A 57671-nucleotide genomic window follows, 5' to 3' on the forward strand; every position below is an offset into this window, starting at 1 on the left:
CGGTAGTTCAGTTGGTTAGAATACCTGCCTGTCACGCAGGGGGTCGCGGGTTCGAGCCCCGTCCGTTCCGCCACTTATTTAATTATGCCTGCTTTATTAGCAGGCATAATGTTAAGCGAGATTTAGGGGCGTAGCTCAGTTGGTAGAGCACCGGTCTCCAAAACCGGGTGTCGCGAGTTCGAGTCTCTCCGCCCCTGCCATATTAAGAACCCTTTGCGAAAGCAAAGGGTTTTTTTTTACCTATTATCCTTTCCCTTAGTGCATTCCCGCTTTGGAAAAGAGCGCTTTTGACGCTATATGACGAGGTTTGCCCGATCCTGGCTGCTTCATGTTCTTCCGAGCTTTACCCTGCACGCCTCCGGATTCTCTTATCGTTTTGCATTATCTTCTCTCAGAAGGCGATGGGCGGCTTTTAGCATGATAGACAGTCATTACCACGATGACGGCATTTAAGGCCGCCATAATGCTTTAGGCTGCGGTATTTAAAGGTATTTTAAGTAATTGCCGAATCAAAGGCTGTTGATCGCTGTTTTGCAACCAGACGGCATACAGTGGGCGGATAATCGGCGGGATCTCAGTAGTGGCCACCAGCTGCGGATACTCCTTTTCCCACTGGCTGGGCAGGAAAGCGCATCCGCCCGTGGTTTCCAGCAACTGACGCGTCAGATGAGCGGAGGTAGTCGTGAGGACCGGCACGTTATCACCTTCCAACATGCGGCTTTCCTGTTGGTGGAAGTCGGCTCCCCATTCCAGCTTGATGTAGGGCATTGGGGCCTGTTTGTCACGATACGCGGATGAGAACAGGCGTAATGAGAAATTGCTCAGCTGTTGGCTGGCCAATTCGTCCATCTTCGGCGGTTCGGTGGTGATCAGTAAATCGAGCTGCCTTTCATGCAGTTGTTTTACCAAAGAGTGCCTTAATGCCACTCTGGCCTCGAGCTGTAGCGCTTCGCGTTGTTGATAGAGCGCCTGCAACCAGGGGGTCAGGTAGGCCTCCCACAGCGAAGCGGTAGCGCCGATCGACAACTCGGTGTGTTGCAGCGAACGCACGACCTCCTTCTTCGCCAACTGCCAGGTGTTCATCAGGCTTTCGGCATAGGGTAGAAGCCGCTCACCGGCAGGCGTCAGGCGGATATTATTGCGATGACGGGTAAATAAATTTGCGCCCAGCTGGTTTTCTAACTGACGGATGCGGAAACTGACCGCGGACTGCGTTAAGTACAAAGATTCTGCGGCTCTGCCAAAGTGACGCGTTCTACTGACCTCCAAAAAGGTTTTCAGTAATTCGGTATCCACACCTATCTCCAAAAAAATTTGTCGTTAAGATTTAAATGTTTTGTTTTACACGCTGTCAAGCCTATCTAATACTCCGCGCCATAAACAGCACGGCCATAAGAGAATTAGGAGCGTGTCAGATGGCGGATAGCTTCACCACGACCAATCGTTTTTTTGATAATAAACATTACCCTCGCGGGTTCTCCCGTCACGGCGATTTCACCATTAAAGAGGCGCAATTGCTAGAGCGTTTCGGCTACGCGTTTAACGAGCTGGACTCGGGTAAACGCCAGCCAGCGACTGAAGAAGAACAGCTGTTCGTCGCAGTGTGCCGAGGTGAGCGCGAAGCGGCTACCGAGCAGGAAAAAGTATGGGCTAAATATCTGGCGCGCACACGTCGCCCGAAGAAATTCCATACTCTGTCCGGCGGTAAACCGCAGGCTGACGCAGTGGAAGATTACAGCGACAGCGAAGACTAAAGACGATGGGGCCTGCGGGCCCCATTTTCATTCCAGACTGCGATGCAGCTGTAACAACAGACGATCCATACTGCGATAGCCCAGCGCTTCGCTGAGGTGGCGCCTGTCGATCTCAGTATCTCCCGCCAAATCCGCCAGCGTGCGAGCCACTTTCAGGATGCGCTGCCAGGCGCGTACCGATAGCCCTAACGCGTTTAATGTCGCTTCCAGAAACTCGGCGTCTGCCGGCTGCAACACGCAATCCCGTTCTACTTCGCGGTTGCTCAACAGCGCATTGACTTTACCGGCGCGTTCGAGCTGGCGGGCGCGTGCCAGTTGCACTCTTTCCTGAACCAGCTCACTGCTTTCTCCCTGCGTTTGCCGCTTACTGAGCGTACCCGGCGGCAACAGCGGCACTTCGATAGACAGATCGAAACGGTCGAGAAAAGGCCCTGACAGCCGGGCCAGATAGCGCAACACCTGCTGCGGCGAGGCGCGGTTGTGCAACCCATGATAATGCCCTGTCGGGCTGGGGTTCATTGCCGCGATCAACTGTACTCTGGCAGGGAAACAGACCTTGGCGTTGGCGCGTGAAATCACGATCTCGCCGGATTCCAACGGCTCGCGCAGCGCATCCAGGACCTTACGCTCGAATTCCGGTAGCTCATCCAGAAACAGCACGCCGTTATGCGCCATCGAGATCTCGCCCGGACGCGGCAGTGAGCCGCCGCCGACCAATGCCGCCATCGATGCGCTGTGATGCGGCGCGCGAAACGGCCTCTGGCGCCATGGCAGAGCGCTCAGAACAGGGTGTTGCAAGCTGGCGATCGCCAGGCTTTCCAGCGCCTCAGGCTCCGTCAGCGGCGGCAGTAAGCCCGTCAGTCGGCTGGCCAGCATGGTTTTGCCTGTGCCCGGCGGCCCAATCAGCAGCAGGTTATGCCCGCCGGCGGCGGCGATCTCCAGCGCCCGCTTGGCCTGCTCCTGGCCGATGATGTCGCGCAGATCGGCGTTTTCGTACGCATTGCCGGCTGCGGGAGGTGTGACGGCCACCGGCAGTTCGCCCTGGCCGAGTAAAAAAGCACAGACCTCCAACAGGTGTTGGGCGGTATGGGATTGTGACTGTGCGATCAGTCCGACCTCGGCGGCGTTGTCCGTCGACAGGATCAATTGTCGCCCGGCGTCAGCCGCCGCCAGTGCCGCCGGGATGGCGCCTCTGACCGCACGCAGTGCGCCGGACAGCGCGAGCTCGCCAAGAAACTCGTAGCGTGCCAACGGTGCGAGGGGCAGTTGCTCGGAGGCGGCGAGGATCGCCAGCGCTATCGGCAGATCGTAACGCCCGCCTTCTTTCGGCAGATCGGCCGGTGCCAAATTGACGGTGATGCGCCGGGCGGGAAAGGTGAAACCGTTGTTGATCAGGGCGCTGCGCACCCGATCGCGCGCCTCTTTTACCGTGGTTTCCGGCAGACCGACCAGCGTCAGGCCGGGCAGGCCATTGCTGATATGCACCTCCACCGTCACGGAAGGGGCCTGAACGCCGATGATGGCGCGGCTATAGATTACCGCCAGTGACATATCGCTCTCCTTGCTAAGGGCGGCATGATGCGCGATTTATCCAGGTACCGCGCGGCGTTCTTGGCATTTTTTCCATGAAACTCGCAGCATAATCACTGATTTTCATCGAATTGAACGAGATTGTGCGAACCACCTCGCAACCTGCTGCAATACCCATTAACAATTCGCTGAAGGCTGCAACACATTAGCGGCCCATACGCATTGCAACCATAGGGTTAACGGGTGTATTTAACAATTGATTAAAATAAAAATCACTTCTTTAACACACTCCGACCGCCGCCGCAGTCTGCCCGGCAGCCGCTAAACCTCCTGACTTCGTACTCTACGGTAGGGATAACACTATGTTTGGTTGGACCCCGCTGCAACGCAACGCGGCAATTGCCAGTTTTTCAAGCTGGACGCTCGACGCTTTCGATTTTTTCGTGCTGGTATTTTTACTCAGCGACATCGCGCAATCTTTTCACGTCGGTCTGGAACAGGTCACGTTGGCTATTCTGCTCACGCTGGCGGTGCGCCCGATCGGCGCGCTGATCTTCGGGCGTGCGGCGGAAAAATATGGCCGCAAACCGATCTTGATGCTGAATATCGTCTTCTTCTCGGTGTTTGAGCTGCTCTCCGCCGCCGCGCCCTCGTTGACGGTCTTCTTGCTGTTACGAGTGTTGTACGGCGTTGCGATGGGCGGTATCTGGGGTGTGGCGTCGTCATTGGCGATGGAAACCATACCGGACCGCTCGCGCGGCCTGATGTCGGGCATTTTCCAGGCCGGCTATCCGTTCGGTTATCTGCTGGCGGCGGTGGTGTACGGCCTGCTGTTCGAAACGGTCGGCTGGCGCGGCATGTTCGTCATCGGCGCGGCGCCGATCCTGCTGCTGCCGTTTATTTATTATTGCGTGCAGGAGTCGCCGGTGTGGCTGGCGGCACGTGAGCGCAAAGAAAGTACGGCTTTATTGCCGGTGTTGAAGAGCCACTGGAAGCTATGCTGCTATCTGGTGCTGCTGATGGCGGCGTTCAATTTCTTCTCTCACGGCACGCAGGATCTGTATCCGGTGTTTCTGAAAGTTCAGCACGGTTTCGACCCTAAAACCGTCAGTATCATCGCCATTAGCTACAATATTGCGTCAATTATCGGTGGCGTTTTCTTCGGTTCATTATCGGAAAAAATCGGTCGTAAAAAAGCGATCATTATCGCCGCGTTGCTGGCCTTACCGGTGATCCCATTGTGGGCATTTTCCAGCGGTTCGCTAATGTTGGGGATCGGCGCTTTCCTGATGCAGTTCATGGTGCAGGGTGCCTGGGGCGTGATACCGACCTACCTGACCGAACTGGTGCCGGCCAACACCCGTGCGGTGCTGCCGGGGTTCGTGTACCAGCTGGGCAATCTGATCGCCTCGGTCAATGCTACGCTGCAAGCCACCATCGCCGAGCATCATGGGCATAATTACGGCCTGGCGATGGCGATCGTCGCCGGTACGGTGGCGGTGGCGATCGCCCTGTTGGTGTTCTTCGGCAAGGATACGCGCGGCAAGGCGATCACCGACGCGGTGAAAAATCCGGACATGCGTGCCAACGTGTGAAACAGGGGCGATTCGCGTGAGGTATGACCAGATTGCGCCGAATAATAACGCAAAAAAAGTGTTGTCATGTCGCGCGCGGCTGTGGTACCTCTGTAAGCATTAGTTCTGAATGAGCACAGTGAACAAACCCATTATGAAAGCCTTTGCCCAAGTGATTAGCCTAGTCGTGATTAGCGTGGTGGTGATTATTATCCCACCGTGCGGGGCTGCACTTGGACGAAGAAAGGCTTAGCAAACAAGCCGGAATCGCAAGAGAACCCCCGCACCGTCAGGTCCGGGGGTTTTTTATTGGCAAGAGAAAAGTGGAGCAAGGGCAGAACATGAAAAACAGAACAAAATCCTGCAGTTGTCGAAGTAAGGCGGGGAAATAACCATGAATGGCGCTCAGTGGGTAGTTCAAGCGTTGCGTACGCAGGGGGTGGATACCGTATTCGGCTATCCGGGCGGGGCAATCATGCCGGTGTATGATGCGCTGTACGACGGCGGCGTGGAACACCTGCTGTGCCGCCATGAACAGGGCGCCGCCATGGCCGCCATCGGCTACGCCCGCGCCACCGGCAAAGTCGGTGTCTGTATCGCCACTTCCGGCCCCGGCGCCACCAACCTGATCACCGGCCTGGCTGATGCGCTGCTCGATTCCGTTCCCGTTGTCGCCATCACTGGTCAGGTGGGGTCCGCGCTGATCGGCACCGATGCCTTTCAGGAGATCGATGTTCTCGGCCTGTCTCTGGCCTGCACCAAGCACAGCTTCCTGGTGGAATCGCTGGACGCCTTGCCGGGCATCATGGCGGAAGCGTTCGCCATCGCCGCCGGCGGCCGTCCCGGCCCGGTGCTGATCGATATCCCGAAAGACATCCAGCTGGCGCAGGGCGACCTGCATCCGCACCTGATGCCGGTCGATGAAGCGCCGGCGTTCCCGGCGGCGGCGTTGGCAGAGGCGGCCGAGCTGCTGGCGCAGGCGCACAAACCGATGCTGTACGTCGGCGGCGGCGTGGGCATGGCCCAGGCGGTGCCGGCGCTGCGCGAGTTCATCGCCGTGACCCGCATGCCGAACGTCGCCACCCTGAAGGGGCTGGGCGCGCCGGATGCGCAAGATCCGCTGTACCTCGGTATGCTGGGCATGCACGGCACCAAGGCTGCCAACCTGGCGGTGCAGGAGTGCGATCTGTTGATCGCCGTCGGCGCGCGTTTCGATGACCGCGTGACCGGCAAGCTGAACGCCTTCGCGCCGCACGCCAAAGTGATCCACATGGATATCGACCCGGCGGAGATGAGCAAGCTGCGCCAGGCGCATGTCGCCCTGCAAGGCGATTTGAAAACGTTGCTGCCGGCGTTGCAGCGCCCGCTGAACATCGCCGCCTGGCAGCAGCAGGTGATAGCGCTGAAAGCCGAGCACGCCTGCCGCTACGATCACCCCGGCCAGCCGATCTACGCGCCGCTGTTCTTGCGCCAGCTGTCCGCCCGCAAGCCGGCCAACAGCGTGGTGACCACCGACGTCGGCCAGCACCAGATGTGGAGCGCGCAGCACATGACGTTCGAGCGCCCGGAGAATTTCATCACCTCCAGCGGCCTCGGCACCATGGGGTTCGGCGTGCCGGCGGCGGTCGGGGCCCAGATCGCGCGTCCGCAAGATACGGTGATCTGCGTCTCGGGCGATGGCTCCTTCATGATGAACGTGCAAGAACTGGGCACCATTAAGCGCAAACAGCTACCGCTGAAGATCGTGCTGCTGGACAACCAGCGTCTCGGGATGGTGCGCCAATGGCAGCAGCTGTTCTTCGACGGCCGCTACAGCGAAACCAACCTGTCCGATAACCCCGACTTCCTGATGCTGGCCGCCGCCTTCGGCATTCCCGGCCAGCGCATCAGCCGCAAGGATCAGGTGGAGGGCGCGCTCGAGGCGCTGTTCAACACCGAGGGCCCTTATCTGCTGCAGGTCTCTATCGACGAACTCGAAAACGTCTGGCCGCTGGTGCCGCCGGGCGCCGGTAACGAAACCATGTTGGAGGAAATATCATGATGCAGCATCAACTCTCGATCCAGGCGCGTTTTCGCCCCGAAATGTTAGAGCGCGTATTGCGGGTCGTGCGTCATCGCGGCTTTCAGGTTTGTGCTATGAATATGGTTTCCCCGGCCAACGCCGACAGCATCAATATCGAATTGACCGTTGCCAGCCCGCGCCCGGTCGCCCTGTTGTCATCTCAATTAAGCAAACTGATGGACGTCTCCTGCGTCGAGATCCAGCAGCCAACATCACAACAAATACGCGCCTGAGGCGCCGAGAAGGATAAATAACAATGACTAAGAAAGCCGATTACATTTGGTTCAATGGTGAGATGGTGCCTTGGGCCGAGGCCAAAGTGCACGTGATGTCGCACGCGTTGCATTACGGCACGTCGGTGTTTGAAGGCGTACGCTGCTATGACTCGCACTTGGGGCCAGTGGTATTCCGTCATCGCGAGCATATGCAGCGCCTGCACGATTCGGCGAAAATCTACCGCATGCCGGTGTCGCAAAGCGTCGACGAGCTGATGGAAGCCTGCCGCGCTACGCTGCGCAAGAACAACCTGGTCAGCGCGTACATTCGCCCGCTGGTGTTCGTCGGCGATGTCGGCATGGGCGTCAACCCGCCGGCCGGTTACAAAACGGACGTGATTATCGCGGCGTTTCCTTGGGGCGCTTACCTGGGTGAAGAAGCGCTGGATCAAGGCATCGATGCGATGGTCTCCTCCTGGCACCGCGTCGCACCAAACACGATCCCCACTGCGGCCAAGGCCGGCGGCAACTATCTTTCCTCCCTGCTGGTGGGCAGCGAAGCGCGCCGCCACGGCTATCAGGAAGGCATTGCGCTCGACGTGCACGGTTACATTTCCGAAGGGGCGGGCGAGAACCTGTTTGAAGTGAAAGACGGCGTGCTCTATACCCCGCCGTTCACCTCGTCGGCGCTGCCGGGCATCACCCGCGACGCGATCATCAAGCTGGCGAAAGACATGGGCTTCGAGGTGCGCGAGCAGGTGCTGTCGCGCGAATCGCTGTACCTGGCCGACGAAGTGTTCATGTCTGGCACCGCGGCGGAAATCACGCCGGTGCGCAGCGTGGACGGCATTCAGGTCGGCATCGGCAAATGCGGCCCGGTGACCAAACAGATCCAACAGGCGTTCTTCGGCCTGTTCAGCGGCAAGACAGAAGACAAATACGGCTGGCTGGATCCGGTAAATCCGTAACAAAAAGGTTCGCCTCAACGCGGACGACAAGACAGACAAGATAAGAATATCCAGGCGGTTCGTTCGCCGCCTGCCATAAATACATTTGGAGTGAAAAGAGCATGCCTAAGTACCGTTCCGCCACCACCACCCACGGCCGCAATATGGCGGGTGCCCGCGCATTGTGGCGCGCGACCGGGATGACCGACGCCGATTTCGGCAAGCCGATTATCGCCGTGGTCAACTCCTTTACCCAGTTCGTGCCGGGCCACGTGCATCTGCGCGATCTGGGCAAACTGGTCGCCGAACAGATCGAAGTCTCCGGCGGCGTGGCCAAAGAGTTCAACACCATCGCGGTGGATGACGGCATCGCCATGGGCCACGGCGGCATGCTCTATTCCCTGCCGTCGCGCGAGCTGATCGCCGACTCGGTCGAATACATGGTGAACGCTCACTGTGCCGACGCGATGGTGTGCATCTCCAACTGCGACAAGATCACCCCAGGCATGCTGATGGCGGCGTTGCGCCTGAATATCCCGGTGATCTTCGTCTCCGGCGGCCCGATGGAAGCCGGCAAGACCAAACTCTCCAACCAGATCATCAAGCTGGATCTGGTGGATGCGATGATCCAGGGCGCGAACCCGAACGTCAGCGACGCCGACAGCGAGCAGATCGAGCGTTCTGCCTGCCCGACCTGCGGTTCCTGCTCCGGCATGTTCACCGCCAACTCGATGAACTGCCTGACCGAAGCGCTGGGCCTGTCGCAGCCGGGCAACGGCTCGCTGCTGGCCACCCACGCCGATCGCAAGGAACTGTTCCTCAACGCCGGCAAGCGCATCGTCGAGCTGACCAAACGCTATTACGAGCAGGATGACGAAAGCGCGCTGCCGCGCAATATCGCCAACAAGGCGGCGTTTGAAAACGCCATGACGCTGGACATCGCCATGGGCGGCTCGACCAACACCGTGCTGCACCTGCTGGCTTCGGCGCAGGAAGGCGAGGTGGACTTCACCATGGAAGACATCGATCGCCTGTCGCGCAAAGTGCCGCACCTGTGCAAGGTGGCGCCGAGCACGCAGAAATATCACATGGAAGACGTGCACCGCGCCGGCGGCGTGATCGGCATCCTCGGCGAGCTGGACCGCGCCGGCTTGCTGAACCGCGAGGTGAACAACGTATTGGGGCTGACCCTGCCGCAGACGCTGGAAGCCTACGACGTGATGCTGACCCGCGACGAAAGCGTCAAGAAAATGTACTCCGCCGGGCCGGCCGGTATCCGCACCACGCAGGCATTCTCCCAGGATTGCCGTTGGGATTCGCTGGACACCGACCGCAAGGAAGGTTGCATCCGCACCCGTGAGCACGCTTACAGTCAGGACGGCGGATTGGCGGTGCTGTACGGCAACCTGGCGGAAAACGGCTGCATCGTCAAAACCGCCGGCGTGGACAAAGAAATCCTCACCTTCCGCGGCCCGGCCAAAGTGTATGAAAGCCAGGACGACGCGGTAGAAGCGATCCTCGGCGGCAAAGTGGTGGCGGGCGACGTAGTGGTGATTCGCTACGAAGGGCCGAAAGGCGGGCCGGGCATGCAGGAAATGCTTTACCCAACCACCTACCTGAAATCGATGGGGCTGGGCAAGGCGTGTGCGCTGATCACCGACGGGCGTTTCTCCGGCGGCACCTCCGGGTTGTCCATCGGCCACGCTTCGCCGGAAGCGGCCAACGGCGGCCTGATCGCCCTGGTGCAGGACGGCGACATGATCGCGATCGACATTCCTCATCGCGGCATCCAGCTGGATGTCAGCGAGCAGGAGTTGGCGGCGCGGCATGAGGCGGAACTGGCGCGCGGCGACGCGGCCTGGACGCCGAAAAACCGTGAACGTCAGGTGTCCTTCGCGCTGCGCGCCTACGCCTCGTTGGCCACCAGCGCCGACAAAGGCGCGGTGCGCGACAAGAGCAAACTGGGGGGATAAGCAGCATGGCGGTCTCTCAACCCCTACCCAGCGCCCCCTGCGGCGCGGAATATCTGCGAGCGGTACTGCGCTCGCCGGTTTACGAGGTGGCGCAAGTCACCCCGTTGCAGGCCATGAGCAAAATCTCTTCGCGCCTCGGCAACACCATTTTGGTGAAGCGCGAAGATCGCCAGCCGGTGCACAGCTTCAAGCTGCGCGGGGCCTATGCGATGATTGCCGGGCTGGACGAAGAGCAGAAGGCGCGCGGCGTCGTGACGGCTTCGGCCGGCAACCACGCGCAGGGCGTCGCCTTCTCCGGTAAACGGCTGGGGATCAAAACGCTGATCGTGATGCCGGTGTCCACCGCGGACATCAAGGTGGATGCGGTGCGCGGCTTCGGCGGCGAAGTGTTGCTGCACGGCGCCAATTTCGACGAGGCCAAAGCGAAGGCAATCGAGCTTTCCCATCAGCAAGGCATGACTTTCGTGCCGCCGTTCGATCACCCGACGGTGATCGCCGGGCAGGGCACGCTGGCGATGGAGCTGTTGCAGCAAGACGCGCATTTGGATCGGGTCTTCGTACCGGTCGGCGGCGGCGGCTTGGCCGCCGGGGTGGCAGTGCTGATCAAACAGCTGATGCCGCAGATCAAAGTGATCGGCGTCGAAGCGGAAGACTCCGCCTGCCTGCGCGCGGCGCTGGATGCCGGCCATCCGGTGGATCTGGCGCGCGTCGGGCTGTTCGCCGAAGGCGTGGCGGTGAAGCGCATCGGCGACGAAACCTTCCGCCTGTGCCGTGAGTATCTGGACGACGTGATCACCGTGGACAGCGACGCCATCTGCGCGGCGGTCAAAGATCTGTTCGAGGACGTGCGCGCCATTGCCGAACCTTCCGGCGCGCTGGCTTTGGCGGGGCTGAAAAAGTACGTCCAGCAGCACAATATTCAGGGCGAGCGGCTGGCGCACGTGCTGTCCGGCGCCAACCTCAACTTCCACGGGCTGCGCTACGTTTCCGAGCGCTGCGAACTGGGCGAACAGCGCGAAGCGCTGCTGGCGGTGACCATTCCGGAACAGCAGGGCAGCTTCCTCAAGTTCTGCCAACTGCTGGGCGGCCGCTCGGTGACCGAATTCAACTACCGGTACGCCGATGCCGACAACGCCTGCATTTTCGTCGGCGTGCGGCTGACGCGCGGCCACGCCGAACGGCGGGAGATCATCGACGAACTCAACGCCGACGGTTACCAGGTGGTGGATCTGTCGGACGACGAGATGGCCAAGCTGCACGTGCGCTACATGGTGGGCGGGCGTCCGTCGAAGCCGCTGCGCGAACGGCTGTACAGCTTTGAATTTCCGGAGTCGCCGGGCGCGCTGCTGAAGTTCCTGCAAACGCTGGGCACGCACTGGAACATTTCGCTGTTCCACTATCGCAGCCACGGTACCGACTTCGGCCGGGTGCTGGCGGCCTTCGAGCTGGCGCAATCCGAGCCGGAATTCGAGCGGCACCTGCAGGCGTTGGGCTACGATTGCCACGATGAAACCGACAACCCGGCGTTCCGCTTCTTTTTGCAGGGGTGAGTCGGATTGATAAGTAACCGTGACGCATGAGTCAGTTTATGGGTTGTGCGGTTGTGATTTTGTCGTGCATTTTTATACTGCCAAGACTTCTGACGTATAGGGATGCACGACAATGAACACTGCTTTTTCTACGCCGTTCGGTTCTCCCGAAGACGATTTGACCAACGCCGAGTTTGCCCGCCTGTTGGGCAATACCGGCGTACAAGAATTCTATCGCGATATTAATCTGCAAGCCTTGCAGGACTCGCTGGACTGCAGCCTCGCCTTTCATGGCGTGGGAATTATTTTTTCCGACGGGCAAAACTCATTTTTAGTCCGCCCGACGCAGCACACCGGTTACTCGAACGCTTCGCAGGTTACCCACGTGGTCATCAGCAAAACGGTGGCTCATACCTCGCGCGTTGCCGCGACCAATACGCTGTCGGAAGCGTTGAGCAAACCCAGCGTCAGCAAAGAGCTGGCCTCGGCCGCGCTGTCGTGTGGAACGCTGCTGGTATCGGTCTTTTTACTGGCGTCGGGCAGCGTCGCCGTGCCATTTACCGGCGGTACCAGCTCAGCGGTGGCTTATCTGGGCTATGCCGGCATGGCCGCCAGCGCGTTGCAGTGCGGCAATGGGCTGTACCGCGTCAACAAGCTTTATGACGGGAAAGGCGATGAATTGGCTCAGCTCGATTCAGAGCAGTGGTATATCGCCACCAGTACCGTGCTCGATGTGATCTCGCTGGCCAGCGCCGGGGCTGCCCTGAAGGAAGCGACGATGACCTATCGTGCCATGCGCCGCATTTCGGCGCGCAAGGCGACGGAGTGGCTGAAAAGCATGCCCCGCAGCGAAAGGAAGCGACTGACCGAAAACATCATTCGGGCGGAAAATCCGGGAATTTCCAACAACGTCTTGAAAGAGATGGTGAAGAACGGCCTGTATCCGAAACGCTACCCGACGGAAGCGATCCAAAACGGGCTGCGCCAGCAATTGCACTCGGCGCTCAATAACGCGTTGACGTTTGTCGGCAGCGGCATCAGCGGCACCCTGTCGGCGCCGGTGAATGTGAAAACCACCGGGCAGTATTTTGTGGGCATTATGCAGAAATTGCCGCAGATGGTGAGGTAATGGCGGAGTGGATGATTAAACGCCTGATCGTGCAGGGTCGGGAGATGGAAAGCCAAATCGCGGCGCGCGATCGCGCACTTTTCGCCGGTGTGGATGCGCAGCTCGAGCAGCATTTCATGACGCCGGGCCAGCGGCTGTCGCCGCCGGGCGTCGGCAACGTCATGTTGCTGATGGTGTGCCTGACGCTGGGGCTGGCGGGCGTGATGGGTCTGGTCACGGATGTGGCGGCCGCCTGGAGCGGCAAGACCTCCGCCGCCGTGTTGATGGGCAGCGGCGCGATCGTGGCGGTGTGGATGACGTTGATCCTGTTCCAACTGGTGCAGGGTAAAAACAGCGGGGTGGTATTGTTGCAATATTACCTTGGCATGCTCGGTCTGTGTTGCCTCGGCGCCGCGGCGGCGTGGGCGGCGGGCATGACCGGCATCGCCACCGGCGCCCTGCTGCTGGGGGGCGTGGCTGGCGGTGCGCTGTTCAGTAACCGGGCGGCGTTCTACCTGTATGTCGCCTATTTCCGCACGCGTCGGCGCGTGTTTATCAAACGCCGTTGGCAGAGGGAAGATCTGCGCAACACCCGATAAACCGTCAGAACGGAAAAACTTATGACGCAACCTTTCTCCGGCTTTAGCCAGCAGGGCCTGAATTTCCTGCAGCAGGTGCGGATCGAGAACGATAAGGCCTGGTTCGACGGCAATCGCGACATCTACGATCGCGAGCTGCTGGCGCCGTTTCGCGCGCTGGTGGAGCCACTGGCTCCCGGCATGCTGGCGATCGACCCGCAGTTCGAGACCCGCCCGGCGATCGGCAAAACGCTGTCGCGCATTCATCGCGATACGCGGTTTTCTCACGATAAATCGCGCTACCGCAGCCGCATGTGGCTGACGTTCAAGCGCCCGAGTAAAGACTGGAAAGACGCGCCGGTCTACTTTTTCGAACTGGGGCCGGACATGCTGCGCTATGGGCTCGGCTACTACAGCGCCAACAAGCCGACCATGGATCTGTTCCGCCATACGCTGAGGCAGCGGCCGCAGCCTTTCCTGGAGGTGGCCGCCTGCTGCCGGCCGCCGTTCGAGCTGGTGGGCGAGAGCTACAAGCGCCCGCTGGTGAAGGAACAGGCGGCGGAGATCGCCACCTGGTACAACCGCAAGTCGTTTGCGGTGATGGTGACGGACAGCGAAGTGGAAAAGCTGTTCAACGCCGATCTGGCGCCGCTGCTGGCCGGGGCATTTTTGCAGCTTGAGCCGCTCTACCACTGGTTGATGCAGGTAGAGACGATGAAGCAGATCGATCCGGCGGACCTTTGAAACCCCGCGTCAGCGAGGATGCAGCAACCGCCAAAAGGCGTCGATCAACGGATCGCTGAGGCGTTTTTTCTGAACGCAGACCCCCAGTTCAAACGGTTCGACCATCGAGATGTTATCCAGCTGCGAGATGCGGTTACGTACCGGCTCCGGGCTGTTGTCCACCACCACGCTTGGGATCAGCGCGATGCCGCAGCCCAGGGCCACCATCGACACGATGGCCTCGTGGCCGCCGACGGTAGCGTAAATCAGCGGATTGCTGATGCGATGGCGGCGGAACCACAGCTCGATGCGTTTTCGCGAGGGGCCGTGCTCCGGCAGGATGAACGGGATCTCGGCCCAGTCGGGCTTGTCGGCGAACGCCTGGCTGCGCACCGCACAGGGCAGCGCCGGCGCGATCAGCACTAGCGGAATTTCGCCGATTTTGGTGAACGCCACGCTGGCGGGCAGCGTTTCCGGCCGGCCGGCGATGCCGAGATCGGCCTCGTTGGACTGCACCTTGTCGACCGCGTCGGCGGCGTCGCCGGTAGTCAGCTTGATCTCTACCAGCGGGTGCTGCGCGCGGAAGCGGTCGAGGATCGGCGGCAGGTGGCTGTACGCGGCGGTCACCGAGCAGAACAGCCGCAGTTCGCCGCTCAGCGAAGGGCCGTGCTGGCCGAGCGAGTGCTTCAGCTGCTGATATTGCAGCAGCGTTTGCTGGGCGAATTCTTTCAGCTGTTCGCCGGCGTCGGTGAGCTGCACGGTGCGGTTATCGCGCAGGAACAGCGGCTGCCCGAGGATCTCTTCCAGCCGCTGGATCTGGCGGGAGAGCGTCGACGGGCTGACGTGCATCGCCTTGGCGGTGCGCCCGAAGTGATGGCTTTCGGCCAGATGCAGGAACAGCTTTAAATCACGTAAATCCATATCGATACGCTCGCAGTGAGAGTGTTGCAAAAATTGCAATGTCACGTTCTCAATATATCAATTTAAGCAACGCATTTCCTGTTATACATTGAGTTTAACGAATCTCCGCACAGACAGGGCGGGGAATGAAAATAACAATGCAAGACAACATCAAACCGGAGTACCACCATGGCTAACTATTTCAACACATTGAACCTGCGTCAGCAGTTGGCGCAATTGGGTAAATGCCGCTTTATGGCGCGCGACGAATTTGCTGACGAAGCCGGCTACCTGAAAGGTAAAAAAGTGGTGATTGTCGGCTGTGGCGCCCAGGGCCTGAACCAGGGGCTGAACATGCGCGATTCCGGTCTGGATGTCGCCTATGCCCTGCGCAAAGAAGCGATCGACGAGAAGCGCGCTTCCTGGCGCAAGGCGACCGAAAACGGCTTTAAGGTCGGCACCTACGAAGACCTGATCCCGCAGGCGGATCTGGTGGTCAACCTGACGCCGGACAAGCAGCACTCTTCCGTAGTGCGCGCGGTGCAGCCGCTGATGAAAGACGGCGCGGCGCTGGGTTACTCCCACGGCTTCAACATCGTTGAAGTGGGTGAGCAGGTGCGCAAAGATATCACCGTGGTGATGGTAGCGCCGAAATGCCCGGGCACCGAAGTCCGTGAAGAGTACAAGCGCGGCTTCGGCGTGCCGACCCTGATTGCGGTTCACCCGGAAAACGATCCGAAAGGCGAAGGCATGGCGATCGCCAAGGCCTGGGCGGCGGCGACCGGCGGCCACCGCGCCGGCGTGCTGGAGTCTTCCTTCGTCGCTGAAGTGAAATCCGATTTGATGGGCGAGCAGACTATTCTGTGCGGCATGCTGCAGGCGGGTTCGCTGCTGTGCTTCGACAAGCTGGTTGCTGAGGGCACCGATCCGGCTTACGCCGAGAAACTGATTCAGTTCGGCTGGGAAACCATCACCGAAGCGCTGAAGCAGGGCGGCATCACCCTGATGATGGATCGCCTGTCCAACCCGGCCAAGCTGCGTGCCTATGCGCTGTCCGAACAGCTGAAAACCATCATGGCACCGCTGTTCCAGAAGCACATGGACGACATCATCTCCGGCGCTTTCTCCAGCGGCATGATGGCCGACTGGGCGGAAGACGACGTGAAACTGCTGACCTGGCGCGAAGAGACCGGCAAAACCGCGTTCGAGAATGCGCCGCAGTTTGAAGGCAAGATCGGTGAACAAGAGTACTTCGATCACGGCGTGCTGATGGTGGCGATGGTGAAAGCAGGCGTCGAGCTGGCGTTCGAAACCATGGTCGATGCCGGTATCATCGAAGAGTCGGCTTACTACGAGTCACTGCACGAGCTGCCGTTGATCGCCAACACCATTGCGCGTAAGCGTCTGTATGAAATGAACGTGGTCATCTCCGATACCGCGGAGTACGGCAACTACCTGTTCGCCAACGCGGCGGTGCCGTTGCTGAAAGACTTCATGACCACTCTGCAGGCGGGCGATTTGGGCAAAGCCGTGGCGGGTACGGCGGTGGACAACGCGCAACTGCGCGACGTGAATGAAGCGGTGCGCAGCCACCCTATCGAAACCGTTGGCCGTAAACTGCGTGGCTACATGACTGACATGAAACGCATCGCCGTCGCGGGCTGATTTTCCGCAAGGCAAAGCACAAAGAGCCGGCAGCGATGCCGGCTTTTTTATGCTTCCGGCGGTGCGATAAGCTGCCGCTCGAGACAGCGCCGGATCGCGTGTTTGGCGTTCGTGACCCCCAGCTTACGCACCGCATTGCCGATGTGAAACTTCACCGTACGGGTTTTGATCCCCAGGATCAGTGCGATCTCGTGGTAGGTTTTGCCCTGGCTGGCCCAATAGAGAATTTCCCCTTCGCGCGGCGAGAGTCGATCCGTCCGGTTCGCCTCGGCATTGGCCAATGTCAGCGCGTGCTGGTGGGTATCGACCAAGACCATCTGCAGGTTGGCCCTTTCGTCTTCCATCAGCTGCCGCAGTTCGGCGTCATCGGCCGCCGTCGCGCTGATCGACAAGATCGCCAGGTTGTTGTCGTGATCGTGCAAAACAAAGCTGCAGCCGTGCACGATGTCGTACTCCCGTGCCTGGCTGAAGATCTTCCGGTAATGCCGATCCTCGGTGGTGATTGGGGTGTCGTGCCACATAAAGGGCGCGCAGCGACTATGGGCGGCGCGCACGACGGGGTCGATGCGTTGATAGCGATTGTCGCTGTAGATGTTCAGCCATTCTTGCGGGTAGCTCGATACCAACAGATGGCGATCGGGATGGTGTTTGTTGAAGGTCAAATAAGCATATTTGAATCTGCCGAAGGCGTGCAGCCGGCTGTCCAGATGCAGTCTTGCGGCGACGGCGTTGGCGAATGTGACGGCCATCGGTAACCTCCCTGTCGTTCGGCGATTCAGCCCGACCTGCACCAAAGTCCAGCTAGTCAGTGCGGCGGATTGAAATTTATACTCGGCTAATAAATTCAAAAAGTCGGCAATGCCAAGACCTGAGCTTAGCAGTTCTGGGTATCAATAAGCCAACGCCAGGGAAATTCTTCAATCATCCTCTCATCAATACGTCTGGGAGCCATTGCGCCGGCGGCGAGGTCACCTCGCCGTCGTCTTATTGGTTGGGCATCGCTGCTGCGGGAATGATGGCGCCGCGATGTTGGATCACCGATGCGGCGAGCAGATGGCCGCGCTGCGCCGCCTGCTGGGCGCTGCCGCCGTTCAGGCGTACCGCCAGGTAACCGGCGCTGAAAGCGTCGCCTGCTGCGGTGGTATCCACCACGCGCTCCGGCGGCAGTGCGATCGCCGGTACCTCAAGCCGCTCTCCCTCCACGCTGAACACCAGGCAGGCCTCTGCGCCGCGTTTGATAACGATCTCGCCGACGCCGAGCGCCTGCGTGCGTGCCACCACCTGTTCAACCGGCTGCGCGCCCCACAGCAACGCTTCGTCATCCAGCGTCAGGAAGGCGATGTCGGTACAGGCCAGCACCTCACGGTAGGCCTGCTGCGTTTCCTCACGGCTTGGCCACAGGCGCGGACGGTAGTTGTTGTCGAAGATGACTAGACCACCGTTGGCACGGCAGCGGCGCAGCAGCGCCAGCAGCTTCGTGCGGTCGGCAGGCGCGAGGATCGCCAGGCTAATGCCGCTGAGGTACAGGTAATCGAATTGCGCCAATCGGTCGCACAGTGCGTCGGCCTGTGGGCCCGCAAGCCAATACCGGGCGGCTGCGTCGTTGCGCCAGTAGTAAAAGGTGCGTTCGCCGGCGGCGTCGGTTTCGATCACGTACAGGCCCGGCAGTTTGTTGTCCAACTGCTGAATCAACCCGGTTTCGATGTTCTCCTGCCGCCAGGCCTGCAGCATCTCGCCGCTGAAGCTGTCGGTGCCGAGTGCGGTGACGTAATGCACCTGCAGCGTCTGTTCCGGCATTTGGCGGGCAAGGTAGACGGCGGTGTTGAGGGTATCGCCGCCAAAGCCGCGCGTCAGCTGTGCGCCCTGCTGTGACAGCTCGATCATGCATTCGCCGATCACGGCGAGATTTCGGATAGTCATCGTCAATAAGCCCTGGCTAAAGAAGAAGCAACAGCCGCCAGTCTCCACGTAAGGCGGTCAGGGAGTCAATAAATTAAAACAGTGTTTTAATTTTTTATGATCGCGATCGACCAACGCCAACAGGGTGAAGAGGAAAGCCTGCGGTAATTCGTGCTTAAAGTTTTACGCGGCGCGGCCGATAAGCTGGGTAAAGAAACAGCGGCAGCGCTCTCACTTCCCCGCCACGGCGATAGTACCGATGATAACCAACCTGATCTCGGGTCTGCTGGCGCCCTGTTTTGCCCTCTATGCCTGCGCCAAATCGCGGCGCTACTGGCGGCAATGCCGGCGCTTGTATACCTTCCAGCCGATTTATCGCACCAGCGGCGCGTTGCTGGCGGTGGAACTGCTGACGGCGGTGTATCACCCTAATGAGCCGGACAAACGGCAATCCCCGGAACAGTATTTTGCCTCGCTCGGCGTCGCCCAGCGTTTGCGGGTGATCCAGGAGCAGTTGGCGCTGTTGCAGCGCTGGCAGGCGTTGTTCATTCGCCACGCGGTGATGGTGTCGGTCAATATCGACGGCATGGCGCTGCAAGCGTTGCAGCGTCATGACGCGTTGCAACGGCAGATCGCCGAGATGCCCTACCTGCGCTTCGAGCTGGTGGAGCAAGCCGCAACGGCGTCAAACCGCCCGTTACAGCAGATCGTCGGCGGCGAACGGCTGTGGCTGGACGATTTCGGCAGCGGGCTGGCCAACTTCTCCGCCGTCGGCGCCTGGCGCTATCAATACATCAAGGTGGCGCGCGAATTGTTCACCTTGCTCAAACAGTCGGAAGAGGGCGTACAGCTGCTCGGCACCCTGATCAAGATGATGAACCAGCACAGCGACGGGGTGATCGTCGAAGGCGTGGAAACCGAACAGGAGTGGCGGCTGGTGCAGCGTTCCGGCGCGTTGGCCGCGCAGGGCTACTATCTTTCCCGCCCGGCGTGCTTTGAAACTTTACACAGCGTACCGACGCTGTTCGCCGCGCCCGGCGCGCCGGCGTGAACTCCGGCCTATCCTCAGCTAGGCTTAAACGGGGCTGCTCATTCCTTTTCCTTTCATTCGGCAGCCCGGTTTATGTGCTGAGGGAGCCCTATGACAAGAACAGGAAAGGTTTTCAGCTGGCTGGGCGGCATTGTGCTGCTGGCGATCGCCGCGCTGGCGATCTTCATCGCCACCTTCGACTGGAATCGACTCAAGCCTACCATCAACGACAAGGTGTCGGCCGAACTGCGGCGGCCCTTCGCTATCCGCGGCGATCTGGGCGTCGACTGGTCGCGTAACCCTGAGGAGGGCGGCTGGCGCGCCTGGGTGCCCTGGCCGCATATTCACGCCGAAGACGTGTGGTTGGGTAATCCGAAAAACATCCCCGGCGACAGCATGGTGACGCTGCAGCGCGTCGACGCCAGCATCGCACCGCTGGCGCTGCTGAGGAAAGAGCTGCTGATCCCGCGCATCTGGCTCAAGCAGCCGAATGCGTCGTTGCAACGCCTGGCCAACGGCGACAACAACTGGACGTTTGACCTGGCTGCCGACCAGGATCCTAAGCAGCCGCCTTCAGACTGGTCGTTCAACGTTCACGATATCGTGTTCGACAAGGGGCAGATCGCTTTTAAAGACGCCACGCTGAAGGCGGATTTCCGCGCCGTCATCGATCCGCTCGGCAAACCGCTGCCGTTCAGTGAAGTGACCGGCAAACAGAGCGGCGCTAAGGTCGCTACACCCGATTATGTTTTCGGCTGGCAGGTGAAAGGCAAATATAACGGCGAGCCGCTGAGCGGCAGCGGCAAGATTGGCGGCATGTTGTCGCTGCAGAGCGCCGATCTGCCGTTCCCGCTGCAGGCCGATGTGCGCTCCGGCAGCACCCGGGTAGCGGTGGCGGGCACCTTGTCCGATCCGCTGAACCTCGGCGGCCTGGACGTGCAGCTGAAATTTTCCGGCGAAAGCCTGGGCAACCTCTATGGCCTGACCGGTGTGCTGCTGCCGAACACGCCGCCGTATGCGACCGATGGCCATCTGATCGCCCGCCTGCATCAGCCGGGCGGCGCCGTGTTCGAGTATCAGAAATTTGACGGCAAAATCGGCGACAGCGACATTCATGGCGACTTGAAATACGTTGCCGCTAAACCGCGGCCGACGCTGAGTGGCGCGGTGAGCTCCCGGCAGCTGAGGCTGGCGGATCTGGCGCCGCTGATCGGCGCGGATTCCAACGCTGCCAAAGCCGGCCGCGGCGAGAAGAGCCGCCAGCCGGCGGATAAGGTGCTGCCGGTTGAACAGTTCGATACGCAAAGCTGGAGCAAGATGGATGCGGACGTGAAGTTTGCCGCCGCGCGCATCGAGCGCGGCAGCGATTTACCGCTGAGCGATCTGGCCACGCACCTGAAGCTGAACAATGGCGAGTTGCGTCTGGATCCGCTGCGCTTCGGCATGGCGGGCGGCAGCCTGAACGCCGTGGTGCGCCTCGACGGCGGCAAAAAGCCGATGCGCGGCCAGGTAGATATGCACGCGCGCAAACTCCAGCTCAAACAGCTATTGCCTAACGTGGCGGCGATGAAGCGCAGCCTCGGGCAGATGAACGGCGACGCGAGGCTGACGGGCAGCGGTAATTCAGTGGCCGAGCTGCTGGCGACCAGCAACGGCGATCTGCGCCTGCTGATCAATAACGGGGTGATCAGCCGTAGCCTGATGGAGATCCTCGGTCTGAACGTCGGCAACTATCTGGTGGCGCAATTGTTCGGTGACGACGTGGTAGGCATCAACTGCGCGGCGGCGGACGTCGGCATCCGCAGCGGCGTCGCCGCGCCGCGGCTGTTCGTGTTCGACACCGAGAACGCGGTGATCAACATCACCGGTAACACTAACCTCGCCACAGAGCGGCTGGATTTATCCATCGATCCGGAAAGCAAGGGGATGCGCGTGCTGACCCTGCGATCGCCGCTGTACGTGAAAGGCACCTTCAAGCACCCGGACGCCGGGGTGAAAGCCGGGCCGCTGATCGCGCGCGGCGCGGCGGCGGTGGCGTTGGGGGCGGTGCTGACGCCGGCGGCGGCGCTGCTGGCGCTGGTCTCGCCCAGTGAAGGCGGCGAGGAGAACCAGTGCGGGCAGATCCTGCGGGAGATGAAAGGCAAAAAATAATCAGGCGCGCGGCGGTGGCGTAAGCAGCCGGCAGTCGTGATCCTGAATCTCTTCCGCCGAGGCCAGGGTGAACGGCAGCAGGCTGCGCTCGGTCGCCAGCAGCAGGAAATCGCCGTCCGGCAGCGCGGTCATCGCCAGGCCGAAGCTGCCCATGCGCCCGTCGGCGCGCGGCAGGCCGGCAGCCAACAGGCGGAAGGCGCCCTGTTGCTCCAGCTCGGCAGGGGTTACCCGCCGCCCCAGATAGTCATGTCCCAACAGGCCGCCGGGCAGCGGTTGCCATTGCTCGATGAAATCGGGGCCGATCTGCGCCAAGCGCTGTTTTACCGCCGGCAACAGGCAGGAGATATGAATGTGCAGCTGGTTTTGCGTGCGGCCATATTCCGAATTGATGGCCAGTGAAATATCACCGTCGTCGATGGGTTTGCCATAGCGTTCCGCCATCACGTGGCGCGCGCGCCAGGCCTGGGCGAAGAAATTCGGCGTGGCGGCATCCAGCACCGCCGGGCTTTCTATCCCGGTGATTTTGGCGCTGGGCATCAGCAGGTATTGCAGCGGTCCGTTGCGATCTTTAAACACCACGAAGCCGGCCTGCACATCCACCTGCTTGCAGGGCGCCGGGTTGTCATGCGCTTGCTGATTGGGCAGACATTGCTGGCTGACGATGCGCCACAGCGCATCGGGATGGTCGGGCTTCAACCCGTAATAGAGCGCGATGGCGAGAGCCGCCAGCAGCGCAACGCAGACAAATACCCCACGACGCAGAGACATCGGCCGATCCTGTTACCGAGATAAACATCCAGCATAGCCCGGTTTTATGACAGGAAACGAACAACGCGTGCGGCCCCCGCAGTGAGGGGGCCGCAGGGGATCACAGCGACTGGTGGCGGGTTTCTTTCATCAACAGCAGAGCCAGTAGCGTCAACCCGGCCATTGCCGCCAGGTACATGCCGACGTAGAACAGCCCGTAATGGGCCGCCAGCCAAGTGGCGATATAAGGCGCCACGGACGCGCCGAGGATCGACGCGACGTTGTAGGAGAACGACGCGCCGGTATAGCGCACTTCGGTCGGGAACAGCTCCGGCAGCAGTGCGCCCATCGGGCCAAAGGTCAGCCCCATGATGCTCAGGCCGCACAGCAGGAAGCCCATCACCAGCGCCTGGTTGCCGGAACCCAGCAGGGTCGGGAACAGGAACGCGAAGCCGATCATCAGCAGGGTAATGGCGATCATGGTCTTGCGGCGGCCGAACGCGTCCGCCAGCAGGCCGGCGATCGGCACCATCACGCCGAAACCGATCACCGCCACCATCAGCATCCACAGGAAGCTGTTGCGGGAGTAGCCGAGGCCCAGCGGCTGCGGCGCGGTGCCATAGGTCATCGAATACACCGTCATCAGATAAAACAGCGTGTAGGTCGCCAGCATGATGAAGGTGCCGAGGATGGTGGCTTTCAGATGCTTGCTCAGCAGCGTGCCGAGCGGCACTTTCACCTGTTTGCCGGCCTTGGCCACTTTGGCGAACACCGGCGTTTCATGCAGCGATACCCGAACGTACAGGCCAATCAGCACCAGCGCGGCGGAGAGGATGAACGGCACGCGCCAGCCCCATTCCATAAACTGCTGGTCGCTCAGCAGCCAGGAAAGCAGCAGGAAGGTGCCGTTGGCGAAGAAGAAGCCGATCGGCGCGCCCAACTGGGGAAAGGAGCCGTACAGCGCGCGCTTTTTGGCCGGCGCGTTCTCCGTCGCCAGCAGGGCGGCGCCGCCCCATTCGCCGCCCAGCCCCAGGCCCTGCCCGAAGCGCGCCAGCGCCAGCAGGATAGGGGCGAAGATGCCGATGGTTTCATAGCTCGGCAGCAGGCCGATCAACACGGTGGAAATCCCCATGGTCAGCAGCGAGGCGACCAGCGTTACCTTGCGCCCCACGCGATCGCCGAAGTGCCCGAACAGCGCAGAGCCGATAGGGCGCGCGACAAAGGCGACGGCGAAGGTGGCTAGCGACTGCAGCGTCGCGGTGGTCGGGTCGCCCTGTGGGAAGAAAATATGTGGGAACACGATGACCGCGGCGGTGGCGTAGATGTAGAAGTCGAAGAACTCGATGGCGGTACCGACCAGCGAGGCGACGATGACTTTCCCGCGGGAGTTCACCGGTGTGGACGCGTCGTCGGCGTCGAGTGGGGGTGCGATGGTGGCTTGCATAATATTTCTTATTGTTGGAAGGGGTAAAAATCCATCTTAGTGACAGCATTCCGCCTTTTCAACGCGGGAACTTTGGGCAATGGCCCCGCTAACCGGTTAAAAAGACTAATGTTTTATCTGGCTTCTTTTCTGCAGCGTTAAACGTTGAGAAATGGGTTTCATACAGAGGGAATGGCTGTAAAAACGGGAAAGAAAAGTGAGTGGGTAGTTTGTTATGCTGGTTTTCCGAATGTCATGCCGCATGATTTAGAGGGATTGACTGGGTTTTTGCTTATTAACCAGAGGAAAGTGCCGGCGTGTGCGATAACACCGGCACGATTGCATGGCTTCAGGGGGCCGGTGGCTCGCGTTCCGGTAAGGCTTTGTCGCCTTTGTAGTCGGCGGTAGCGATCCAGGCGGCACAAAACAGCGTCAAACGGGCGAAGAAGTAGAAGAACGCCATCAGCCCGATCACCGAGCCGAAGGCCGCGCCGGAAGGCGATTTCGCCACCTGCGGCAGCGTCATCGTCATCACGAACTTGATCACCTCAAATCCGATGGCGGCGAGCAAGGTACCGCGCAGCAGCGCTTTTTTCTTCGGTTTGTGGCGCGGCAGCATCCAGAAAATCCACAGGAACAGCAGATAGTTGGCGAAAATCGAGATCGACAGCGCGATCGTCGTCAACGCCGGCCGCAGCCATTCGATGCCGTCCAACCCCAGCGCGTTGACGATCGCCGCCTGTGCCGATCCGGCGACCGAGGTCAGCGACAGCGTAATGATGAGCGCGACCACCAGGCCGGTCAGCGAGATGAAGTCGCGGGTGTACTTGAAATAGATTTTCTCCTGATCCTGCGGATTGCGCTCCCAGACGTCACGCGACTGTGCGCGGATCGCCTCGCGCAGGTTGCCCATCCAACTGATGCCGGAATAGAGCGCCAGCGCCAGACCGGTCAACCCCACGGTGGTACGCTGCTGAATGGCGGTGTTGACGGTGTTCTTCAGCGTGCTGGCCAGCGTCGGATCGCTGATGCTGCCGACGATCCGGTTGATCAATCGGGCCAGCAGATCCGGGTTGGAGGCCAGCACGAAACCGGCGGCGGCGAATGACACCATCAGGATCGGGATCAGCGAGAGGAATGAAAAATAGGTGATGGCGGCGCCGAACTGGCTACCCAGCCGATCGTTAAAGCGTTCGGCCGCGCGCAGCAGGTGCGCAACGCTCGGCCAGGCTTTGATGCGTTCAATCAGACGTGAAAAACCACCAATGCGGCGGTCGAGGGTCTCATGGCCGGTCTTGATGGCGATAAGCGGCTTCGGCGGCGTGTCTTGTGCGGGCTGGCGGCGTTCCTGGTCTGGTCCTGTAGGCATTACTTCACGATTTCCTTAACGTTAAACGGCATGTATCCGTATTGATTATAGCCAAAGCCTCGCGGCGTTTTGAGCGCCGGGGCGGCAAACGGTCAATTTCCGAGCTTAACGCGTTAGCGCCTGGCATGAAATGCCGACGATGGCGCGATAGGTAAAATTCCTATGAAAAGCCCGTGGCGCCTCGGTTTTTTTCACTTCCCTACCTCCAATTTTTATCTGTTTCGTCGGCGAGAAAGCGTTTACTCATGATGTGGCGTCGCGCTTTACCGACCGCCGCTCCGCTGCAGCCGTAGGGGCTGGAACGGTCTCATCCGTCATCAACAGAAAAACTGGAAGGTCTTATGAAATTGCTTAATCACCCCACCTGCCGTCCGTTTACCGAAGCGGGCAATCTGTCGCAGCTTTCCGCCTACTATGAAGAGGAGAGGCATATCATGTGGATGCTGCTGCGCGCTGCGCCCCGCCCCTGCTTCAACCAGGCGCTGATCGAAGACATCATGACGCTGGCGCAGGCGGCGAAGGAGTCTTCGCTGCGATTCGATTTCTGGGTCACCGGCTCGCTGGTGCCGAACATGTTCAACGTCGGCGGCGATCTGCAGTTCTTCGCCGAAGCGATCAAAAACCGCAGGCGCGAGGCGATGATGGCCTACGCACGGGCCTGCATCGACTGTGTGCATGCCGCTGCGCGCGGTTTCGACACCGGCGCGGTCAGCATTGCCATGGTTGAAGGTAGCGCGCTGGGCGGTGGCTTTGAAGCAGCGCTGGCGCACCATTTCGTGTTGGCGCAGAACAATGCGCGCATGGGGTTCCCGGAGATCGCGTTCAACCTGTTTCCCGGCATGGGCGGTTACTCGCTGGTGGCGCGCAAGGCGGGCATGCGCTTGGCTGAGGAGCTGATTTGGGGCGGCGAGTCGCACACCGCAGAGTGGTTCGAGAGCCGCGGGCTGGTGGATCAGCTGTTCCAGCCCGGCGATGCCTATATGGCGACGCGCACTTTCATCGATACCATCCGGCCGAAGCTCAACGGCATGCGCGCCATGCTGCGGGCGCGTCAGCGCGTATTGCAACTGACGCGTTCCGAGCTGATGGATATTACCGAGGATTGGGTCCACTCGGCCTTTACCATTGAGGAAAAAGATCGCGCCTACATTGAGCGGCTGGTGATGTTGCAGGATCGCCACACCCTGAACCTGCGTCGTGCCGGCTAACGTTAACGCGCCCGCCTCACGCGGAAGGTGAGCGCGGGCGATAGGACTGCAGCCAATGCTCCAGCTGTTCCGGGAGCATTGGCCGCGCAAACAGAAAGCCCTGTTTTTCGTCCACGCCGACCTCGTCGAGGAAGTGGTTTTCGCTCTCGGTCTCCACCCCTTCGGCGATCACCCGGAAGGCCAGCGCCTCCGCCGCCGCGACGATCGCGCGTACCAGCGATTGTGATACCGGATTGAAATTCACCCCGCGCACGAAGCTTTTATCCAGCTTGATGGCGTCCAGAGGTATACGCGCCAGCTGCGCCAGTGACGAATAGCCGGTGCCGAAGTCGTCGAGATGCACCTGCGCGCCCAGTTCGCGTAGCCGGGTGATCAGCGCGCGCGCGCGGTTCTCGTCTTCAATCAGACTGCTTTCGGTCAGCTCGAAGTCCAGCAGACAGGGGGCCATGCGATGGTGGCGCAGCACCCCGAGCAGGTCGTTGACGATGCCGTCGTCGGCCAACTGCCGGGCGGAGAGGTTGACCGCTACCCGCAGGTTCAATCCCTGTTCTTGCCACTGCGCTGCCTGGCTGGCGGCGGTCTGCAGCACCCATTGGCCCAGCGGGCCGATCAGGCCGGACTCCTCGGCGTAGGAGATGAACTGCAGCGGCGGGATCAGGCCGCGCTCCGGCGAATCCCAGCGCACCAGCGCTTCCACACTGTGCACTTCGCCGCTGCGCGCGTCGATTTTAGGCTGGTAATACAACACCAGCTGATTTTGCTCCAGCCCTTTACGCAGATTGGTGTCCAGCCACATGTATTCGGCGACGCGTTTGTTCATCTCCGGCGAGAAGACGGTATAGGTGCGTTTGCCGTGCTCCTTGGCGACGTACATGGCGGTATCGGCGCTGCGGATCAGGCTGTCGAGATCGTTGCCGTGCTCCGGGCACAGCGCGATGCCGATCGAACAGCCGGTATACACCTCAATCAGGCCGATGCGGAAAGGGGTTTTCAGCCTGTCGATAATGCGCTGCGCCAGCGTTTGCAGGCGCTCGCGATCGGTTTGCGGCGCCAGCACCAGAAATTCGTCGCCGCCGAGGCGGGCGAGCACCTGATCCGGGCTCAGGCAGCCGAGGATCGCCAGCGCGACTTCGACCAGCAGCCGATCGCCGAACATATGGCCGTAGGCGTCGTTGACCTTTTTGAAGTTGTCGAGATCGAGGTACACCAGGCCGAAGCTCTCTTCGCTGCGCGTAGCGATGGCGTGGTTGATCTTATCCTGGATGGCGTTACGGTTAGGCAGGCCGGTGATAAGATCGGTGTTGGCCAGCACCCGCAGCCGTTCCTGCGCACGGCGTTCTTCGGTGATGTCGGTGCCGGAGCAGATCAAAAACACCTCGTTCTTGCCGCTGCCGCTGTGCACGAACTTATTGCGGAACAGAAACAGCCGTTCGCCCTTGACCGTTTTTACCCAACGCTCCACCTCATAAGACGATCCGTTGCGGAAGAAGCCGGCGATGTTGCGCCGCGAGGCGGCGGCTTCTTCCGGGCTCATAAACAGCTGGAAAACGTTTTTGCCGATCACCTCGTGTTCGTGCAGCCCGGTGTACTCCTCGCTCAGCCGGTTGAAACGCTGAATGCGGCCGTGCTGATCGACGATCACGATCACCGAGTTGGCTTCGGACACCACCTGCTCGGCAAAGGAGAGGCCGTGCACCAGATCGCGCGCCACGGATGGGGTATCGCTGAAGGCGGAAGCGGTGCCCGCCCATTCGAGGTTGTTGACGCGGCGCCCGACCAGATGCAGATGCAGCGGTTCGCCGGCCAGCGTAATGGTCAGCTCAAGGCTGGCGGTTACGCCGCTCAGACGGCGAATTTTCGCCGCGTCCATGGCGCTGAGTGCCACCGCGACGTGGGCTTTGCCCTTAACGGCGGACAGCTCCAGGGCATTGCTGTCAAACGCCAGCCGCCAGTGGGGGCTTTGGGTGCCGAAGTGGGCGTTAAGAAGCTCAGGGCCTTGGTCTGCGGGCATGATGATTCCTCAAAAGAGCACGGGCGGCCGGTCGGCGCAGCTCCGGGCAGCCTGTTGGCCCGAAAGCGATCGCCGTACGCATCTGTGCATCATATAACAGGTTTTTGCAGGCGGGACGGGTGATGGAAACTATTATATAAGCAATGATTAGTTTTGCGGTGTAAACGTCGCCCGGCGGCCGCTTGCCTTAAAGTGTAGGAGAACATCGGATCCTGTGATGCTTGTACTGACTTCCCCCTGCTATCGGAAAACGGTTGAGGCAAGATTGCCGTGCTGGCGAGTAAATTATAGCGGTGAGGGGAAAGCGGAAAAATAACTCCACCGGGGGGATTTTTGCCGAGAAATTAAAATTTCCATCAAATAAACGCCATCTTCATAGTTTTCTCATAATTGGTGAATAAATCCGAGACGGGTTTTAAAAAGTTTACACACCCTCGCATTACTTGAATTTTATCAGCCTATTATTATCTCCGACGACGAATGAGCCTGTTAACGTACAGCGCTCCTGATGAAGAAAAACTTTTAAGGAAATGATTATGCGTAAATTGACGGCTTTATTTATTGCTTCCACGCTGGCTCTGGGTTCTGCCGCCGCGGCGTTCGCCGCCGATACGGTGGCTGCCCCGGCGGCGGATGCCGCGCCGATGAAAATGATGCATCACAAGGGTGAAGGTAAAGGCGGCCCGTTCGCCGGGTTGAACCTGACCGAGCAGCAGCGCCAGCAGATGCGCGATATCATGAAAGAGTCGCACCAGAAGCGCGGGCCGGGCATGAAAGAAGAACGCCAGGCGCTGCACAATCTGGTCGCTTCCGACAGCTTTGACGAAGCGAAGGCGAAGGCGCAAATTGACGCGATCGGCAAAGCACAATCCGAACGCATGCTGGAACGCGCCAAAGCGGAAAATAAAATGTATAACCTGCTGACGCCTGAGCAGAAAAAACAATACAATGAGAATTATCAGAAACGCGAGCAAAAGATGATGGACCACATGAATAAAATGAAGGAGCAGATGTCCTCCGGTCAGTAATATCCGCTCGCGGTGAGTAAAAAAGGGCCAGGCTATTTGTCTGGCCCTTTTTCTATTTGGCGTTATCGCCGGCAGACTTTGTCGTGAGTGATAATCATTCTCCGCCGACAATGTGCTGGAAATGTTCGGCAACGGCCTGCGCAAAGCACGGGTCGTTAATATGATAAGGCGTTTTTATCAACCGGCGTTTGTCGGTGGCGTGCACCGTTTCTTCCAGCGCCTGCGTAAACGCGGCCAGCGCCGCCGGATCCCAGAACGGTTGCCCGGGCGCATCCAAAGCCGATACGCCGCCCGTCGGGATAACGAAACGCACTTCGCCCGCGCAGGCGTTGATTTTTTCGCCCATCCAACGCCCCATTAACGCATTCTCCCGCGCGCTGGTACGCACCAGCGTCACTTGCGGGTTGTGATGGTGACGCAGACGGTTGGCATAGCGAGCCGGCACCGTATTCGGCGCGCCGAAGTTGATCATGTCTATCGCGCCACAGGAGAGCACGCACGGGATGCCGGTACGCGCGATGGCACCGAAACGATCCATATCGCAGGGCAGCACACCGCCAAACAGGTAATCGGCCATTTCGGTGGTGGTCAAATCGATGGCGCCGTGCAGTTGGCGGTTATCGATCAGTTTTTCCAACGACCTGCCGCCGCTGCCGGTCGCATGAAACGTCAGACAATCCCATTGTGTTCCCAGTTCGGCCACCAACGCCTGAACGCAGGGCGTGGTGACGCCAAACGTCGTCAGGCCGATCGCGGGTTTGTTGTCGTGATAGTCGACGGCGGCGAAGTGCACTGCGCCGGCTATCTGGCGTGCCGCGTTGCCTAGCACCTGTCGCGAGATGCGGTTAAGACCGGCGAGATCGGTGACCGAATACAGCATGTTGATATCGCTGGCGCCGACATAGGCGGAAACGTCTCCTGCCGCCATGCTTGAGACCATTATTTTCGGCAGGCCAATCGGCAGCTGCTGCATGGCCGGCGTGATGATGGCGGTGCCGCCGGAGCCGCCCAGACCCAGCAAGGCGGCGATATCGCGGCGCGTCAGGATAAAACGTTCGAAAGCGGTCGCCATAGCGGCGATCGCCTGGCCGCGACTGGCGCAAAAGACCGCACCGGCGCCTGCCGGATGGTGGCGAGCAACGTCCTCTGGACCGATATCGGCCGGGGAGTCAAACGGCAAGCGACGAGTGGAAAGATCGACGGTTCGCGTGGGTAAATTCAGGGCAGCGATTAGCCGCCGTACATACTCCAACTCTTGTCCTTTCGTATCTGCTGTGGTAGCAATATAGACAAAATTTGAAGTTTCTTTCATGTGTCTTCCTGGGGTGTTTCTAATTTTTATTTAAAAATCATTTTATTATATTTTTTAGGGTGCCCTGGTGTTGGCATTTAAATTAAATTGATTAATGTATTTATATAATGAGACGGCAGTATCATTTTTGCAAGGGCAGCTCAGTGCAAAATGGGACTCCTGTCTCATTTTTGAGCTTTTCAACGTGGCCGGCGCTTTACCGGCAGCCAGTCGACAGAGGCGCATCCTCTGTTGCGCAAGCGTGTGCAGATGTATGAGGTTTAAGTGCCGATAAATGCTTTTCCCACCCCGTTCGATCCTTCACTGACTTCCACACGGGCAAAAACCTACCGTTTGTTGCTGGCCAGCGCGATGGCGCTGTATGACGAAGGGGCGTTTCCTTCGATCACCGAGCTGGCGGCGCATGCCCAGGTATCGCGCGCGACCGCCTACCGTTATTTTCCGACCCAGAGTGCGCTGATTAGCGCCGTGGTGGCGGAAAGCCTGGGGCCTATTCTGGAATGGCGCCCGCAGGACGACGATGCCCTGAAGCGTATCCAGCAGTTGCTGACCTTCGCCTATCCTCAGATGGAACGGCACGAGGGAGCATTGCGTGCGGCACTGCAGCTCTCTTTGCAGCAGTGGGCGCACGCCACGTCGGGCGAAAAATTCGTGCGCGGCAACCGCAAGCGTCTGTTGGCGCTGGCGGTAGAACCGTTGCAGGGCAAACTGCCGCCGGATTCTCTACAGAGAGTGATTCATGCTTTCTCGCTGATTTACGGCTCGGAGGTATTCCTGGTGTTGAAAGATATCTGGGGGCTGGAACTTGAGGGCATTCAGGACGTCACGCAATGGATGGCCAAAGCCATCCTGCGTCAGGCGGAAGAGGACGCGACGAACCGCAAAAAAACATCAGCAGGATAATCCAATTTTTGCCGATGACCGAGTGAAAAACCAGCATAATTCACTGAGTGAATATTGAAAAAATTTATAATTAAAAGTGATAAAAGACGCCTGTTAAGCACTTTTCAGGCGGCCATCTCCTTCATTCGATCTTTGTTTATATTTTTATTTATCAGCGTATTAAGGTTTTTCCTCTCACTTATTATCGCCGCTTCGCTACCGGCAAACGTCATTGCTATTTCTTATTGGCGTTGGCCTGATTCACCCCTGAAACGTTCTCTCATTCTACCGGACTGCCGAGTGACACATTAAGCGCACTTGAGATTGTTGTGCTTTATTTATTTGGTGTTACCAAACTGTTACACAAAAAATCTTATAAAACATTTGCAAACAACAACGGACGGTATCTGGGATGGAGAAGAAACTTAGAGGAGTCAAATCCGCTCGGGCGGCCTTCGGCTGGCCTGAAATCGGAGTTCATCGCGCACAATGGAGCGCGATGCTGATCTGCCTGACGGCGATCGGCGGGGCGCAGGCGGCCACCTATATAGAGAACGGCAAAGCGGGCGATCCGGCCAGCTGGCGCAGCAGTGAGTTCAACGCGGAATGGGGGCTGGGGGCGATCCACGCCGACCAGGCCTACGCCGCCGGTTATACCGGCAAAGACATCAAACTCGGCATTTTCGATCAGCCGGTCTACGCCAAGCACCCCGAGTTTTCCGGTCCTGATAAGGTGATCAATCTGGTTACCCATGGCACCCGCGAATACACCGATCCCTATATTCCGGTGAAAAAAGGCGATGACTTCCGCTATGACGGAACCCCGAGTGTGGACTCTGACGGTACGCTCGGCTCGCACGGCACCCACGTGGGCGGCATCGCCGCCGGCAGCCGCGACGGCGGCGCCATGCACGGCGTGGCGTTCAACGCGCAGATCATCAGCGCGGAAAACGGCGACCCCGGCCCGGAGGACGGCATCATCCTCGGTAACGACGGCGCGGTTTACCAGGCCGGCTGGGAGGCGCTGGTGGCCAGCGGCGCGCGCATCATCAATAACAGCTGGGGCATCGGCATTACCGATAAATTCGCCAAGGGAGGCAAAGATCCCGCTTATCCTCATTTCACGGTCGACGATGCGCAAAAGCAGTTCGATCAGATCAAGGTTATCTTGGGCACCAAGCCCGGCGGCGCCTATCAGGGCGCGATCGACGCGGCGCGCAGCGGCGTGGTCACCATCTTCGCCGCCGGTAACGATTACAACCTGAACAACCCGGACGCCATGGCCGGCCTGGCGTATTTCGTGCCGGATATCGCGCCGAACTGGCTGTCGGTCGCCAGCCTGCAGGATCCCACCAATACCGGCGATTACAGCATCAGCACCTTCTCTTCCCGCTGCGGCTATACCGCCAGTTTGTGCGTCTCGGCACCGGGTACCCGGGTGTACAGCTCGGTGATTGAAGGCACCAGCGTGGAGAATCTGACGACTGGCTACGCCAAATACAGCGGTACCTCGATGGCGGCGCCGCACGTGGCCGGCAGCGTTGCGGTGCTGATGGAGCGTTTCCCGTATTTGAATGGCGCACAGGTGGCGGAAGTGCTGAAAACCACCGCCACCGACATGGGCGCGCCGGGCATCGACGCGCTCTACGGCTGGGGGATGATCAACCTGGGCAAGGCCATCAACGGCCCGGGCATGTTGGTGACCGCTGAGGATATTCCCGAAGAGTTCCGCATCCCGGATCCGACGGGCGTGGCTTATGGCCCGACTCAGTTCGTGGTCGATCTGCCGGGCGTCGGCGCGGTGCTGGACCAGGGTAAATCGACCGAGCGCGTCTGCAGCAGCGATCTTTGCGGCCTGGACTTCTGGAGCAACGACATCTCCGGCCACGGCGGCCTGACCAAGCAGGGCATCGGCACCCTGGTGCTGACCGGTAACAACACCTATGCCGGCCCGACGCTGGTCAATCAGGGGCGGCTGGCTGTCAACGGTTCGGTCACCTCGGCCGTCAGCGTGCAGAGCGGCGGTATTGTCGGCGGCAGTGGCACGGTCGGTTCGCTGACCGCCCGTGATGGCGGCACCGTGGCGCCGGGCAACTCGATCGGCACCCTGAACGTGGCGGGCAACGTCAGCTTCGAGCCGGGCTCGCGCTACGCGGTGGAAGTGGGCCCGAACGGCCAGAGCGATCGGATCCAGAGCAGCGGATCGGCGACGATCGGCGGCGGCGAGGTGGCGGTGACGCTGGAGAACAGCCCCAACCTGCTGACGCAAAGCGAGGTGCGCAGCCTGCTGGGCCAGCAGTACACCATTTTGAGCGCGCAGCAGGGGGTGAGCGGGCAGTTTGACGCGGTGGCGCCGAACTACCTGTTCCTCGGCACCGGGCTGAGCTACCAGCCGACCGGGGTGACGCTGAGCGTCGGGCGCAACGGCACGAGCTTCGCCAGCGTGGCGCAGACCTCGAACGAGCGGGCGGTGGCGGTGGCGGCGGATGCGCTGGCGGCGGGCAACCCGGTGTACGAGAGCCTGCTCACCAGCGGCACGGCGGGCGAAGCGCGGCAGGCGTTCCGTCAGCTGTCGGGGCAAATCCATGCGGATATCGCCTCGGCGCTGGTGAACGACAGCCGCTACCTGCGTGAGGCGCTGAACGGGCGTCTGCGTCAGGCGGAAGGGCTGGCGAGTTCGTCGGCCATCAAGGCGGACGAGGGCGGTGCCTGGGCGCAGCTGCTGGGGGCGTGGGACCACGCGTCGGGCGACGCCAACGCCACGGGTTACCAGGCCTCGACCTACGGGGTGCTGGTCGGGCTGGACTCGGCGGTCGCGGGCGACGGGCGGCTGGGGGTGGCGACCGGCTACACCCGCACCTCGCTGCACGGCGGGTACGGGTCGAAGGCGGACAGCGACAACTACCACCTGGCGGCGTACGGCGACAAGCAGTTCGGGGCGCTGGCGCTGCGTGGCGGGGCGGGCTACACCTGGCATCGCATCGACACCAAGCGGTCGGTGAACTACGGGATGCAGTCGGACCGTGACACGGCGAAGTACAGCGCGCGCACCGAGCAGCTGTTCGCGGAAGCGGGCTACAGCGTGCAGGGCGAGTGGCTGAACCTGGAGCCGTTCGTGAACCTGGCGTACGTGAACTTCGAGAACAACGGCATCGCGGAAAGCGGCGGCGCGGCGGCATTGCGCGGCGACAAGCAGCACACGGATGCGACGGTGTCGACGCTGGGCCTGCGTGCGGACACCGAATGGCAGGTGAGCGCGGGCACGACGGTGGCGCTGCGCAGTGAGCTGGGGTGGCAACACCAGTACGGCGGGCTGGAGCGAGGCACCGGGCTGCGGTTCAACGGCGGCAACGCGCCGTTCGTGGTGGACAGCGTGCCGGTCTCGCGTGACGGGATGGTGCTGAAGGCGGGAGCGGAAGTGGCGGTGAACGAAAACGCCACGCTGTCGCTGGGCTACGGCGGACTGCTGTCGCAAAACCATCAGGACAACAGCGTCAACGCCGGTTTCACCTGGCGCTTCTAAGCAACATCGACTCAATCCTTGTACGGGAACCGTCTGCGGGCGGTTCCTTTTTCACATCCTGCTAATGAGAACCCGGCGCACCTGGGGCGTCGGCCAATAACAAGCAAAAGGTAAGGAAATGACAACAACAATGGGTTTTGATAGCAAAGGAAACGCTCGCCGCTCGCCGTGGCGGCTGAACGCGTTGGTCTGCTGCATGGCGCTGGCGGGGTATGCACAGGCGGCGCCGCACGAGGTGAACGGCCAACCCGGCGATCCGGCCAGCTGGCGCAGCGCCGAATTCAACGCCAACTGGGGGCTGGGGGCGATCCACGCCGATGAGGCCTACGCCGCCGGCTACACCGGCAAAGGGCAGAAGGTGGGCATTTTCGACACTCCGGTCAACCGTCATCCCGAGTTCGCCGGTGACGGCAAACTGATCAACGTCGTCACCGAGGGCTACCGCGCCTATACCGATCCACACCGGCCGGGGATTAACGCCGGCGATCGTTTTTACTTCGACGGCACCTTCCACTTCTACAGCGGCTCGCAGGGCATGCTGAGCAATCACGGGGTGCACGTCGCGGGGATCAGCGCGGCGAACCGCGACGGCATCGGCATGCACGGCGTGGCCTTCGATTCGCAGGTGATTAGCGTCGATAACGATAACGACGGCCCGGCCTACGGCGAATTCCTCGGCCTGGACGGCGCCGTCACCAATGCCGGCTGGCAGGCGATGATCAACAGCGGTGCGCGGGTGATCAACAACAGCTGGGGCGTCAGTATTCCCGATTTCCTGTCCGACGGCGGCCGTGATCCTAACGCGCTGCACTTTGAGCTGAAGGATGCGCAGGAACAATTCGATCAGGTCAAACCGCTGCTCGGCAGCCTGGCCGGCGCAGGCTATCAGGGCGCGATCGATGCGGCGCGCAAAAACATTCTGGTGCTGTTCGCCGCTGGCAACGACGGCAACTACAACCAGCCGGATGTGATCAGCGGGCTGGCCTACTTCGTGCCGGACATCGCGCCGAACTGGCTGTCGGTCGCCAGCGTGGCGCAGGATGCGGCATCGACCAACAGCGTGCCTTACACCATCAGCAGCTTCTCTTCCCGCTGCGGCTATACTGCCAGCTTCTGCGTCTCGTCGCCGGGCAGCAAAATCTACAGCACCGTGGCCAACGGTTCCGATCCGGCCAATCTGGTGTCGGACTACGGCAATAAAAACGGCACCTCGATGGCGACGCCGCACGTGACCGGCGCGGTGGCGGTGTTGCTGCAGCGCTTCCCGTACATGAGCTCGGCGCAGATTGCCGACGTGCTGAAAACCACCGCCACCGACATGGGTGCGCCGGGCATCGACGCGCTCTACGGTTGGGGGATGATCAACCTGGGCAAGGCTATCAACGGCCCGGGCATGTTCTATACCGTCGAAGATATTCCTGCGGAGTTCCGCATCCCGGATCCGACGGGCGTGGCCTATGGCCCGACCCAGTTTGTCGCCAATATTCCGGGGAGGGGCGCCGAGGTGGATGCCGGCACGCTACACGCCAGGAAATGTGATGATGTCCACTGTGGATGGGAAATCTACTCCAACAACATTTCCGGCCACGGCGGCCTGACCAAAGAGGGCACGGGAACCCTGGAACTGACCGGTGCCAACACCTATGCCGGCCCGACGCTGGTCAATCAGGGGCGGCTGGCGATCAACGGCTCGGTCACCTCGGCCGTCAGCGTGCAGAGCGGCGGCATCGTCGGCGGCAGCGGCACGGTCGGTTCGCTGACCGCCCGCCGCGGCGGCACCGTGGCGCCGGGCAACTCGATCGGCACCCTGAACGTGGCGGGCAACGTCAGCTTCGAAACGGGCTCGCGCTACGCGGTGGAAGTGGGGCCGAACGGCCAGAGCGATCGGATCCAGAGCAGCGGAGCGGCGACGATCGGCGGCGGTGAGGTGGCGGTGACGCTGGAGAACAGTGCCAACCTGCTGACGCAAAGCGAGGTGCGCAGCCTGCTGGGCCAGCAGTACACCATCCTGAGCGCGCAGCAGGGGGTGAGCGGGCAGTTTGACGCGGTGGCGCCGAACTACTTGTTCCTCGGTACCGGGCTGAGCTACCAGCCGACCGGGGTGACGCTGAGCGTCGGGCGCAACGGCACGAGCTTCGCCAGCGTGGCGCAGACTTCGAACGAGCGGGCGGTGGCGGCGGCGGCGGATGCGCTGGCGGCGGGCAACCCGGTGTACGAGAGCCTGCTCAACAGCGGCACGGCGGGCGAAGCGCGGCAGGCGTTCCGTCAGCTGTCGGGGCAAATCCATGCGGATATCGCCTCGGCGCTGGTGAACGACAGCCGCTACCTGCGTGAGGCGCTGAACGGGCGTCTGCGTCAGGCGGAAGGGCTGGCGAGCTCGTCGGCCATCAAGGCGGACGAGGACGGCGCCTGGGCGCAGCTGCTGGGGGCATGGGACCACGCGTCGGGCGACGCCAACGCCACCGGCTATCAGGCCTCGACCTACGGGGTGCTGGTGGGGCTGGACTCGGCGGTTGCGGGCGACGGGCGACTGGGGGTGGCGACCGGCTACACCCGCACCTCGCTGCACGGCGGTTACGGGTCGAAGGCGGACAGCGACAACTACCACCTGGCGGCGTACGGCGACAAGCAGTTCGGGGCGCTGGCGCTGCGTGGCGGGGCGGGCTACACCTGGCATCGCATCGACACCAAACGGTCGGTGAACTACGGGATGCAGTCGGACCGTGACACGGCGAAGTACAGCGCGCGCACCGAGCAGCTGTTCGCGGAAGCGGGCTACAGCGTGCAGGGCGAGTGGCTGAACCTGGAGCCGTTCGTGAACCTGGCGTACGTGAACTTCGAGAACAACGGCATCGCGGAAAGCGGCGGCGCGGCGGCATTGCGCGGCGACAAGCAGCACACGGATGCGACGGTGTCGACGCTGGGCCTGCGTGCGGACACCGAATGGCAGGTGAGCGCGGGCACGACGGTGGCGCTGCGCAGTGAGCTGGGGTGGCAACACCAGTACGGCGGGCTGGACCGTGGCACCGGACTGCGGTTCAACGGCGGCAACGCGCCGTTCGTGGTGGACAGCGTGCCGGTCTCGCGTGACGGCATGGTGTTGAAGGCAGGGGCGGAAGTGGCGGTGAACGAGAATGCCACGCTGTCGCTGGGCTACGGCGGACTGCTGTCGCAAAACCATCAGGACAACAGCGTCAACGCCGGCTTCACCTGGCGCTTCTGACGTTCAGCAGCGATCTCAAGGACAACGGAGCCGGCATGCCGGCTCCGTTTTTATTTGCGGCTGTGGGGTGAGTCCGTATGATGGCGCGGCGCCAGGGCAATAAAAAACCGGGACCCTGACGGATCCCGGCTTAAAAGTGGGTAAAACAGATTAGCGCTAAAGGCTCAAGCCCCGTTTGATTTGCGCAGTCCGAGCGATGTGGACATCGTCTCAGTAGCGGCAACGGAACAAATTTTCCCTGGTGTTACTATGGTTATTATTAAAAAACGTGCTGGTGTTATTTTTTATAGTGTATTGCTGTATGTCTCTTTTGATACCATGTTTGACGATGCAACATGGTATGTCAAGCAACGTTTTTAACGCATAATTGCATGAGATGCTAGTTTTAGATGTGGCTTTTTCAGCAGAAATAATCAAAACGACTGATAAATCAGTAAAAAAAATCGAAGGAACAAATGGATAACAATCACCAAAAATTCGATTCACAGTCGATTGCCAATCGGGTCAGGGAGCTGTTTTTACATTACGGGATTGGAAAACGTCAGCATGCCCGCGAGCTCAGCCGCATCTTGGATCTGAGTTTTTCACATGCGCACCGCAAACTGAAAGGGCAAAGCCCCTGGACGCTGGAACAGATCAACAGCGTCGCGGCCGCGCTCGGAGAAACGCCGGCGGCGATCGCCGATTTGAGCGCCGAACACGAGACTCCCGAGCCAAACATGGCGCGCGATGCCATCTTTGTCGTGGCGGGGGTGGCGATACCTTGCGTCGGGCACATCGGCGACGAGCTTCCTGCCGGGCGGCCGGCGGAATTTGTGGCGCTGCGCGTGGAAGGGCAGTGGCATATCTATCGCACCGATGAGGCGCCGGCAGGCCCGCGTTACGGCGTCGATCTGATCGAAATCCGGCCCGGCTTCGGCGACGACGAGCGGCTGAGCATCGCGGTATTGGACGATTCGCATCAGGCGGCCGATGAACTGGCCAAGTATCTGGGTGGCTGCGGGTTCAACGCGGTGGCGTTTTACGACGTCGACAGTTTCTGTCAGGCGTTGCAGCAAAGCCTGTTCGACGGTTACGTGGTGGACTGGTTGATCGGTGAGGAAACGGCGGATCGCTGTATCGCTACCATCCGCGCCTCCGACAATCCGGACGCGCCGGTACTGGTGCTGACCGGTGAACTGGGCACCGACCGACGCGAATCGGAAATCGCTCAGGCGATGCGCGAGTACGACGTGCTCGGCCCTTATGAAAAACCGGTGCGGCTCCATGTGATCGAAGCCGCACTGCAACGCTGTTTTAATCTTTAGCGGGGAACACCTCGGCCAGCGCGCTCGACAGCGCATCCAGTCGAACCGGCTTCATCAGGTAGTTATCGAACAGGGCGCGCTGATCCGCCGTTAACTGCTCCGGCGTGTAGGCGCTGATGCCGATGATCGGCACATGGCGGTTGGGGCCGCGACGGTTGCGCAACTGCCTGGCCAGAGCAGCGCCGTCGATGCCCGGCATCTGCAAATCCAGCAACAGCGCATCGTAAGGACGTCTGAGCAGCTTCTGCAGCGCGCGTTCCGGCGAGTCGCACAGTTCGTGCTGGTAACCCAGCTTGTCCAGCAGCGCCGCAAAGGCGTCACCCACCGACTTGTTGTCATCCACCACCAGAACCTGCTGCGGCTTATGCTGCAGAGAGGCATTGGCAGCGGCGGGCTCGTCGGCACGTTCGTCTTCACTGATCTGCACCGGAATGCTGACGATAAAGGTGCTGCCCTTCTTGATTTCGCTGTACACCGTGATGGTGCCGTTGAGCAACGTCACCAGGCCGTGCACGATCGCCAACCCCATCCCCACGCCGGCATACTGCTTGGTATGCGACTGATCCAACTGGGTAAAGGGCTTGAAGATCTGATCGAGCTGGTCTTTTTCGATACCGATGCCGGTGTCAGTCACTTCGATAATCAACGAACTGCCGCCCGGTTGGCGGCGCAGGCAGCTGTGCAGCGTAATGCTGCCGCTTTCGGTGTACTTGTAGGCGTTGGTCAGCAGGTTGACGATAATCTGCCGGATGCGCAGCGGATCGGAGTGCACCAGCAGGTGGCTGCATTCCACTTCACAGCTGAGTTTGACCTGTTCTTTGCGGGTCAGGGTGGCGATTTCGTTGGCGGTCTCCGCGATCAGCTTCTGCGCGTCGAACGGTACGATGCGCAATTCCATCATGCCGCTGTCGAGGTGCGCGTAGTCGGTCAGATCTTTCATCTGGCTTTCGATTTGCTGCGCGGCGGTCTCCAGCCGCTGGAAGGTGTCCGCATGCTCTGCCGACACCCGGGTATTCACCAGCACGTCGATGGCCGACATCACGCTCTGCAATGAGGTGCGCAGCTCGTGGCCAATAGCGCCGAGGAAGGCGTTTTTGGTGCGCGTCGCTTTCTCCGCCTCAATCGCCTTGGCCTGTTGGCGAATGGTCAGCCGCTGCTGGCGGAACACGATCAGGGTGATGGCGATCAGCGCGATCACCGAGAACATGACGATCACCAGCCCATAGAAAATAATGTGCCGCTTCTCGATGTAGTCCTCATAGGCGGCGGTGCGCTGCTTCACCTCGGCATGGTCGGTCAGGTTGGCCATTTCGATGGAGTAAGGCTTGATGGCCTTCATGGCCGCGAAAACCTGGTCGAAGTCGATTTTCGGGCTGTCCAGCAGCTTATCGATGCGATCCATCTGCAGGCGCATCTGTTTGACCACTTCCGGGTAGCCCGGCTCGGCGTACAGCGGCTGGGTCGATTCGGAGACGGTTTCCAGCACGTAAAAACGCGAATAGAGGATTTCGAACCGCAGCCGCAGGTTGTCGTTGTCCACCTGCGGCGCGTGACTTTGCTGTTCGACCAGCGTGTCGAACTCCGCCAGCTTGATGGAGAACTTGGCGATCGACCAGGAGTAGTTCTCCTGCGTGCCGGCGATGGCATACAGCCCTTTCTTCGACAGGGTGGCGCTGTAGTAATAGAGCGTGACGGTCGAAGCCACTAAAAACAGCGCGGCAAAGATGGCCGGGATCGCCAGCCTGCTGCCGTTCTTAAAGGTCGTCAGCTTCATTTGATCACGATCCTGTCGACTTGCCAGATAAAGCGTGAATTGTACAACGGCGAGTTCAGTTCAGGCCCGGCGGCGTCACGCGGGTACACCAGGAACAGCGGGCCGAAGTTTCTGAGCTTCAGCATTTCCCCGTCCATCCTGTAGGCTAGGATCATGTTGTATTTCGTGACGTCGGACAGCGGCACGTCGATGTAATAATCGTTCAGCGCGTAGAAAGTCAGCGTCTCGCCCTTGGCGCCGACGCGCTCCAGGATATCGGCCACCGAAATCCCTTCGAATTTTCTCTGCGGCGTCCAGGACGTGGAGGTGGTGATGCTGCGCACCGGCATCGCCAACAGTTGTTTATCGGTGAACAGATAGCTTTTGTTGACCGGGTCGGTCACGTTGTCGATCTTGCCCGCCACTTCCAGGGTAAAGCTGAGGGCGCTGCTCTGGGCGATAATCAGGGCCACGCAGGCTATCGCAAGGGTTTTGCATAGTTTGAACAGCATCGGTGTTCTCCAGAGGCGCGGGGAGGTTGTATCAGTCCCGCTAATTTATCAGGCAGAATAATGGCAGAAAAAGCAGGCGGGTGCGAAGGGAATAGTAAACCGCACAAAAAGAACAGGTCTGGGTCGGTCGGCCCGTGCGCGTAACCTTTCCCTTCCGTTTGTCAGCCGTTCCGATGTGCTTTCAACAGCTGGGCCAGCTGCGTCAGGCCTGCCGTTAGCTCGTCCAGTGAGGGGGAACCCAGGCATAGGCGAATGCCCGATTCACTTTCGCCGTCATTGACCATGACCGCGGCCGGCGGCGTGACTTTAACGCCCGCCAACGCGGCGGCGGCGGCCACAGGCTCGGCGGTTTCGCGCGGCATCGGCAGCCAGACATGGTAAGCGTCGGGATGCGATACGCATTCGTCGGCATCGAATATCGAGGTAGCCAGATGCACTCTTCGCTGAGCCTCATGGCGCAACGCTTGCGGTATCGCCTCGATTGCGCCGCTGGACAACCACTCCCCCACCACGGCGCAAGACAGTGGCGAAGGTGCGAAGGGAATATCTTGCAAGGCTTCTTCCGCCGCGGTTTGCATGTCGGGCGGTAGAGTCAGCATACCGATCCGCAACCCCGGGCCGAGCGTTTTCGACAGGCCATTGACATGGAACACCCGCTCGGGTGCCAACGTCGCGAGCGCAGGCACTGCTGAATGCCCTAGGGCATACACGCCATCCTCGATGATCCAGACATTCGCCTGCCGGCATATCTCGACGATAGCCCGCCTGCGCTCGGCGCTCATGGTGGCGGTCGTCGGGTTATGCAGCGTCGGTGTCAGATAGACCGCAAGATGGCCGGAGGAGACGCGCTCGAGCGCGCTCGCCAGCGCCTGCGGCACCATGCCTTGCGCATCGATCTCCACGCCGATCAGGCGATGGCCTTTACGTCGGGCCAGCGCGATCGCGCCGGGGTAGGTCAGCCTCTCGGTCAGTATCGTCCCGCGTGGCCCGCAGGCCAGGTCAAATGCCAACGAAATCGCCTGACGGGCATTGCTGGTCAGCGCCAGGTGCGACGGTTCGATCGTGACGCCGGCGTTTTCCAGCCAGCGGGCCAACAGACGCCGATGTTCCAAGTGCCCGGTCGGAGGGGAATAGAGGTTCAGATGATCTGCATCCATTTTCCGTGCGATGCCGGCCAGCGTGCGTGCCAGCAAACGGTCAGTCAGCATCGCCGGCGGCGCATTGGACGAGAGATCGATTTCACGTTCTTCACGGGCGCGGCGGATCGCCACGAACATCCCGCGCCCCTTCACGCTGCGGACCAGCCCGCGTCGTTCCAGGATGGCGTAGGCTTTGGTCACCGTGCCCAGACCGATCGCCAATTGCCAGGCGAGGGGGCGGTGTGCCGGCAAACGATCGCCTCCTTGCAGCTTGCCCTCGATAATGTCGTCAGCCAACGCCAGCACCAGCCGTTCGACGGTAGTGGCTTCCACGTTGGCCAGGCGGGGTTGCCAGGGGGATTGAAGCCGCATGGTCGCTCTCCGGAGAAAGAATATAGTGTCACGTGACACTATTTAAATAGGCGAAAAGTGTAACACATACTATGTTGGTGAGGAGTCCCGGCGTTTTCAACAACGGCTCGGCCGTAAGGCGGGCCAGCGGAGTTTTTCCATGATGGTCAGTCAGCTTGCATTGGTTTACGGCGCCTATCTCCTCGCTACCGCCAGCCCCGGCCCCAGCAACATGGCGATCATGGGCGTGGCGATGCGTGACGGCCGCAGGCCCGCATTGGTGCTGGCCGCCGGCGTGATGACCGGATCGCTGTGCTGGGCGATGTTGGCCGCGACCGGCCTTTCCGCCGTGTTGGCCACGTATGCGCAGGCGCTGTGGACCATCAAAATCGTTGGCGGCGTGTATATGCTGTATCTGGCGCTGCGCGCTGGAAAGTCCGCGTTACGGACGTCCGCCGCGGCGCCGGGCATGGCCGCAGGGCGCGATGCGCGGCCTTATCGGGCGCTTTATCGGCAGGGCGTGCTGATGCACCTCGGCAATCCCAAGGCCATCATGTCCTGGATGGCGATCATGTCGCTGGGATTGCGGCAAGGCGCGCCTGAGCAGGTTTTACCGGCAATTATTGGCGGTTGCGCGCTGCTCGGCGTGACGATTTTCGGGGGGTATGCCCTGCTGTTCTCAACGGCGCCGATGATCGCGTTTTACACCCGGGTGAGGCGCTGGATTGAAGGAACGCTTGCGCTGCTGTTCGCTTTGGCGGGCCTGGAGCTGTTGATATCGCGGGGGTAATGAACGCCCGGCGTTAACCTGAGGAGAGAAGCGATGGTTTTTGGCATGCAGATGGTGGATGTCTTTGGCGCCGGGCCGCTTGCCGGCAATCCGTTGGCGGTGATCACGGGCGCCGGAGCGTTGTCGACGGAAGACATGCAGTGTTTGACGCGTTGGTTCAACCTGTCGGAGACGGCCTTTTTGCTGCCGCCGACGCACCCCCAGGCGGATTACCGGGTGCGGATATTCACCCTGGATCGTGAAATGCCGTTTGCCGGACACCCGACGCTGGGCAGTTGTCATGCCTGGCTCACTGCGGAGGGGATGCCGCGCAATAGGGCGGAGATCATCCAGGAGTGTGGGGCGGGCTTGGTGAGCGTTCGCCGCGAGGCAGGACGGCTGTGTTTTGCCGCGCCGCCGTTGATTCGCTCCGGGGCGCCCTCAGAAGAGACGTTGGCCGACGCGCTGCAGTTTTTAGGTATCGCGCCTGAGGAGGCGCTCGATGCCGCCTGGATCGATAACGGTCCGGGGTGGCTGGGGATCCGGCTGGCCAGCGCTGAGCGGGTACTTTCCCTGACGCCGGCGAGAAGCTGGCCGCGCAGAGTGGACATTGGCGTCGTCGGCCCACATGCCGATGGTGACGCAGCCTTCGAAGTTCGCGCCTTTTTGAGCGATCATCTTGGCGCTATCGTCGAAGATCCGGTCACCGGCAGCCTCAATGCCTCGCTGGCCCAGTGGTTGTTCGCAAGCGGCGTGGTCAGCGGTGGCTATATCGCCGCCCAGGGCCGCTGCCGTGGGCGCAACGGGCGCGTGCATATCACCCGCGACGAGAGCGGCCGGATTTGGGTGGGCGGCAATACGCGCACTCAGGTCGAAGGGCGGCTGCAAGGGATTGGCACGGCGTAGAAAGCGTCGCCGCACTGCGTGCGGCTGAACGGAATATCGATTTTCATCCGATGATAAGGAGTGAACAGTATGTCTGCGATGCCACCAAACGATACCCCCGTCGAAGCTGATATTACGCAGCCGACGACGGTCACCGAAACGTTGAAAATGCTGGTACGTTACAAAGCGTGGGCGAATGCGCTGACCTTTGACACCGTGATGTCCTTGCCGGCCGGTGAAGCCTTACGGCAGCGGCCGACCCGTTTTGGCAATATGGTGCATACCTTAAATCATGTGTACGTGGTGGACGATATCTTCAGGCACCATCTGCAAGGTCGAAAACATGGCTACCTCGCGCGCAACACCGAGCAAACGCCTGCGCTTGACGACTTGCGGTGTGCGGTGGAGGAAATGGACCGCTGGTATATCGAACAGGTGGACAACTGGTCACCCGAGGCGCTGGCGCAGGTGGTACATTTCGAGTTCGTCGGCGGGGGGGAAGGCCGGATGACGCGCCAGGAAATCGTGCTGCATGTCGTCAACCACGCTACCTATCATCGCGGTTTTGTCGGCGATATGCTCTATCAAGTACCCTTCGCCTCGCCGGCGAACGATTTGCCGGTGTTTCTTCGCGATCATTACCGCCGGGCGCGGTGAGGCGAGCGAGAGAAATAAAAAAGCCAGACGCTTTCGCGCCTGGCCTGTTACGCGCCGAAACCCGGCGAAGTTGCGCCTCAGCGCATGGTGACGAACTCTTCCGCCGCGGTCGGGTGGATCGCCACGGTGTTGTCGAAGTCCTTCTTGGTGGCGCCCATCTTCACTGCCACCGCGAAGCCCTGCAGGATTTCATCCATGCCGAAGCCGATGCCGTGCAGGCCGACGATCTTCTCTTCTTTACCCGCGCACACCAGCTTCATGCGGCACGGCTGACGGTGCTGCGTGACGGCGCTGTACATGGCGGTGAAGGAGGACTTGTACACCTTCACGTTGTCCGCGCCGAATTTCTCGATGGCTTCCGGCTCGGTCAGGCCGACGGTGCCGATCGGCGGGTGGCTGAATACCACGGTGGCGATGTTGCTGTAATCCAGGTGTTCGTCCGGCTTGTTGTTGAACAGGCGCTCGGACAGGCGGCGGCCGGCGGCCACGGCGACCGGGGTCAGCTCTACCGCGCCGGTGTTGTCGCCCACGGCGTAGATGCCTTTGACGTTGGTGTTCTGGAACTTATCGACGTCAATGTAGCCTTGCTCGTTGGTCTTCACCCCGGTAACGCCAAGGTTCAGGTTGTTGGTCGCCGGTTCGCGGCCGATGGCCCAAATCAGGCAGTCGACGGTGAATGCTTGGCCGTTTTCCAACTGCAGCGTCAGGCTGCCGTCGGCGTTCTTGACGATCGCTTTCGGCACCGATTCGGTGTGCAGGCTCGGCCCTTCGGTGTTCATCACTTCCACCAGGGTTTCGACGATCATCGGATCGAAGCTGCGCAGCGGCGCGTGCTTGCGCACGAACAGGTGCGTTTCCGCGCCCAGCGCGTTCAGCACGCCGGCGATCTCCACGGCGATATAGCCGGCGCCGACTACGGCGACGCGCTTCGGCATGGCGTCCAGCTCAAAGAAGCCGTCGGAGTCGATGCCGTATTCCGCACCCGGAATAGCCGGATGGCTCGGGCGGCCGCCGGTGGCGATCAGGATGTGGTCGGCGGTGATGGTCTCGCCGTTCACTTCCACGGTGTGCGCATCCACGAAGCGCGCGAAGCCTTTGATCACGTCGACCTTGTTCTTGCCCAGCACGTTATCGTAGGAGTTGTGGATGCGATCGATATAGGCGGTGCGGTTGGCGACCAGCTTCTTCCAGTCGAAGGCGTTGACGGTGGTGTCGAAGCCGTAGTCCGGGCCGTACTGATGGATGGCCTCGGCGATCTGCGCCGCGTGCCACATGACTTTTTTCGGTACACAACCCACGTTTACACAGGTGCCGCCCAGCTCTTTGGCTTCAATCAGCGCACACTTTTGGCCATACATGGCTGCCCGGTTGATCGATGCGATACCGCCGCTGCCGCCGCCAATTGCTAGATAATCGTAATGTTTCGTCATCTGGGATTTCCATGAGTTGTGAATTTGAAGAGGGTAAGAGTTTAACGCCTGACCGGGGTTTGTCGCAAAGATTGCGTCGATGGCTGCGATAGGTGGACGCAGGGCGCGGCAAACCGCGCCCTGATGGGGATTATTCTGGTACCACCCAGTTCACCAGATGGTGACCGATGCCCGACGGCACCAGCACCTTGTGCAGCCACGGCAGCACGTTTTTCATCTGCTGTTCCAGCTTCCACGGCGGGTTGATGACGATCATGCCGGAGGCGGTCATGCCGCGCTGATCGCTGTCGGGTTTCACCGCCAACTCGATCTGCAGGATGCGGCGAATGCCGGTGGCTTCCAGATCGCGCAGCATGCGTTTGATCTGCTGGCGCATCACCACCGGGTACCACAGCGCATAGGTGCCGGTGGCGAAACGCTTGTAGCCTTCCTGAATGCCTTTGACCACGTCCTGGTAATCGGTCTTCATTTCATACGGCGGGTCCATCAGGATCAGGCCGCGGCGCGACAGGGGCGGCAGCTGGGATTTCAGCTGCTGATAGCCGTCGGCGCGCTGCACTTTGGCGCGCTCGTCTTTCTGGAACTCGCTGCGCAGCAGCGGGTAGTCGCTCGGGTGCAGCTCGGTCAGGTGAATTTTGTCCTGTGGGCGCAGCAGCTGGCGGGCGATCAGCGGCGAGCCGGGATAGTAGCGTAGCGTGCCGGAACGGTTAAAGTTGTGCACCACGCTCATGTAGGCCGCCAGCTCTTCCGGCAGATCGTCGCGTTGCCACAGCAAGCCGATGCCTTCCAGGTATTCGCCGGTGCGCTCGGCGTGTTCGCCGCTGAGCTGATAACGGCCCGCGCCCGAGTGGGTATCCAGATACAGGAACGGCTTCTCTTTTTCCTTCAGCGACTCGATGATCAGGCTCTGAACGGTGTGTTTGAGCACGTCGGCGTGGTTGCCGGCGTGGAAACTGTGGCGATAACTTAACATGACGGGTGGCGGTTCCTTGTGCTCCGCAGACGGAGCATTCAATGCAATAAGGCTTATAATCTGCACAGTATAAACTGTCTGGCCGGGAAAAACCGGACTCCGTTGCCGCAGACGTTAACAGAAAGGGACAGGACGATGAGCAAACAGGCGATTTTGGCGAATTACCCCGACGCGGCGCGCTGGGCGTTCGGCGACGGCCCTGCATTAGCCGACGAACTGCTGGGATTGGTGCTGAGCGGGGATAAAACCGCCACCTGCAGTTCCTATGCGAGCTATCGTCGGGAACAAACCCCGCGGATCGGCGATTACAGCATCGTTCTCGATGGCCGCGGCGAACCGGCCTGCGTGATCAGAACCCTGGCGCTGCGCCTGGTACGCTACGACCAGGTGACCGCCGAGATGGCGGCCAAAGAGGGCGAAGGCGACAAAAGCCTGGCGTTTTGGCGCCAGGGGCATCAGGCATTCTTTACCCGCGAGGGGAGCTTTGCGCCGGACATGTGGCTGGTGTTCGAAGAATTCGAACGGGTTGAAACGCTGTGAATCACAAGGAGAAAGGATGAGCTGCATTTTTTGCGACATCGTGGCGGGCAAGGCGCCGTGCCATAAAATCTGGGAAGACGACGACCATCTGGCGTTCCTGTCCATCTTTCCCAACACCGACGGCTTCAGCGTGGTGATCCCCAAGGCGCACCACCCGAGCTACGCCTTTGACCTGCCGGACGAGGTGCTGAGCGCGTTGATGCTGGCGACCAAGCGTGTGGCAAAGCAGCTGGATCGCGCGTTCGACGACGTCGGCCGCTGCGGCATGGTGTTTGAGGGCTACGGCGTCGACCATGTGCACGCCAAACTGATCCCGCTGCACGGCACCGCGTCGCTGGAACAGTGGCGGCCGATCGAATCGACCTCGCCGAAGTTTTTCACGCGTTACGAAGGCTATATCTCCTCCCACGATGCGGCACGCGCCGACGACGAACAGCTGGCGGCGCTGGCCGCCCGCATTCGCCAATGCGCCGTTTAAGGCACGAACGATCAACGCCGGGCATTGATTTTCCTGTTGCCTGGCTCCATGTTAGAGATTCATACGCATTTTAAGGCTCGCCCCCGTGGCGGGCCCCAACGCTAATCAGGACTGCCCTATGACAAATCCGTTGCTGACCCCGTTTTCCCTGCCGCCGTTTTCGGCGATCCGCCCTGAAGATATCGTGCCTGCGGTGCAATCCGCGCTGGCGGACTGCCGCGCCGCGGTAGAGCGCGTGGTCGCGCAGCCGGGGCCGTTCACCTGGGACAATTTGTGTCAGCCGTTGGCGGAGTCGGACGATCGCCTGTCGCGCATCTGGTCGCCGATCGGGCACCTGAACTCGGTGAAAAACAGCCCGGAGCTGCGCGCCGCCTATGAGCAGGCGCTGCCGTTGCTGTCCGAGTACGGCACCTGGGTTGGCCAGCACGAAGGGCTGTACCAGGCCTACCGCAGCCTGAAAGACGGCGCGGCGTTCGAGGCGCTGAGCGTGCCGCAGCGCAAGGCGGTGGACAACGCGCTGCGCGACTTCGAGCTGTCGGGCATCGGCCTGTCGGCGGATAAGCAGCAGCGCTACGGCGAGATCGTCGCGCGCCTGTCCGAACTGGGTTCCACCTACAGCAACAACGTGCTCGACGCCACCATGGGCTGGAGCAAGCTGATTACCGACGAAGCCGAGCTGAGCGGCCTGCCGGAGAGCGCCCTGGCGCAGGCCCAGGCGATGGCGCAGGCCAAAGAGCAGGACGGCTGGCTGCTGACGTTGGACATGCCGAGCTACCTGCCGGTGTTGACCTACGCCGACAACCGCGCGCTGCGCGAAGAGATGTACCGCGCCTTCGCCACGCGCGCCTCCGATCAGGGGCCGAACGCCGGCAAATGGGACAACAGCGAAGTGATGGCGGAAACGCTGGCGCTGCGCCATGAGCTGGCTCAGCTGCTGGGCTTTGACACCTACGCCGACAAGTCGCTGGCGACCAAGATGGCGGAAAGCCCGGAGCAGGTGATCGGCTTCCTGAGCGATCTGGCCAAACGCGCCCGCCCGCAGGCCGAGCAGGAGCTGGCACAGCTGCGCGCCTTCGCCAAACAGCACTATGGCGTGGACGAGCTTGAAGCCTGGGACATCACCTACTACGGCGAAAAACAGAAGCAGCACCTGTTCTCCATCAGCGACGAGCAGCTGCGCCCGTACTTCCCGGAACAGCGGGTGGTGGAAGGGCTGTTCGAAGTGGTGAAACGCATCTACGGCATCACCGCCAAAGAGCGTAAAGACGTGGAGACCTGGCATCCGGACGTGCGCTTCTTCGATCTGTTCGACGCCGACGGCGAGCTGCGCGGCAGCTTCTACCTCGATCTGTACGCCCGCGAAAACAAACGCGGCGGCGCCTGGATGGACGACTGCGTCGGCAGCCTGCGCAAGGCCGACGGCACGCTGCAAAAACCGGTCGCTTACCTGACCTGCAACTTCAACCGTCCGCTGGGCGACCAGCCGGCGCTGTTCACCCATAACGAAGTGACCACGCTGTTCCACGAGTTCGGCCACGGTCTGCACCACATGCTGACGCAGATCGATACCGCCGGCGTCTCCGGTATCAACGGGGTGCCGTGGGATGCGGTCGAACTGCCGAGCCAGTTTATGGAAAACTGGTGCTGGGAGCCGGAAGCGCTGGCGTTTATCTCGGGCCATTACCAGAGCGGCGAGCCGCTGCCGAAGGCCATGCTCGACAAGCTGCTGGCGGCCAAGAATTACCAGGCGGCGCTGTTCATCCTGCGCCAGCTGGAGTTCGGCCTGTTCGATTTCCGCATGCACTTCGAATACAGCCCGGAAAAAGGCGCGCAGATCCTGCCGACGCTGGCGGAAGTGAAGAAAATGGTGGCGGTGGTGCCTTCGCCGAGCTGGGGCCGCTTCCCGCACGCCTTCAGCCACATCTTCGCCGGCGGCTACGCGGCGGGTTACTACAGCTATCTGTGGGCGGAAGTGCTGTCGGCTGACGCCTACTCGCGCTTCGAAGAAGAGGGGATTTTCAACGCCGAAACCGGCAAATCCTTCCTCGACAACATCCTGTCGCGCGGCGGGTCGGAAGAGCCGATGACGCTGTTCAAACGCTTCCGTGGCCGCGAGCCGCAGCTGGATGCTATGCTGCGCCATTACGGCATTAAAGGATAACCCGACACGTGAGCGTGTGTTTATTGTGTGAAGCAGGCGCCGATCCCGGTGCCTTGTCTGTTTTGGCGCAGCGCTGGCAGCTGACGTCCGACGACGATGCGCCGATGGCGCTGGTACTGACGCCGGAACGGCTGGAGCTGCGTAAGCGCGACGAGCCGAAGCTCGGCGGGATCTATGTCGACTTCGTCACCGGCACCATGGCGCACCGGCGCCGTTTCGGCGGCGGCCGCGGCGAGGCGGTGGCCAAGGCGGTCGGCATCAAGGGCAGCTACCTGCCGGACGTGGTGGACGCTACTGCCGGGCTGGGGCGCGACGCCTTCGTGCTGGCGGCGCTGGGCTGCCGGGTGCGGATGCTGGAGCGCAATCCGGTGGTGGCGGCGTTGCTGGACGACGGCCTGCAGCGCGGCTATCAGGATGCGGAAATCGGCCCGTGGCTGCGCGAGCGCCTGACGCTGTTGCACGCCTCCAGCCTGACGGCGCTGGCGGATCTCAGCCCGCGCCCCGAGGTGGTGTATCTCGATCCGATGTTCCCGCACAAGCAAAAAAGCGCGCTGGTGAAGAAAGAGATGCGGGTGTTTCAATCGCTGGTGGGCAGCGACGATGACGCCGACGGCCTGCTGGAGCCGGCGCGCCGTTTGGCCACCAAGCGCGTGGTGGTGAAACGCCCGGACTACGCGCCGCCGCTGGCCGACGTGCCGGCGCACGCCGCCACGCTGACCAAAAGCCACCGTTTCGATATCTACATGCCGCTGTAATGTCAGCCGGGCCCGCCGTGTCGGGCCCTCAGTTTTCCTCCCGCAAGCTTTTCCCCACGCCGCCGCCCGGATGCACCGCCAGCAGGGTCTCCTTGTCGTAACCGCTGCGCGCCATCAGGCAGGCGCAGGCGGCGTCGAAGATCGCCAGCACCAGCACAATTGAGGTGGTGGCCAGCATGTTCAGCGGATCTATCTCCTTTTGCACCCCGGTGGCGATCGTTAGCTGCGCCGCCTGCGCGATGGCGGAGTGCGGGTTTTCCGTCACCGCGATCAGCGTCACCCCCTTGGCCTGCAGCGTCGGCAGCAGGCGGGTCAGCTCGTCGGAATTGCCGCCGCGCGAGATCAGGATCAGCAGATCGTCGGCGCGCAGAAAACCCAGATCGCCGTGCGCCGCGCCGGTGGCGTCGAGGTAGACCGCCGGCCGTTCCACGCAGGCCAGCATGTGGGCTATCTTGCGCGCCGCAATCCCCGAGGTGCCGACGCCGGTGACGGCGATTTTACCGCGGCAGTCGGTCAGCAGCGCCAGCAGCCGTTGCCAGGTGCGCGCGTCGAGGCGCTCGCCCAGCTGCGCCAGCTCCTGGCTGTAGGTTTGCCAACCCTGCACGGCCTGCCGCCACTCCTGCTGCATCACGCCTCCTCCTGCATCAGCTGGCGGTATTTCATGTGGTCGTTGTACAGCTCATGGAACACCCGGTATTTGCGGTCGTAGTAGCTTTTTATCTGGTTGGTCTGCGGCGTCACCGTCTTGCCGATGCGGCTCATGGCGCTCATCGCCTCCGGCAAGGTGTCGAACACGCCCGCCGCCACGGTGCCCATCATCGCACCGCCGAGCAGCATCGCTTCGCTTTCCTCCGGCAGCAGCATGGCGCAGCCGGTGGCGTTGGCGTGCTCCTGCACGAAGATCGGGTTCTTGGTGCCGCCGCCGCTGGCCATGATGGTGTCGATGCTGTAGCCGCTGTGGTTCATGGTTTCGATGATGTGGCGGGTGCCGAGCGCGATGGCCTGAATGGTGGCCAGGTAGTGCAGCGCCATATCCTCCGGCGTGCGCGACAGCTTCAGCCCGGTCAGGATGCCGGTCAGCGTCGGGTTGGCGCGCGGCGAGCGGTTGCCGTGGAAGTACGGCAGCATGTGAATGTCCTGCGTCAGGAAGGCGATATTCTCCGGCTCGCCGGCCATGCGGCGCAGAATGGCGTTCAGCACCTCATAGATGGTCTGCCCCTGGGTTTTCGCCTGCGCCAGCAGCTCCGGGTAGCACGGGTGCGACTGGATGACGTGGTCGATCAGCGCGCCGGTGGCAGACTGGCCGCCCTCGTTCAGCCAGTATTCCGGCAGGATCGCCGAGTAATACGGCCCCCAGACGCCGCCGATAAAGCGCGCGGTGCGCGACATCGCCATATGACCGGTGGAGGTGCCGCCGATCAGCGCGACGCGGCGGTTGAAGTCGGCCACCTCGCCGGAGACGCCGGTGGCGCCCAGCGTGCCGAGGGTGCCGGCGTGGGCGTCGATGATCGATACGCTCACCGCCGTGCCGGCGATCAGCCCCATCTCGCTGGCGGCGCGCTGAGTCAGGCCGTGGCCCAGCGGCTCGCCCATCATTTTAACGTCGCTGCCGATCTTGGCCGCGTCGTGTTCCAGCACGTCTTCCAGCCCGATCTGCTGGAAGTAGCTCTTGTCCCAACGCTGCTCGTGGCCGAGATAGGTCCACTTGCACACCGTCGAGCACAGCGAACGGGTGGCGTCCTGGGTGGCGCGCCAGGTGAGGAAGTCCGGCAGATCGAACAGGTAGCCGGCGTTGGCCCAGGTGGTGGGCATGTGCTGTTTCAGCCACAGCAGTTTCGGCGTCTGCATCTCCGGCGAGATAATGCCGCCGACGAAGTCCAGCACCCGGTGTTTGGTGGCGTTGATGCGCTCGGCCTGGGCGATCGCCCGGTGATCCATCCACACGATGATGTTCTGTTCGGTGCGGCCGGAGGGGCTGACGGTCAGCGGCTTGCCCTCTTTATCCAGCACCACCAGCGAACAGGTGGCGTCGAAGCCCAACCCCTTGACCTGGATCGGGTTGATGTCGGCCTGGTTGACCGCGTCGCGTACCGCATTGCACACCGCCTGCCAGATGTTATCCGACGACTGCTCGACGAAATCCGCCTTCGGCCGGTACAGATCGATGGCCCGGCTGGCCTGGCCGACCATGCGGCCGTTGAGATCGAATACGCCCGCGCGCGCGCTTCCGGTGCCCACATCTACGCCAATAAAATAGCTTGCCATTATTTTCTCCTCAGGCTTTTCGATTCTGTAACGCGATAAACAGGATCAGCACGCCGCCCCACAGGGCCATGGTCAGGTAGCTGCTGACCCCCAGCAGATTGAGGCCGCTTTCCAACATTTGCAGCACGATCAGCGCCAGCACCAGCCCCAGAATACGGCCGAAACCGCCGTCCGGGTTAATGCCGCCCAGCACCGAGGCCAGAATGGTCACCAGCAGATAAGATTCGCCGTAGCCGGCCTTGGCCGAGTTGAACTTGGCCATCATCAGCAGGGCGGCGCCCCAGCCGAGCAGCGCCGACAGGATATACACCGCGATCTGCACCCGCGCGGTGTTCACGCCGCTGAAGCGGGTGGCCTGCTCGTTGGAGCCGATCAAGTACAGGCTGCGGCCCAGCGTGGTGTGCTCCAGCAGCAGCCACAGCCCGACCGCTACCAGCAGGAACAGGATCAGCGCCACCGGCACGCCGAGCACGGCGCCATTGCCAAGAAATTGAATCGCCGCCGGGAAGCCGGAGATCACCGCGCCGTTGGACAGCAGGATATTCAGGCCGGTGATCAGGGTCATGGTGCCGAGCGAGGCGAGGATCGGCGAGACGCCGATCCAGGCCACCAGCACCCCGTTCAGTGCGCCGATTGCCACCGCCACCAGCAGGCCGGCCAACAGCGCCAGTGCCAGGAACAGCGGCTGGTCGGGATGGCTGACGATGATCGCCGCCATCACCAGTGAACAGGCGTTGGCGCCGGCGATGATCGACAGATTGATGCCGCCGGTCAGCATGGTGATGCCCATGCCGAGCGCCAGCAGGCCGAGGATCGGCAGCTGCGAGGCGATCGACTGGAAGTTGCCAAGGCTGAAGAAGCGCGATCCGAGCAGACCGGCGAACAGCAGCGCCACCGCGATGATGATCGCGCCCTGCAGACGAATGATCCGATCGCTTGGGATCAACCGAGTTAACTGCGTCATGTCAGATCTCCTTGAGCAGCTTGCGTTTTTCGTTCCAGGCGGTGGTACTGATGCTGATCAAAATGATCGCGCCGCTGAACACCTGGTGCCAATAGGCCGAGACGCTGAGCAGCGTCAGCCCGTTTTGCAGGAAGGCCAGCAGCACCACGCCGAGCAGGGTGCCGGTCAACGATCCGCGGCCGCCGCTCATGCTGGTGCCGCCCAGCACCACCGCCGCCAATACCGTCAGCTCGAAGCCGAGCAGCGAGTTGGGCGCCACCGACTGGGTGATCTGCGCCTGCACCACCGCCGCGACGCCGGCCAGAATGCCCATGTAGCCGTAGACGCAAAAATGCAGCCGCAGCAGGTTCAACCCCAGGCGCGACGCCGCGTCGCGGTTGCCGCCCATGGCGTAGATCTGGCGCCCCAGCCGGGTGCGGTTCATCAGCACGCCGGTGACGACGATGGTCGCCAGCAGGCACAGCAGCGGCAGCGTCAGGCCGTAGTCGTAGCCGTCGGCGCCCTGGAACGAAAACCAGTTGATGCCGTTCATGAACCAGTCCGGGAAGCCGTACAGCCAGGTGCCGTTGGTGGCGTACACCAGCAGGCCGTAGAACAGGTTAAGGGTGGCGATGGTGATAATGATCGCCGGCACTTTCAGCCAGTACACCAGGAAACCGTTCACCAGCCCGAGCAGCAGGCCGACGCCAATCGCCAGGGCGAACGCCAGCGGGAAGCTGCCGCCGTGCTGGATCACCCAGCTGGCCATCACATACTGGGCGATGGCGGTAACCGCCGGGAACGAAATGTCGATGCCGCCGGCGATCAGCACCACGAACAGCCCGCAGGCCAGGATGCCGAGAATGGCGTAGCTGGTGGCGACGTCGGTCAGGTTGCCGAGCGTCAGAAACTCGTCGGTGCCGGCGCTCAGGCCGATCGCCAGCAGCAGCACCAACAGGCCGAGATAAAACTCGTGCCGCCCGGCCAGGCGGGCCAATAATGACTTATCCATTCACCACCTCGGCGATCTGTTGTTCGGTACTCTGGTGCGGCGCGAATTCGGCGATCAGTTCGCCCTTGCGCATCACCATCACCCGATGGCTGTTGTAATAGGCTTCCGGGATCTCGTCGCAGATCATCAGCACCGCCATGCCCAGCTGCGCCAGATCGCGGGCGATCTGGTAGATCCCCTCTTTGTTGGCGATGTCCACGCCGACGGTAGGCGAGTCGAGGATCAGGATCTTCGGCTGGGTCGCCACCCATTTGGCGATGGCGATACGTTGGGCGTTGCCGCCGGACAGGGTTTTCACCGGCAATGCGCTGTCGGACACCTTGATGTTCAAATCGCGGATCAGCCGGTTGACCAGCTCGGTCGCCTTGGCGTGATCCAACAGCCCGAGCGAGGTATGCAGCCGATCGAAGACGGTGACGATGGTGTTGTCGTAGATCGATTGCTCCATGATCAACCCCTGCGTCAGGCGATCTTCCGACACATAGCCGATGCCGTGGCGCACCGCTTCGCGGTTGTTGTGCAGCTGCACCGTGCGGCCCTCGATGCGGATCTCGCCGCTGTCCGGCCGCGTCATGCCGAACAGGCTGAGGCACAGTTCGGTGCGGCCGGCGCCGAGCAGGCCGACGATCGAGACGATCTCGCCGCCGCGCAGCGCCAGATTGACGTTGCGGTATTTTTCGCCGCGGCTGAGGTTGCGCACCTCGAGCAGCGGCGCTTGTTCAGCCGGCGGCAGCGGCGGCAGCGGGCTGTAATGGAAGCGTTGGCCGGTCATCAGGAACGCCAGTTCATGGCTGTCCAGTTCGCTGGCCGGCCAGGTGCCCACCAGCTTGCCGTCGCGCATTACGCTGATGCGATCGGCGACTTCCATCACTTCGTCCAATCTGTGGCTGACGAACACCACGCAGATGCCGGCCGCCTTCAGTTCGTTAACCACCCGCAGCAGGCCGTCGACTTCCTGGCGGGTCAGCGAGGCGGTCGGTTCGTCCATGATAACCAACCGCGCTTCGGCGGCGATGGCGCGGCAAATCGCCACCAGCTGCCGATCGGCGATCGACAATTTTTCCACCTTTTTATCGGGATCGATGTGTACGCCGACCCGTGCCATGGCGTCCAGCGCCGTCTGGCGCATCAATCGCTTGCGCACCCAGAAGTGGCCACCGGGCAGGTAACGGTGGATGGCGATGTTCTCCGCCACCGTCAGGTTGGGGAACAGCGACAGGTCCTGGTAGATCACCTGTATGCCGTAATAACCGGACAGCTGTGGCGTCAGGGCGTGGAAGAGTTTGCCTTCCAGCGAAATATTGGCGCCTTTTTCCGGCTGATAGACGCCGGAGATGATTTTAATGATGGTGCTTTTGCCGCAGCCGTTTTGCCCGG

47 protein-coding genes and 1 tRNA gene (1 of these 48 running past the window's edge) are annotated in these 57671 nt (G+C 61.2%); 28 read left to right on the top strand and 20 right to left on the bottom strand.

The window, feature by feature from the left end:
• Positions 1-124: 124 nt before the first annotated feature.
• A tRNA-Trp gene (locus tag FOT55_RS15645) sits at positions 125-200 on the top strand.
• A gap of 268 nt (positions 201-468) precedes the next feature.
• Here the strand turns inward: FOT55_RS15645 and hdfR are convergent.
• The gene (gene hdfR, locus FOT55_RS15650; RefSeq protein ID WP_025304646.1) at positions 469-1296 is read right to left on the bottom strand and encodes an HTH-type transcriptional regulator HdfR; all 828 of its coding nucleotides are present in this window, start codon (positions 1294-1296) and stop codon (positions 469-471) included.
• A gap of 119 nt (positions 1297-1415) precedes the next feature.
• On the opposite strand from hdfR, the gene FOT55_RS15655 reads away from it, so the two are divergent.
• Positions 1416-1754: a MaoP family protein gene (locus FOT55_RS15655; RefSeq protein ID WP_004929946.1), complete on the top strand. Its 339-nt coding sequence runs from the start codon at positions 1416-1418 to the stop codon at positions 1752-1754.
• Positions 1755-1781: 27 nt separating this feature from the next.
• Here FOT55_RS15655 and FOT55_RS15660 read toward each other — a convergent pair whose 3' ends face one another.
• On the bottom strand, positions 1782-3305 hold the full coding sequence (locus FOT55_RS15660; RefSeq protein WP_147823689.1) for a YifB family Mg chelatase-like AAA ATPase: 1524 nt from the start codon (positions 3303-3305) through the stop codon (positions 1782-1784).
• Between the two features lie 341 nt (positions 3306-3646).
• Between FOT55_RS15660 and FOT55_RS15665 the strand changes: the two genes are divergently transcribed.
• From FOT55_RS15665 to FOT55_RS15710, 10 genes are all read left to right on the top strand, one after another.
• The gene (locus FOT55_RS15665; RefSeq protein WP_084827060.1) at positions 3647-4879 is read left to right on the top strand and encodes an MFS transporter; all 1233 of its coding nucleotides are present in this window, start codon (positions 3647-3649) and stop codon (positions 4877-4879) included.
• 133 nt (positions 4880-5012) lie between these two features.
• The gene (gene ilvL / locus FOT55_RS15670) at positions 5013-5111 is read left to right on the top strand and encodes an ilv operon leader peptide (protein WP_013814970.1); all 99 of its coding nucleotides are present in this window, start codon (positions 5013-5015) and stop codon (positions 5109-5111) included.
• A gap of 141 nt (positions 5112-5252) precedes the next feature.
• Complete coding sequence (gene ilvG / locus FOT55_RS15675; protein ID WP_147823690.1) at positions 5253-6899, top strand: acetolactate synthase 2 catalytic subunit; 1647 nt, start codon at positions 5253-5255, stop codon at positions 6897-6899.
• On the top strand, positions 6896-7153 hold the full coding sequence (gene ilvM, locus FOT55_RS15680) for an acetolactate synthase 2 small subunit (protein ID WP_004929955.1): 258 nt from the start codon (positions 6896-6898) through the stop codon (positions 7151-7153). Before ilvG ends, ilvM begins: the two co-directional genes overlap by 4 nt.
• 23 nt (positions 7154-7176) lie before the next feature.
• Positions 7177-8103, top strand: coding sequence for a branched-chain amino acid transaminase (locus tag FOT55_RS15685; RefSeq protein WP_016930475.1), 927 nt, complete (start codon positions 7177-7179; stop codon positions 8101-8103).
• 101 nt (positions 8104-8204) lie between these two features.
• On the top strand, positions 8205-10055 hold the full coding sequence (gene ilvD / locus FOT55_RS15690) for a dihydroxy-acid dehydratase (RefSeq protein ID WP_049294984.1): 1851 nt from the start codon (positions 8205-8207) through the stop codon (positions 10053-10055).
• 5 nt (positions 10056-10060) lie between these two features.
• Positions 10061-11605, top strand: a complete 1545-nt coding sequence (gene ilvA / locus FOT55_RS15695) for a threonine ammonia-lyase, biosynthetic (RefSeq protein WP_049294983.1) — start codon at positions 10061-10063, stop codon at positions 11603-11605.
• A gap of 112 nt (positions 11606-11717) precedes the next feature.
• Positions 11718-12713, top strand: coding sequence for a hypothetical protein (locus tag FOT55_RS15700; RefSeq protein WP_060435225.1), 996 nt, complete (start codon positions 11718-11720; stop codon positions 12711-12713).
• Entirely contained in the window at positions 12713-13291 is a 579-nt protein-coding gene (locus FOT55_RS15705) for a hypothetical protein (protein WP_147823691.1), read from the top strand. The genes FOT55_RS15700 and FOT55_RS15705 overlap by 1 nt, the downstream gene beginning before the upstream one ends.
• A gap of 21 nt (positions 13292-13312) precedes the next feature.
• Entirely contained in the window at positions 13313-14014 is a 702-nt protein-coding gene (locus FOT55_RS15710) for a DUF2461 domain-containing protein (protein ID WP_147823692.1), read from the top strand.
• A gap of 9 nt (positions 14015-14023) precedes the next feature.
• On the opposite strand, the gene ilvY is transcribed toward FOT55_RS15710, so the two are convergent.
• Positions 14024-14914, bottom strand: coding sequence for an HTH-type transcriptional activator IlvY (gene ilvY, locus FOT55_RS15715; protein WP_004929971.1), 891 nt, complete (start codon positions 14912-14914; stop codon positions 14024-14026).
• 168 nt (positions 14915-15082) lie between these two features.
• On the opposite strand from ilvY, the gene ilvC reads away from it, so the two are divergent.
• Positions 15083-16558 carry a ketol-acid reductoisomerase gene (ilvC, locus tag FOT55_RS15720; RefSeq protein ID WP_025304638.1) on the top strand — a complete coding sequence of 492 codons (1476 nt, stop codon included), beginning with the start codon at positions 15083-15085 and terminating at the stop codon, positions 16556-16558.
• A gap of 47 nt (positions 16559-16605) precedes the next feature.
• Here the strand turns inward: ilvC and FOT55_RS15725 are convergent, their stop codons facing one another.
• Both FOT55_RS15725 and kdgK read right to left on the bottom strand, forming a co-directional pair.
• On the bottom strand, positions 16606-17307 hold the full coding sequence (locus FOT55_RS15725) for a LuxR family transcriptional regulator (protein WP_049294981.1): 702 nt from the start codon (positions 17305-17307) through the stop codon (positions 16606-16608).
• A 235-nt stretch (positions 17308-17542) separates the two neighbouring features.
• Positions 17543-18478 carry a 2-dehydro-3-deoxygluconokinase gene (gene kdgK / locus FOT55_RS15730; RefSeq protein WP_147823693.1) on the bottom strand — a complete coding sequence of 312 codons (936 nt, stop codon included), beginning with the start codon at positions 18476-18478 and terminating at the stop codon, positions 17543-17545.
• A 238-nt stretch (positions 18479-18716) separates the two neighbouring features.
• Between kdgK and pdeH the strand changes: the two genes are divergently transcribed.
• On the top strand, positions 18717-19508 hold the full coding sequence (pdeH, locus tag FOT55_RS15735; protein ID WP_043142934.1) for a cyclic-guanylate-specific phosphodiesterase: 792 nt from the start codon (positions 18717-18719) through the stop codon (positions 19506-19508).
• A gap of 90 nt (positions 19509-19598) precedes the next feature.
• Positions 19599-21638: an AsmA family protein gene (locus FOT55_RS15740; protein ID WP_147823694.1), complete on the top strand. Its 2040-nt coding sequence runs from the start codon at positions 19599-19601 to the stop codon at positions 21636-21638.
• Here FOT55_RS15740 and FOT55_RS15745 read toward each other — a convergent pair whose 3' ends face one another.
• From FOT55_RS15745 to yhjD, 3 genes are all read right to left on the bottom strand, one after another.
• The gene (locus tag FOT55_RS15745; protein WP_025304633.1) at positions 21639-22406 is read right to left on the bottom strand and encodes a CDP-diacylglycerol diphosphatase; all 768 of its coding nucleotides are present in this window, start codon (positions 22404-22406) and stop codon (positions 21639-21641) included.
• A 100-nt stretch (positions 22407-22506) separates the two neighbouring features.
• Positions 22507-23829: an MFS transporter gene (locus FOT55_RS15750; protein ID WP_004929985.1), complete on the bottom strand. Its 1323-nt coding sequence runs from the start codon at positions 23827-23829 to the stop codon at positions 22507-22509.
• A gap of 328 nt (positions 23830-24157) precedes the next feature.
• On the bottom strand, positions 24158-25177 hold the full coding sequence (gene yhjD / locus FOT55_RS15755; protein ID WP_025304632.1) for an inner membrane protein YhjD: 1020 nt from the start codon (positions 25175-25177) through the stop codon (positions 24158-24160).
• Positions 25178-25518: 341 nt separating this feature from the next.
• On the opposite strand from yhjD, the gene FOT55_RS15760 reads away from it, so the two are divergent.
• Positions 25519-26385, top strand: coding sequence for a crotonase/enoyl-CoA hydratase family protein (locus tag FOT55_RS15760; RefSeq protein ID WP_025304631.1), 867 nt, complete (start codon positions 25519-25521; stop codon positions 26383-26385).
• Between the two features lie 16 nt (positions 26386-26401).
• Here the strand turns inward: FOT55_RS15760 and pdeR are convergent, their stop codons facing one another.
• The gene (gene pdeR, locus FOT55_RS15765; protein ID WP_043142947.1) at positions 26402-28396 is read right to left on the bottom strand and encodes a cyclic di-GMP phosphodiesterase; all 1995 of its coding nucleotides are present in this window, start codon (positions 28394-28396) and stop codon (positions 26402-26404) included.
• A 536-nt stretch (positions 28397-28932) separates the two neighbouring features.
• Between pdeR and spy the strand changes: the two genes are divergently transcribed.
• Complete coding sequence (spy, locus tag FOT55_RS15770; protein WP_147823695.1) at positions 28933-29424, top strand: ATP-independent periplasmic protein-refolding chaperone Spy; 492 nt, start codon at positions 28933-28935, stop codon at positions 29422-29424.
• A gap of 94 nt (positions 29425-29518) precedes the next feature.
• Here spy and FOT55_RS15775 read toward each other — a convergent pair whose 3' ends face one another.
• Positions 29519-30736 carry a Tm-1-like ATP-binding domain-containing protein gene (locus tag FOT55_RS15775; RefSeq protein WP_089196345.1) on the bottom strand — a complete coding sequence of 406 codons (1218 nt, stop codon included), beginning with the start codon at positions 30734-30736 and terminating at the stop codon, positions 29519-29521.
• A gap of 264 nt (positions 30737-31000) precedes the next feature.
• Here FOT55_RS15775 and FOT55_RS15780 point away from each other — a divergent pair, with 264 nt between their 5' ends.
• From FOT55_RS15780 to FOT55_RS15795, 4 genes are all read left to right on the top strand, one after another.
• Positions 31001-31639, top strand: coding sequence for a TetR/AcrR family transcriptional regulator (locus tag FOT55_RS15780; RefSeq protein WP_147823696.1), 639 nt, complete (start codon positions 31001-31003; stop codon positions 31637-31639).
• 478 nt (positions 31640-32117) lie between these two features.
• On the top strand, positions 32118-35141 hold the full coding sequence (locus FOT55_RS15785) for an autotransporter serine protease (protein ID WP_147823697.1): 3024 nt from the start codon (positions 32118-32120) through the stop codon (positions 35139-35141).
• Between the two features lie 118 nt (positions 35142-35259).
• On the top strand, positions 35260-38364 hold the full coding sequence (locus FOT55_RS15790) for an autotransporter outer membrane beta-barrel domain-containing protein (RefSeq protein ID WP_406883724.1): 3105 nt from the start codon (positions 35260-35262) through the stop codon (positions 38362-38364).
• A 455-nt stretch (positions 38365-38819) separates the two neighbouring features.
• Positions 38820-39671, top strand: coding sequence for a helix-turn-helix domain-containing protein (locus tag FOT55_RS15795; RefSeq protein ID WP_025304624.1), 852 nt, complete (start codon positions 38820-38822; stop codon positions 39669-39671).
• On the opposite strand, the gene FOT55_RS15800 is transcribed toward FOT55_RS15795, so the two are convergent.
• The 3 genes from FOT55_RS15800 to FOT55_RS15810 all read right to left on the bottom strand — a co-directional run bounded on the left by FOT55_RS15800 (position 39661) and on the right by FOT55_RS15810 (position 43447).
• The gene (locus tag FOT55_RS15800) at positions 39661-41445 is read right to left on the bottom strand and encodes an ATP-binding response regulator (protein WP_025304623.1); all 1785 of its coding nucleotides are present in this window, start codon (positions 41443-41445) and stop codon (positions 39661-39663) included. The genes FOT55_RS15795 and FOT55_RS15800 overlap by 11 nt on opposite strands.
• Positions 41442-41936 (bottom strand): putative pterin-binding protein, encoded by a 495-nt coding sequence (locus FOT55_RS15805; protein WP_147823698.1) that lies wholly within the window; start codon positions 41934-41936, stop codon positions 41442-41444. Before FOT55_RS15805 ends, FOT55_RS15800 begins: the two co-directional genes overlap by 4 nt.
• Before the next feature lie 161 nt (positions 41937-42097).
• Positions 42098-43447 carry an aminotransferase-like domain-containing protein gene (locus tag FOT55_RS15810; protein ID WP_147823699.1) on the bottom strand — a complete coding sequence of 450 codons (1350 nt, stop codon included), beginning with the start codon at positions 43445-43447 and terminating at the stop codon, positions 42098-42100.
• A gap of 139 nt (positions 43448-43586) precedes the next feature.
• Between FOT55_RS15810 and FOT55_RS15815 the strand changes: the two genes are divergently transcribed.
• The 3 genes from FOT55_RS15815 (at position 43587) to FOT55_RS15825 (ending at position 45737) form a co-directional block, all read left to right on the top strand.
• Positions 43587-44216 (top strand): LysE family translocator, encoded by a 630-nt coding sequence (locus tag FOT55_RS15815; protein ID WP_043139101.1) that lies wholly within the window; start codon positions 43587-43589, stop codon positions 44214-44216.
• Between the two features lie 33 nt (positions 44217-44249).
• Positions 44250-45101: a PhzF family phenazine biosynthesis protein gene (locus tag FOT55_RS15820; RefSeq protein ID WP_147823700.1), complete on the top strand. Its 852-nt coding sequence runs from the start codon at positions 44250-44252 to the stop codon at positions 45099-45101.
• A 69-nt stretch (positions 45102-45170) separates the two neighbouring features.
• On the top strand, positions 45171-45737 hold the full coding sequence (locus FOT55_RS15825) for a DinB family protein (protein ID WP_060435208.1): 567 nt from the start codon (positions 45171-45173) through the stop codon (positions 45735-45737).
• Positions 45738-45814: 77 nt separating this feature from the next.
• On the opposite strand, the gene gorA is transcribed toward FOT55_RS15825, so the two are convergent.
• Together gorA and FOT55_RS15835 are read right to left on the bottom strand one after the other, a co-directional pair.
• The gene (gene gorA, locus FOT55_RS15830) at positions 45815-47167 is read right to left on the bottom strand and encodes a glutathione-disulfide reductase (protein WP_147823701.1); all 1353 of its coding nucleotides are present in this window, start codon (positions 47165-47167) and stop codon (positions 45815-45817) included.
• A gap of 130 nt (positions 47168-47297) precedes the next feature.
• Positions 47298-48140 (bottom strand): 23S rRNA (adenine(2030)-N(6))-methyltransferase RlmJ, encoded by an 843-nt coding sequence (locus FOT55_RS15835; RefSeq protein ID WP_004931012.1) that lies wholly within the window; start codon positions 48138-48140, stop codon positions 47298-47300.
• Positions 48141-48275: 135 nt separating this feature from the next.
• Between FOT55_RS15835 and FOT55_RS15840 the strand changes: the two genes are divergently transcribed.
• From FOT55_RS15840 to rsmJ, 4 genes are all read left to right on the top strand, one after another.
• On the top strand, positions 48276-48680 hold the full coding sequence (locus tag FOT55_RS15840) for an ASCH domain-containing protein (RefSeq protein WP_060660146.1): 405 nt from the start codon (positions 48276-48278) through the stop codon (positions 48678-48680).
• 16 nt (positions 48681-48696) lie between these two features.
• Complete coding sequence (locus tag FOT55_RS15845; RefSeq protein ID WP_033651785.1) at positions 48697-49158, top strand: HIT family protein; 462 nt, start codon at positions 48697-48699, stop codon at positions 49156-49158.
• 118 nt (positions 49159-49276) lie between these two features.
• On the top strand, positions 49277-51319 hold the full coding sequence (gene prlC, locus FOT55_RS15850) for an oligopeptidase A (RefSeq protein WP_147823702.1): 2043 nt from the start codon (positions 49277-49279) through the stop codon (positions 51317-51319).
• 8 nt (positions 51320-51327) lie between these two features.
• Positions 51328-52074: a 16S rRNA (guanine(1516)-N(2))-methyltransferase RsmJ gene (gene rsmJ, locus FOT55_RS15855; RefSeq protein WP_025304613.1), complete on the top strand. Its 747-nt coding sequence runs from the start codon at positions 51328-51330 to the stop codon at positions 52072-52074.
• 28 nt (positions 52075-52102) lie between these two features.
• On the opposite strand, the gene FOT55_RS15860 is transcribed toward rsmJ, so the two are convergent.
• The 5 genes in view from FOT55_RS15860 to FOT55_RS15880 are tightly spaced (at most 10 nt apart) and all read right to left on the bottom strand, a layout consistent with a single transcriptional unit that may run on beyond the window.
• The gene (locus tag FOT55_RS15860; RefSeq protein WP_049294970.1) at positions 52103-52702 is read right to left on the bottom strand and encodes a KpsF/GutQ family sugar-phosphate isomerase; all 600 of its coding nucleotides are present in this window, start codon (positions 52700-52702) and stop codon (positions 52103-52105) included.
• Positions 52702-54339: an FGGY-family carbohydrate kinase gene (locus FOT55_RS15865; protein WP_025304611.1), complete on the bottom strand. Its 1638-nt coding sequence runs from the start codon at positions 54337-54339 to the stop codon at positions 52702-52704. Before FOT55_RS15865 ends, FOT55_RS15860 begins: the two co-directional genes overlap by 1 nt.
• Before the next feature lie 10 nt (positions 54340-54349).
• Positions 54350-55303: an ABC transporter permease gene (locus FOT55_RS15870; RefSeq protein ID WP_049294968.1), complete on the bottom strand. Its 954-nt coding sequence runs from the start codon at positions 55301-55303 to the stop codon at positions 54350-54352.
• A 1-nt stretch (position 55304) separates the two neighbouring features.
• Entirely contained in the window at positions 55305-56294 is a 990-nt protein-coding gene (locus tag FOT55_RS15875; protein WP_015379367.1) for an ABC transporter permease, read from the bottom strand.
• A protein-coding gene (locus FOT55_RS15880) for a sugar ABC transporter ATP-binding protein (RefSeq protein WP_060435195.1) crosses the window boundary here: on the bottom strand, positions 56287-57671 show its 3' portion. It continues 115 nt past the right edge of the window; only the last 1385 of its 1500 coding nucleotides appear in the window; its start codon lies beyond the right edge, outside the window — the gene reads right to left on this strand; the stop codon is at positions 56287-56289. Before FOT55_RS15880 ends, FOT55_RS15875 begins: the two co-directional genes overlap by 8 nt.

The sequence above is a fragment of the Serratia bockelmannii genome, assembly GCF_008011855.1.
Classification (GTDB): domain Bacteria; phylum Pseudomonadota; class Gammaproteobacteria; order Enterobacterales; family Enterobacteriaceae; genus Serratia; species Serratia bockelmannii.

Coding starts and splice junctions, on each gene's coding strand:
- ilvC (WP_025304638.1), top strand. CDS start 15,083: ATGGCTAACTATTTCAACACATTGAACCTGCGTCAGCAGTTGGCGCAA.
- FOT55_RS15700 (WP_060435225.1), top strand. CDS start 11,718: ATGAACACTGCTTTTTCTACGCCGTTCGGTTCTCCCGAAGACGATTTG.
- FOT55_RS15875 (WP_015379367.1), bottom strand. CDS start 56,294: ATGGATAAGTCATTATTGGCCCGCCTGGCCGGGCGGCACGAGTTTTAT.
- FOT55_RS15800 (WP_025304623.1), bottom strand. CDS start 41,445: ATGAAGCTGACGACCTTTAAGAACGGCAGCAGGCTGGCGATCCCGGCC.
- FOT55_RS15810 (WP_147823699.1), bottom strand. CDS start 43,447: ATGCGGCTTCAATCCCCCTGGCAACCCCGCCTGGCCAACGTGGAAGCC.
- yhjD (WP_025304632.1), bottom strand. CDS start 25,177: ATGCCTACAGGACCAGACCAGGAACGCCGCCAGCCCGCACAAGACACG.
- FOT55_RS15825 (WP_060435208.1), top strand. CDS start 45,171: ATGTCTGCGATGCCACCAAACGATACCCCCGTCGAAGCTGATATTACG.
- FOT55_RS15745 (WP_025304633.1), bottom strand. CDS start 22,406: ATGTCTCTGCGTCGTGGGGTATTTGTCTGCGTTGCGCTGCTGGCGGCT.
- FOT55_RS15805 (WP_147823698.1), bottom strand. CDS start 41,936: ATGCTGTTCAAACTATGCAAAACCCTTGCGATAGCCTGCGTGGCCCTG.
- kdgK (WP_147823693.1), bottom strand. CDS start 18,478: ATGACTATCCGAAATCTCGCCGTGATCGGCGAATGCATGATCGAGCTG.
- ilvY (WP_004929971.1), bottom strand. CDS start 14,914: ATGGATTTACGTGATTTAAAGCTGTTCCTGCATCTGGCCGAAAGCCAT.
- FOT55_RS15740 (WP_147823694.1), top strand. CDS start 19,599: ATGACAAGAACAGGAAAGGTTTTCAGCTGGCTGGGCGGCATTGTGCTG.
- FOT55_RS15760 (WP_025304631.1), top strand. CDS start 25,519: ATGAAATTGCTTAATCACCCCACCTGCCGTCCGTTTACCGAAGCGGGC.
- pdeH (WP_043142934.1), top strand. CDS start 18,717: ATGATAACCAACCTGATCTCGGGTCTGCTGGCGCCCTGTTTTGCCCTC.
- ilvD (WP_049294984.1), top strand. CDS start 8,205: ATGCCTAAGTACCGTTCCGCCACCACCACCCACGGCCGCAATATGGCG.
- FOT55_RS15835 (WP_004931012.1), bottom strand. CDS start 48,140: ATGTTAAGTTATCGCCACAGTTTCCACGCCGGCAACCACGCCGACGTG.
- FOT55_RS15785 (WP_147823697.1), top strand. CDS start 32,118: ATGCTGATCTGCCTGACGGCGATCGGCGGGGCGCAGGCGGCCACCTAT.
- FOT55_RS15860 (WP_049294970.1), bottom strand. CDS start 52,702: ATGCAGCAGGAGTGGCGGCAGGCCGTGCAGGGTTGGCAAACCTACAGC.
- FOT55_RS15795 (WP_025304624.1), top strand. CDS start 38,820: ATGGATAACAATCACCAAAAATTCGATTCACAGTCGATTGCCAATCGG.
- pdeR (WP_043142947.1), bottom strand. CDS start 28,396: ATGCCCGCAGACCAAGGCCCTGAGCTTCTTAACGCCCACTTCGGCACC.
- spy (WP_147823695.1), top strand. CDS start 28,933: ATGCGTAAATTGACGGCTTTATTTATTGCTTCCACGCTGGCTCTGGGT.
- FOT55_RS15710 (WP_147823692.1), top strand. CDS start 13,313: ATGACGCAACCTTTCTCCGGCTTTAGCCAGCAGGGCCTGAATTTCCTG.
- FOT55_RS15840 (WP_060660146.1), top strand. CDS start 48,276: ATGAGCAAACAGGCGATTTTGGCGAATTACCCCGACGCGGCGCGCTGG.
- FOT55_RS15685 (WP_016930475.1), top strand. CDS start 7,177: ATGACTAAGAAAGCCGATTACATTTGGTTCAATGGTGAGATGGTGCCT.
- FOT55_RS15845 (WP_033651785.1), top strand. CDS start 48,697: ATGAGCTGCATTTTTTGCGACATCGTGGCGGGCAAGGCGCCGTGCCAT.
- FOT55_RS15655 (WP_004929946.1), top strand. CDS start 1,416: ATGGCGGATAGCTTCACCACGACCAATCGTTTTTTTGATAATAAACAT.
- ilvM (WP_004929955.1), top strand. CDS start 6,896: ATGATGCAGCATCAACTCTCGATCCAGGCGCGTTTTCGCCCCGAAATG.
- FOT55_RS15725 (WP_049294981.1), bottom strand. CDS start 17,307: ATGGCCGTCACATTCGCCAACGCCGTCGCCGCAAGACTGCATCTGGAC.
- FOT55_RS15820 (WP_147823700.1), top strand. CDS start 44,250: ATGGTTTTTGGCATGCAGATGGTGGATGTCTTTGGCGCCGGGCCGCTT.
- FOT55_RS15870 (WP_049294968.1), bottom strand. CDS start 55,303: ATGACGCAGTTAACTCGGTTGATCCCAAGCGATCGGATCATTCGTCTG.
- ilvL (WP_013814970.1), top strand. CDS start 5,013: ATGAAAGCCTTTGCCCAAGTGATTAGCCTAGTCGTGATTAGCGTGGTG.
- FOT55_RS15790 (WP_406883724.1), top strand. CDS start 35,260: ATGACAACAACAATGGGTTTTGATAGCAAAGGAAACGCTCGCCGCTCG.
- FOT55_RS15865 (WP_025304611.1), bottom strand. CDS start 54,339: ATGGCAAGCTATTTTATTGGCGTAGATGTGGGCACCGGAAGCGCGCGC.
- FOT55_RS15705 (WP_147823691.1), top strand. CDS start 12,713: ATGGCGGAGTGGATGATTAAACGCCTGATCGTGCAGGGTCGGGAGATG.
- FOT55_RS15660 (WP_147823689.1), bottom strand. CDS start 3,305: ATGTCACTGGCGGTAATCTATAGCCGCGCCATCATCGGCGTTCAGGCC.
- gorA (WP_147823701.1), bottom strand. CDS start 47,167: ATGACGAAACATTACGATTATCTAGCAATTGGCGGCGGCAGCGGCGGT.
- FOT55_RS15750 (WP_004929985.1), bottom strand. CDS start 23,829: ATGCAAGCCACCATCGCACCCCCACTCGACGCCGACGACGCGTCCACA.
- FOT55_RS15665 (WP_084827060.1), top strand. CDS start 3,647: ATGTTTGGTTGGACCCCGCTGCAACGCAACGCGGCAATTGCCAGTTTT.
- FOT55_RS15775 (WP_089196345.1), bottom strand. CDS start 30,736: ATGAAAGAAACTTCAAATTTTGTCTATATTGCTACCACAGCAGATACG.
- FOT55_RS15815 (WP_043139101.1), top strand. CDS start 43,587: ATGATGGTCAGTCAGCTTGCATTGGTTTACGGCGCCTATCTCCTCGCT.
- ilvG (WP_147823690.1), top strand. CDS start 5,253: ATGAATGGCGCTCAGTGGGTAGTTCAAGCGTTGCGTACGCAGGGGGTG.
- ilvA (WP_049294983.1), top strand. CDS start 10,061: ATGGCGGTCTCTCAACCCCTACCCAGCGCCCCCTGCGGCGCGGAATAT.
- prlC (WP_147823702.1), top strand. CDS start 49,277: ATGACAAATCCGTTGCTGACCCCGTTTTCCCTGCCGCCGTTTTCGGCG.